Origin of the sequence: Christensenella tenuis (assembly GCF_014287795.1) — a bacterium.
GTDB lineage: Bacteria > Bacillota > Clostridia > Christensenellales > Christensenellaceae > Christensenella > Christensenella tenuis.
The window spans coordinates 226,800-281,487 of the sequence record NZ_JACOON010000004.1 but is presented as its reverse complement, the minus strand read 5'-3'; the positions used below and the strand labels follow the sequence as shown (position 1 = coordinate 281,487).

Sequence of the window (54,688 nt, the reverse complement as noted above, 5' to 3'; positions counted from 1 at the left end):
CGGAATATAGTTCCCGTTAACGCAATATACATCGCCGCCGTCTTCTTCGCTGATATCATTCATATCTTCCAATCTGCGGATATCATTTGCGTTCAGCCAGCCATCCTGCCGTCCACTGTGGTAAAATGCAGTTCTCGCCGCGATATCCCCGCGCAACAGGCCATTTACATTAAACTTTGCAAAGTATGTGCCCTGTTCCTTTTCTGTCAGCAAATCCTTATATATCGTCTGCTCCAACCTGACCGCCATCGGCGCAATGCTCTCCTGCACAAACTCAATATTTTGCTGCTCAATATTTGAAAACGTCGCGCGGTCAAGATCAAACACCTTGTGCGGCGGCACCCCAAATATACGGCATATTTCTGTTACCGCAAACTTGCGGCTCTCAAGTGCCTGGCTTTTTTCAAGGTCGCGTGAATAAGGATTTGCTCTCGCTCCTTCTTCCAGAAACAACCACTTGTGCGCGTTCAGCGCTCCCATATAGTTTTTTTCAAAATCCGCTTTAAAACGGTTGTACGCATCTTCACTTAACGCCCCCGGATGCTCTACAAATCCTCCCGGATTCGCCCCTTCTTCAAAGGCGCTTTGCGCATAACTGTTCAAATCCCTCGTCAGCCCCAGCACATCAGCCGCTATTGTCATGGGATCTTCCGGGTCTGTGTCGCTTGAAAACCGCATTCCCGGCGTATACATAAATTCACCGTCTCGCAAAACTTCCGTTGTCCCAATGTCTGTTGTAACGTATATGTATCGCTCCCCATTGATTTGGTTGGTTTGTATCGCCGAAGCATTTACAGTGGGAATATTCAACAGCCCGGCTACAAATCCACGGCGGTCACGCAATATCTTAGCAAACCCGCCCGTTGTTAAAAGCACGTTTGCAACATACATATGCCAAAATTCATAGGCCGTGGTGTGCCTATTCGGTAGACGGTGTAAGATACGGTACAGCGGATGGGTCGTTGCTTTTTCACGCCCCTGCTTCATTTCCCGGAACAATTCGAGCGGTAAGCTTGCCATTGTTTTCGCGACAACATCCACGCACCGAAGGACGGCCGCCACCTTTAAAGCGGTATTGGCAGATATGCTGTACCCACGCCCCGCCAGATAAGCCGCCCATTCATCGTCGTTTTGGACGGGAGGTAATTGGCTTGTACCATTTTTAATTTCTATTGTTTTTCCAAATAGTTTAAACTTCACTCTTTCACCTCTATACCACGCGTATTCCGCGCTGTTCGTAAACCGATCTCTTAGGCTCAAGCCTGATCGCCGCTGCCATTGCATTGATTAGTGCAACGATTGGATCAATGCGCTCAATGCTCTTGTTTTTCATCGGCTTGATATTCTCGTTCCCGTCGGTCTGTATTGCCACATTCCCAAATGCCCACCGTCCGAGCGGATTATACTCATGGGTTATTTCCTTTGCACGAAACATTCTTTCAAGCTCTGCCATTCCAGACGACATACCCGCCATTGTCTGCGGTATCTCGATAAATTTTCGCTGTATTTCCTGTGGAAGAAGCTGTCGCAAAAATTCAAGATGCCACGGATCGCCACAGAAATACTTTACGTTATATAGCCTGTCAATCTGTACGATCCTTGCCGCAATGAACCCATAGTCCACAACATCGCCCGGAGTCGCGTTTAAATATCCGTCTGCCGCCCAACGTTCAAATGGTACATGATCTCTCTCGGATCGCTCCCTGATACTGTCCGCAGGCATGAACGGTTCCAGCATAAAACGCCAATCCTCTCCATTTTTGGGCGGGAATAACGGAGCTAACGCCGCAAGATCGATTCTTGTCGACAGGTCGATTCCTACATAGCAGTCCCGCCCTATCAAATCTGTGCGATTCCATTTTCCTTCGGTATCATCCCACATGGTGATCGGTAGCCAGCCAATGCGTTTTAGCGATACCCATTGATTTAACCTAAGCCATCTGAAAAGACGCTCCGCACCTTCGCTGTTTCGCGCCTTTACCGCTTCCTGTCTGACGGATTCTATGCTGATCGACACGCCCAACGACGGATTTACTTCATACCAAATTTTTTCATCGTATATATCGCAATCCTCCGGCGCACCATATATCTTCACGTACCATGTATCGTCAATAAGCTCTCCATCGCGTATCTTTCGGGCCTGCTCGTGTACCTCCCAGCCAATAGAGAGACGGTTTGGATCATCGCCTGCCGTTGTAATAACGAAATACAACGGTTCTTTTCGTGCGGCGCCGGAACCAAAGGTCATAACATCCCACAAATCACGCTTTTGCAGTGCGTGGAGTTCGTCGAATATTACAACTGTCGGATTCAGGCCGTGTTTGGAGTACGCCTCGGCAGATAACACCTTGATGAACGTACCTGTTTCCGGGTTGTGTATTTCTTTTTTGGAATCCACGATATTCAGGTTTTTATTCAAAAAATCATCCTGCTCTATTTTTTGTTTGACCGCCCTGTATACCAAAGACGCTTGTTCCCGCTCTGCGGCGCAGCAATATATTTGTCCGCCCGGCGCGTCATTAAAAAGATGATCGAGGGCGATACCCGCGATCATCTCCGTTTTCCCGTTCTTTTTAGGGATTTCAATATATACATACTGGTATTGCCGCCTACCGTCCTCCCGAACCGTCCCGTAGACATCCCATATGATTTCATGCTGCCACGGTAGCAGAGTAAAGGGTTGTCCGTAGAAATCGTCCGTCAGCTTCAAAAGCTGTAAGAATTCGATATGGTCAAGAGCCTTTTGTTCATTGAACATTTCGTCTATTTCTGTACGCTTCTATTCCCGTGGCTTCTTTTTTCTCTGGTTTCTTTGGTATCGCCCTCATTCTCCCTGCCGGATTCAAGAAAAGGCGATCCTCATAGGAAAGCAATAGTTTTTCTTGCTGCTGCAGCTTCCCTTCTAGATTATTAATAGCTGTATATGCTTTAGCGACATCGCCGCCGTCCAGGTCTTTATCATCGAGCACATTCTCCATCTTGTCCAGTATTTCCCTCAAGCGGATCATTTCAGATACGCCGAGGCAATACCTGTTTACAATTTGTGTATCTAAAGCCTCTACAAACTCAATATTTTCGTACAGTTTTTTTAACCGCAGAAACTCTTTGTGCGCGATTTTATTCTTCTTTACGGCTTCCGTTTCAACCAAAGGACTGTTTGTTTTTAATGCGTCCTCTGCCTGCTTACGTGCTTTAATTTCCGCTTTTGTTATATGGTTTTTGTTCTCCAGCACGATCAGTTCGACCGGCTTTGATGGCCTTCCCGCCATGCTTTCACCGCCTTTTTACGCGTTTGCGTCATTTTCGGAGTAAATCCTGTGTTGTTTGGGGCGCACGGTTCTCAATCCGTTTCCCGTAGAGATTCGGCTACCCCCTACCCTTTACTACATTCGTTTGGCTCATTCCCATATTCATACGTTCCTACTATCTTCCGATGACCTTTTACACTATTACAATGAATACATGCCGCTTGATGATTACTTGCGTCCCAGAATCTTTTATCTTCTGGGCTATCGGGTGGGTCTATATGGTCTACGCACTCTGCAAGGATGTTGCATCTATCATCTAGATGGAGTTTGCAGAACTTATTCTCAGGCCTTGATAGGAATGCCTTGCTATACTTATGCCATCGATAGTTATATCCTCGCTCTCTCGCCGTGCCCCTCCGTCTGTCTGCAATACGATCGCGTTCCCGCGCCTCGTCTTTGTGCTGATCGCAGTAGCCGTTTGTCGTAAGGTTGGTACATCCTGGATGTTTGCAAAGCCTCATCGCCTTTTGCATGATTATTCCCCTATTGATTTAATCTTCTCTTTGTATAGCCTGTTGCCTCTCCGCTCATTACCGCCTCTCCTAACGTCTTGTACATTTGAACCCGTTCTTGCGTTGCAAGCATATTGCATACCCATGTCAGCTGTACTACCTCACCTATCTTATATGTCAGCCCAGCTAATCGCCTAATCGGTTCTTTCTTTAAGCGCCGCCTGGCCCGGTCTGCCCGGCTGACTGCGATTGCCGCAGTATAATCTACGTAGTGCTCTGCATTGTATTTGTCCATTCCTTCACCTAGCCTGTGTATATATTCTCTCGGTCATGATCTTTCCTCCGCCGCTTGCTTGACATAGGCATCGTTTCTGTTTTTCCCACACGCATTTAAAGCGGTCGTCCTCGATCTGGTAGCTGCTGATATATACCGGCCTTGTTTGCCTTGCCGCCCAATCAAAAAAGGCGTTATGGTCAAATCCCTCATAACACCCACAGTCCGTGCGTTCGTACGGTATATCGCAGTATATCACCGCGTTAGACGGTATTTCGACGTCTCTGTAATCCTTTACGCTGTATTCCACATTATCCGCGCCATCCAGCCTTTGTAGCCCTTGTAGCCTTTGCAGCCTTTCCAGACTTTCCAGCTCTTCCAGCCTTTTCGACCCTTTCGGATGTTCCAACCTTTGCAGCCTTTGCAGCAACGCTAAATGAAATGGGTACGCCCTGTCAAGCGGCAGTATTTCCTTTAATTTTTCATACACTTCTATCGCCGGGAACTCCCATTGAGAGTTTCCGAAATAGCGCCCCGCCATCCCGTTTGTTCCCAAATGCCTATCAATATCAACCCGACGCAGTCCGCTTGCTTTTAGGGCTCCGCGCATATACCTTTTTAACTCTTCCTTTAGCTTCGCAATAGCCTCTTCCGCCTTTACTGTTTCGGGCAAATATTCCGCCTTGACATTTTCCATGTATGCTTCGCGGTACCACTTGATATACTTTTGTCTTACTTCTTCATTGTTCGCTTTGATCCACGCCCGTATATCCGTTTTCGCCTCTCCGGGAAGCTTGCCGGTTATTTCCTCCATAAGCGTGTAATCTTTTAGAATATATGCTCCATGCAGCGCTCTTTTCCACGGCTCAATTTCTTTGGCGTACAGATAGTTTTTGCCTCTATTCCCAAAACTCCAGCAAAGCTTTACCCACGCGTTACTGTCTTTCATTCTATGGAAATCTTCCCGGCTTATCCATTGCTTGCATTTTTCAGTGGTATACTTCCCGTCCACGCTGTCTTTAAAGAGTTCTATCGAAAATGGAGATATATCGTTGCATATAATCCCGTCCCATTTTGGTGCAAGCCCACTGCACGCTTCTACTGCCGCGTGCGTGACCGCGCAGCCTCCCGCAAATAGATCAACCAACGTTCCGCCGCCCGGCAAGAATGATATGATGTCTTTTGCTATACTGTTTTTACTTCCCTTGTAGGGTGTTCCATATCTCTTCATATTTTTTCCAAAACAAAAAGACCCCCGCAGGAGTCTTTAAGGGCTGCGCGCCTCGCAAGCATTCGCAGCGCGATCACTTTATTCAAGCCCGCTATTTATTAGTCGCCACGGGCAAGCGGCAATGTTCTAATCCTGTTTAAAATAGGCGTGTTAAACATTCGATAGCTAGTCGCTGTTCAAGGTTGCGATCCCTGCGCCTATTCTGTCATGCTACCATCATACTACTAAAAAGCGCGCATTTCCGCGCCTAAACCGCGCCAATTTTGCTTAATGCTCTCTTTTTTAGTTTTCTCAGATACCCATCGCAATAATTTGTTTCAAAAGATATCTGTTTTGGTTGCAATCCCTCAAAATACCGCAGCTGAATGTATTGCCGCTCCGTTTCCGTTAACCCTGCATTGCTCACCATCTTCTCAATCTCGTCAATATGATAGAATATGTCTGTGATCTCGCTCCTGATTGCGTCCAATCTCGTTCCGTACACATCTATCATCTTTTGCACCGCCGCAAATACAGGATCAGAAGTAAAGCCGCCTTGTACCCTCACGTCTTTCAAACATGGAGATTTCAGCAATCCATCCAAAAGCGAGTTGTGTTGTCCTAGAATTTCGTCGGCCTGTTCCCGCAGTTCCTTCAATCGTCTTTGGTGTCCCGCATATTGGTATAATCTTCTTTCAATATCTTGCGTTACTTGCATTATATATTCTCCTGCGCTATACTATATTTAGAATAATTCATAACGCAAGAAGCGCGGGCCGCGCCCCCACCTTTAAACGCGGTCTGCGCTTTTTGTTTTACTCCGCTTCTCGGTTTAGCCAGTCTAGTGCGCATTTTTTACACATGCTTTAGCGTCAATAAGCCTCATACTTCCTCCTTTGGCTTGTTGCGGTAGAATGTTTCGTGATGGTACAGCACGGTTTTACACATGCCTCGTGATGTGAAATACCACACTTGCGCATACGGCACATCGGCCACTGTCGCAACAAAGATCCACTCCTTAGCCCTACTTAGCCACACCGGGTCTCTGCTTTCTTTCAAATGCCTAAGCTCGTCGAGGGTGAGGGGAGGGTTGTCGGGCTGGGTGCGGCATAAAGCGCGGTCTATTTGGCTTTGTGTAGTTTTGAACGAATGTACCACCTGCCCACCACCCCAAAGCTTTGCCCCTGCAATACGATAGTCATTTATAGTGACGCAATAGCCTTCAACGCCTGAAATGATTTCAACGGTAACGGTCTTATCCATCCTGCTCTACCTCCAATCGCTTGCCGTAGTATTTACACCAATACCAATCATTCATTCTGTACCTCCTTAAAATGATACCTTGTAACCGCTATCGGGACCGGCTCAACTTCCGAGCACCACAGCGTCTGACCGCCCAACTCCTGCCATATCTTAGGGAAGCCGCCTATGCCGTCAAACAGACTGCCCATTGTCCTTGCACCCTGATTATGTATGCGTGATAGTACAAACCTCCACGGCGGCAATGCTATGCTGTTCCCAAGTGCTTTGTAACGTGCTTCGTTCCTCCAATTTCAAATCGTTATTCGCCCGGCATTTTTATTGATATAAGCCAATATCCGATTATAGTCATATCCGTAATGATATAAGGGCTTCGTCTCTTTTATTTGCTTATAGATCGTCTCCAACTGCGCTTCGGATAGTCCGAGCCGCTGCGCCGTCTCTTTTCTTTTTTCATCTGTATGATTTAGTTCTGTTACCGTCATCTTCTCACCCCTCCCCTCTCGCGATCAGCGTAAGCACCATAAGGGCTAATATCGCCGTGCCGATGATCTTGAGCATCGTTTTTGTTTTATCGCTCACGGTTTTATCTCCTGCTCTTTAAACTTCATAAGGATTCCTCCTGTGCTTTCTGCGTTATTCTATGTGATACAAAGTGCTTACAATGGATATTTACCTCTGTCGCATCGGATTCAATAGCTTCCTTGATTCGATCTATGTCCGCTTTGTAATTGTCCTTTATTGCACATACATCCTCTTTGCAACAGCAGTTGCATTTTGTTGATAAATTCATTCCCGCTCCTCCATTTCCGAAAGCGCTGCCTCGGCTGCTTCTAAAATCGTGATATATGCTCCTTGTCTTTCTTCAAGAATGAGCGTCCGTTTGGTTTCATCATGGTAATTATCTCCTGCTCTCGCATCTATGCGGTCTTGGATTTCTTTTACCTTTGCTTTAGCGTAATCGACCGTCTGCTTATACGCCGCAAATTCTTCTACTGTGCCGATGTCCTCGTAGGCTTTCAGCCGTTCCCACACTCTGCGCTGATCGCAATAGCCGTATTCGCAAAACGATCCACCCGGCGTATCTTCACACCTTGCTATGTCGCAAAAATTACCTTCAAATGTCAGACGTTCCATTTTATTCATTGCCTCCGCTTTTTCTAACGCTTCTATAAATTTCACTGCCTGTTCGCTGTCAGTTATGGCAATATCATGATTAAGGCTTAATGTAGGCATTTCATTCACCGCCTCTCATACATTTCGGGCACAAGGTCTCCCCGTCTTTTTCTATCCACCCGGATTTTCTGAACGCCTTCTCCGCATCCTGTTTTGTCGGATGCCCGCCCAATTCATCATAGGTTTCCGTGTCTCCGCATCGGTTACAATAGATCGTGTATCTCGTTTCCCGTGTTATATCCATTTTATTCACCGTTCTCTCTATAAACCGTTATCCATCCTTTGCAAATCGGGCACTTCACTCGATAATCTCCCCACATATACTGTTTGATATCATCAACATCATATTTCAGTAGAGCATCACATTCAGAGCATTTAACTTTTCCCGGTTTGATTTTTCCATATTTTCTTATTATCATTCCTCTTCTCCTTCCTGTCCGCCGCGATATTGAATCCGTCTTTGTACGGAATCAGTTCGTGTAGGAAGCTATCTTTTTTGTTAGCTTCATCGTAGTTATTGGCGAAATGCAATCCCAATACGGCACAATCCTCATAGTGTATACATTTCTCGCAATACATTTCTTCATACAACACGCCTTCCGTTCCGTTTGAGAAATATCCCATTATTCTCCCTCGCCTCCGTCCATCCTTGCGCCGCAGTTGGGGCAAAATTTTGGCTTCTCAAGTCCTAGGTCAACCACAATCTCCTCATTACAGTTACTACATTGGTAAGTATCGTAGTACACGTCGGATTTGTCAGGCATATGTACCCACTGCCCATGTACTTCCGGCGCTGTCATGGTATCTCCCTCTTTATATGGTGCAATATGCAATCTCCCCTCGCTCTCGGCCTTCACGAGCGCCGCAATCTTCTCCCATAGAGCGGCGTTCTCAGTTTCAAGGCGTTCGTTCTCTTCCTCGGCAAGCGCCACCTCACATTCCAGGCATATTGTCGTCCTATCTCGATCAGTAAGTTCTTTTCCACATCTATCACATGTCTTGCTCATTCTTCCTCTCCTCCGCCTAACTTCTCTCCGCAGTATGGACAATACACTATCTCATCGCCCGTCGTTTCCTTGTCTGTATGCCTTTCCCAAAACCAACCTGTCGTGCCATCTTCAAACTGCCGTTTTACTATTCCTATTGCAGATTGATTTTTCATAGCTTTGCATTCGTGTTCGTGAATGATCTTCATATTTCCTCGCCTCCGTCCATTCGTGCCGCACTTGCACAAAAATGATTTTCTGGTGTCCCAAGATTACTTCCCGCATAGATTCCGTGGTAACATGTACCAAGAGATGTGTTATTAAATCTTTCCCACTAGCGGCAATCCTTACACCTTACCACCGGCGCTACAATTTTTATTACATCGTCTGGGTACACCTTTGTTTCGTTTCCCACTTCCAGTTCAAATTCACTTGCAGAACACCTCACAACAACAAGTTTTCTTGTAAATCCAATAATATGGCCTTTGAATTTGCATTTTCGTATGCTACTACTTCCAGTTCTCTTATTTTGGAGATAGACACATTCGTCTCCAATATTCAATTCATTTCCTAAATAATCTCTCATCACTCTTTCTCCTTCGGCGGTTCCGGCAGTGACATCCAATGTGTGATAGCGCCATCTATTGTTACGCTGCTTGACGGGGCCGTGATCACGATAGATCCGTCCGTCGCTAACACTGTCCCGTTGTATCCGTCATCTTTTGGCAGCTTTTCTTTGACGCTGATCCACTCCGGCGCTGCGGCCACTGCAGGCGCATCTTTGACCGTTTTCATGCAACAATTTAGTGTCGTTAGATCAAGAGTGTCACGGCCATATAACCTAAATAACTCCTGGACTAATCTTGTTTCATCAATTAGTCGCCACGGATATAACCGATTCTTCATTCTTCCCCGCTCCTCTCCAGCTTTGTCCGTTTTTCAAAAATATATTCCATAAACGCTATCATTTGCTCTTCTTCGTCCGGGCTTAATTCCCCATGTCCAGGTACTGTTACAATCCTGCGCTCCCGTTCCGGCAAAAGTGCCGTCCCTTCAACAAACTGTCCATCTTTCGCGTTATGGATATCATCTCCCTCTATTGGCCACATTGTTATAAAATCTCGCTTTCTTTCCCTTAACCCTGTCCATCCCGCCGTCGCCGCCGCCCTGTACGTAGTGCGTATAGCAGCAAAACCACTTGCTGTCCTTCCGGTACGCCCAATTTACTGTTGCATTAAAGACCTTTCCGCAGATCGGGCACGTTTTCAGCCCCTTTTTGGTCGTGTAGTATTTACTCGCGTTATCTTCATCGATTGGCATGATTCCCATTTCCGCAACGCTTGCAATCATCTCATTTTCCGTCATTTTTCCAAATCTCCATAAAATTCTTAAGCCGCAGCGTGACATTCCATTCCTCCCGGTTCGCTCGATGCATCACAACGGGCATCTCCCATTCTCTCGCATCCATCTCCGCTTGCCGCAGCGCGTTTTCCACGTTAAGTCTCTCAACCCGCTTGCACTCAATATGCAACCCAGGAATCCCCACCACGTCAGCGTCGCCGTTCGCTCCGCAGTATTGTTGACCGCGCCGGGTATCAAAGCCGTATTCCTGTAATTTGTGGGCAAGCTCCAGTTCCCCGCGTTTACCCTTGTTTCTGCTGTTCATAGATCATATCATTCAGCGCCTTTGCCTCGAGCGCCGCCTTAATCGTTTTCTTAAGCCGCCTGTCATACGGATGCTTCAAGCCTATCTCCTTGATCCTCTCCCGTCTCTGCCGCTTTGCCTCCATCATCATGCTTGCCGTTATCAAAAGGCGTTTCACCCGTCCATTCCTCCTTTTCCGGCTCCCAGCCGTAGTGTCGATATTCGTCCCTGTAGTTCAAAAACAGCTTCGATGGCTGGTCGAAATATGATTCCGCGAAAACGTCCTGAACTCCAAGGTCTCTGTTTTTGCATATTTCTACCACATTTGAGCAGTTATAGATCGCCGCATCTGCCTTCCACTTAAAGAAGTCCATTGTGCGGTTCTTGAAATCATTATTCACTCGGTGTACGATCAGCACATTGTCAGCCGCATTGGTGATATCAGCTGTCCCTGAGATGTCCTCCTTGCGTAGTAAGCCCATGCTTTTACGCGGATGGCAGACAAAGAAAATATGTACATTGCGCTTTTTTGCAAAATTTGAAAGCTCCATTGTCAGCGCGGTTTGCTTTTCGTACTTGTCACCGGGATATTCCCGTAAGTCCATACTCATCAGGTTGTCCAGAACGATCACGTCCACGTCCATAATCAGCGTGAAGAATTCAAGCGCCTTCATGATCTGCTTTACCGCCAGGCCAAAATCATTGTTGTACACGTAAATCTTTTCGTCCATCCAGTTTTCAATTTTCTCCCGCGCGCTACTTTCAACGTGATACATCCATCCATCCTGCACTAAGCTGTCGCGGCCTGCCGCCTGTAGCATCAGCCATTCCTTTACCCTTGGAGCTCTCAGTTCCCCGGAAAATATTACCGAGCTAAATCCTTGCGTCGCCGCTTCCAATGCGATCTGTGACAGCCATGTCGATTTTCCGCTGCCGTTCGTGCCGCTCACGATTGATAATTCGCCCTTGTTGAACCCGTGTATCCTGCCATCCACACCGTTAAGACCGCTTTTCACCGATACGATTTTGCTCCGGTCTGCTTGCCGGATGTGCTTCATACGGTAAAACATTCTGGGCTTTGGGTTTAACGCGTCGCCGCCAAACAGCGAAACCGTATCGAGCAGCTTCGCGAACGTGTTGCTGTAGCTCACAAACTCGCTCATTTCAGCGTCGGTCATATTCTCAAAACCAGCGTTCGCATATTTTTGTTTCAGCTGAAAATATTCGTCCCTCGTCATATCTCAAATCCTCCTGCCACTCGCTTTGGCTCATTGGTTCCTGCGCTTGGCTCACCACGCGGAAGCCGATCCCATATAATCCCTTGCCAATTCGAAGCCATACACTCGGCGATCAGTGCCACAACTGCATCCTCTCCATGCCGATCTACCTGACCGGAAACTTGAGCAATTAAACTTTTAAGCCCTCTGGCTTTATATGCCTGTCTCTTTTCTTTCTTGTACTCTATCCAGTCTTTTAGAGCACATTGTATTTTTGAAGGCAGTCCTCTAAAGGTCTCGTCAGTCTCAAGGATGTCCTCCCCCCGTTTAAGGGGGGTAGGGGGGATATCTTTATTTGTATTTGTATTTGACTTTGTATTGGTATCATTCGTATACGGTGGTATACGGTCGTATACGGTCGTATCTTTTTTATTCCAACGCTTACGAATATTCTCCCTGTTTTTATCACATTTTTCCTGATATTGCAGATCGTCGTACTCCATTTGCTCCTGTATCGACGTAAAAGCAATGTCCGTTACCTCGTCAAGCTCGCCGTGCTCTCCTGTTTCCGCGTAATCATACATGGCAAGTATCAATGCCTTTGCACGCTCAGGGCTTAGCTTCTCAATTATCTTTTTGTATCGCTTATGTAATATAGCCTCTCTTGCCATGTCATGCTCCCTCGTTAAAATGGTAATTCCGTATCGTCCAGCGGCTGAAAGCCTTCTGAATCTTCCAATAACGCATTTCCTGTGCCTTGTTGATCCTGCTGTTTTCCGTTGCCCTTGCTCTGTACAAATTCCGCTTCATCCACAACAACCTCCGTCACATATCGCTTTACACCGTTTGCGTCATCGTATGTCCGTGCCTGGAGAGAGCCGCTAACTCCAATTTTTGAGCCTTTAGAAAAATACTTTGCAATAAATTCCGCTGTCTGCCGCCATGCTACGCAGTTTATAAAGTCCGCTTGATAGTTACCCTCTGCGTCCTTGAATCTGCGCTGTACGGCAACTGTGAAGCTCGTGACAGCTATACCGCTTTGTGTCGTTCGTTGTTCCGGGTCTTTCGTAAGATTCCCAACGAGAATTGCCTTGTTCATGCCGTTTCCTCCAAGCTGTATTTCGCGTAATGCGTTTTTTCTCCGTATCTGTTTTTACCTGTGACTGTTTCGGATTTTAGACAGTACCCCATGCGCTTTAAGTCGTAAATTCGACCAGATAGCCGCGTAATTCCTAAATCTTTAAACGCCTGAAGGGTTGTGATCCCTCCGAAATCTTTTATATACTGTATGATTTTTTCACATTGATTTTTCATAGTCTTAGCTCCTTTGGGTATTTGTGGTAATATAGGTCTTCTTCGTTCCATCCTTCATACTGAGATTTAAGATATTTCCGTATTTGCTCGCCGTACTCTTTATGTTTGTCTCCGAAGTCATAAGCCCTATGTATGTCTCTATTCAGCAGTACAATGTTTCTTTCGATTCCCAAGCCCCCTTGTGCCCTGCTAATGTAGTGAGCCGCTTCAAGGTCTGTAGATAATCCGCTGATTATACAACACGGCGTACCATCTATACTTTGCCTCTCTGTTACACGCTTACGTACCTCGGGTGATACGTCCAAGCATCTTGTTCTATAATTCTTTCGCTTCTTCTTTCGGATGCCCCAATAGCTCATGAGTTCCACTCTCTACTTATCTGCCCTTCCAGCACTCGCATTTGCAGTTTAAGAGCTTGTATTTGCTCCCCTGCAAGCTTGTATAGGGTCTCGGCAGTATTAAGATTAAGACGCATTTTTGCCACTTTTTCTTCGCCATTGCAGATATCTTTTAGCATTGTGACGGGGGTTCCGCTTTCGCGTTCCACGAGCATTGCTTTTCTGTATTCTAACTTATAATCATAATCAGCTTTAGCGTAGTTTTTGCCCCATTTCCCAAATTCAGCAAGGGTGGCCTCAAGTCTGTTTTGTAAATCTCTCATTTCAACAACTAGATCATGCCCGTTCATACCGCATTCGCCCTCGTATTAATCCATTGCAGCGCTTTCGCCGCTGACGTCGCTGTAACATCTTCCCATTTCTCCGCATTGCACATTTTAAGCATTTTTGATTCCTCGAGACCCGTAGCAAAGCAGGCTTCTCTTATTGCTTTAATCTGATCTTCGCTTGCCTTAGGCTTCGATCCATCGCTTTCGGATTTACCGCTGTATTTCGTCTTGTCTTTATCCCAGTACACATCAGCGCCAATGCCAAGCATTTTACAGGCTACGGATAAAGCGTCGGTGTAGGCCATTTTGAAACATTCGTCCGAAGTGTAAGGTCCTTTGGTTTCCTTTGCCACAAATGAACTTCCGCCTGTCGCGGATATAGGTTCCTCCCACTTATCGTCATATTTCAAATGCAGCTTTATTTCGACGAAAGCAGCGATCTCTCCGTTCGCTCCCGCTTCTGTCCACTGCCGGACAATTTCGGGTCTCCATCCTTTCCCACATGGGCCGAATTGTTCTGTAAGCGTTTTGATCCGCCACATTGGATTGATGTCGCTCTTACCTTTTAACCGTCCGGCTTCAATAGGTCTTATAGCACTTTGAGGTACAGCGCGTACTTTTTCGTATAATTCGAGATTACCCATTACCTTATCCTCAGACTTTCCGAATACTTAAGTCCGGCATATTCGACGACCGCGCCATTTTTGAGCGCATCTGAAAGCTGCTTTTTGTCTACTTCCACCTTATGCTTCAATACGTCCGGCATATTCTTCTCTGCCCACATACGAAATCTATCTTCATCCTCAATCACAACGGATGGCGCGTTTTTCTGGATGTTGAAACTGAACAGTTCCGTTTTAAATTTAGGCTTCCCGCAGCGTACCATCGCTTCCTCAAGGCGTTCTTTCATCGCCTTAGCATTGTTTTTGAACGCCTGTTCACGTGCATAAAGCCTGTCCTTTTCTGCCTTGATCTTCTCCGCTTCTCCATTGAGTTCAAAAATGATCTTTGCATAGCCATCTGCTTTTTCTTCAATTTCACCGGATATATCCGCAAGGGCATTTTCTACCGCTTCGGCATCCGCACCATCCTCCAATAAATTCATTACCGTTTGCCAATTTTCAGTCAATTCGTATAACGTCGCCATCTTCGGTTTCCTCCTTTTTAAATCCAAGCTCTAAGAAATTTTCTATGGCATATCCCATCAAACAAACTTCGTGTACCGCATCCCCGTTGGGGGCTATATAGGCGCTCTCGCCGCCGATGATTGATGTTTTACAAAATGCACATTGTTTCGTATTACACATCGTATTCACCTGCCTGGTCTTTCCGGCTGTCGTATATGCCGTATCTTTTCACGATCTCGTCTATGCGCTTGCGGGGGTCTGTTTTTGTGCCGTCAAAGCATGATACGCACCCGTATTCCCCGCATAGATCAGATTCCAATAATCCCGATTGTCCACATCGTTTACAGGTCATTGACTTTTTCCTTTCCCACCTATACAATCAAGGTGAAGATAATCTCTCGGTTATTTTCTTAGGTCACGGCTCCACCCGTGGCCTTTTTCTTATCCTTATTTCCATCCTGTACCGCCGCGCCCGTCTCTTGCGGACGTACTGGTATATCCTCAGTCTGCTTTCCCATAGTCCTAAGGCCAGTGCGCCGATTAGAATAGAGATCAGGAAGCCTGCTATAAGGCGCTCATGGTGTACCTCCTTTGGCATATCCGTACCTCATAAAGTGTATAAATCCCTCTCGTGGTATCTTGACTCTTGAACCTGTTACTATAACAGGAAAGCCTAGCTTTGATGGGTCGCGGTGTGCCTGGTCCCGTATGTCCTGTGGATCGGATTCTAGCAAATCAGCTACATCGGATGCACGCAATATGTTTTTGTTTGTTTTTTCGATTTCCTGCAGTGTCATTTTGTTTCCCCTATGCTATCCTGTTCTATGTTTTTTCACAAAGTCGATATTTCGCGATTTTATTTTTTTGAAAATTCTTAGTGGCACTTTGCAATTTTTTATGCCATTTTTAAAAAATTCATCTCGCTTTTTCTTCTAATTTCATAGAATTTCTCGCAATATCTTCATCTATTTGTTTAATCCATGTATTCACTACGGATTCGCCTTCCAGCTCCAAGTTGCGTTTCTGCAAAAAGGCTTTTTCCTTTCTAAGGGTTTCAAGCTCTGCTGCCGCATCATGTTTGCGGATGATTTTTGTCTTAGGCATTCGAAATATTCCTTTCTACCAGCTTCAGAAACTATGCTTCATTTCTTCCTTACGAGCTTTCGGCTATTTCGTTGATGACTTTTATCATCTCAGCCTTCTTATCTTCCGAAAACTCATGTCGGAACCAGTTGCCTACTGTATTTGTGTGAACGCCGTAATAATTAGCTATCTTCCAGCGCGGGACACGCTTTTCTTCCATCAATTTCCGCACTTCTTTGTTTGTATTAAGCGGCCAGTTTGCCATTTTTCCGCCTCCTTTTATTGATTGTTGTGTTATCATGTGGTAGGATTATTATGTTGTTGTGTTTATTATAATCCTAATTATTAGGACTGTCAATCTTATTTTCATAATTTTTAGGAATTTTATTTTATGGGAGGGTTTTATGACCACAAACGAAATCGCAAACGAGTTGCTAAATGTAATGTTTGCTCGGTATGAGGAAGAAGGCGATCTTGATATGTTTAATTTTGAATCGCTGGTTGAAATGCTTGGCGAACCGGAAGGAAAAATTAATCGTGCTTTATGGTTGCTGAGCGAAGACGGCTACACAAAGGTTTGGAAAATCGACAACATCGCTTGGGAGTCAATGCTAAACAGCAAAACGATTTCATATATGGAAAAATGTCCGCTATCAGCAGATGGAAAACGAATCACAAAATACATCAAGCAAGAATCTAAGTCCGTTCCAACGAACATTACTTTCAACATATCCTCTGCGACTAACTCTATTATTGGTACACAACAAAACGCCACGATGAATGTAGGCGCGGCATTCGATGGTGTATTTAACTTGATTCAGAAAATAGATATAAAAGAAGACAGGGAAGCACTGGAAAAGATAACTTGCTCGGCAAGAGAAAATAAGCGATTTTCCATGAAAGATATTCCAAAATGGATTGCGGAAAACTACCCCTCTGTTATAAGCGGAATAGCTGCTGCGGTTAGGGCTGTTGGAGGAATCGTTGAATTGGTGCATCAATAAGACTTAAATCCTTCTCGGTTGATGCGGAGCACAATGTGCCCCTTTGATATTTTTTCAATTTGTGTACGGTATTTCTCGTTAGTCATTAAGCGGAAATCGTTGCTGCCGCCATCAATGATGGGCTTCCCATCAGTATCGAGCATTGCAAATTCGGGAAACCGCGTTGAGCTACAAAAAGAACGATCTGGATATGCAGAATGCGGGTTAGTGTAACATCCTGACTTTGAACACTTTGTGTTTTTTTCGGGATTGCAGATATAAATTGGCTCTAATTCGTTCATGATCTCGCCTCCTATGGTAATTATGTATATATTATATTCCTAATTATTAGGACCGTCAATGAAAGGAATACTTATGGAAATTACAAAAAGGTTATCCGAATTACTTCAAAAAAAAGAAATAAAGAAAGCGACTTTTCTCGCCGATTTGGGATATAGTAAAAACGCATTTCGCGAGTGGGAAACAGGGGTTACGAAATCTTATATGAACAAGATAGACGCCATAGCGAACTATCTTGACACATCCACAGACTATCTTTTAGGCCGAACTGACGATCCTGCACCAACGCAAAATATTACTGCCGCCCATTTAAAAGGCGGGGTAGATATCTCTGATCTGCCAGAAGACGATCAGCAGGATATTATGACATTCATAGAATTTAAACGCGCTCAACGCCGTGATAAGTAAATTTATAAATCGTAAAATCTTAATTTACTAATTCTTTTTGTTAGGGTATAATTAGAAAAAAAGGGAGCTATCACGATGAAACGAAGCAATGTTGATTCCTTTTCTTTTATATCCGAAGTCTATAAAAACATGAAAAAATCTAAATCAAATTTGGATAAAAAAGAAAGGGAGTTTAATGAGGAATGGGAAAAAACATATCGTCCAAGCAAAAAGAAACGCTCACTTCTTCCTTAATTGAGATTATTTATTCTGATTCAGATATTATAGCTTCTTTAGATTCTCAATTTAGAGGTGGCACAGAAGAATCTCGATCAACAGAAAGCGCAAAAAGGGAAGGCGATTCTGGAAAGTTAGGTGTGTCTGCTGTTTTTCAGGCTTCAACAGATAGCCATAGAGAGTTGTCTTCACGTATAACGCGATCAATATCACCCCATGATTCAAAGGTATTAGAGCTAATAGACGAAATTAATATTCCAAAAGTTAAAGAGACGGCGGTCTTAAATGACGGGCAACTTATGTATTCAACTGGAGCTATTCAATTTTTTGATATGCCATTTACACATGACCTATTTTGCAAACTGGAAAAAATAGGCGTAATAAATGAATTGGCTAATCAAGAATACTCTCCAGAAGAGGCAATAAAGGCCGGAGGAGAATTTCTTGTTGGGAAAAATAAACTTGAATATATAAAGCAAATCATTTCTTTTTTACCTCAACACCCATATTTTATACTGTGTTTAAAAAATGCTCGTTCTTTTAGAATTCCAATCATTAAGGAACATCTTCGGCAACCTATGTCAATACTACAAACGCTTTATGGTACAGGTTTGACAGGAGAATGGGATATCGTAGGGATTTATAATAAAATTTCCTGTCACGATCAGAAAGCAACTGAAAATGTTGTAGGCAGCCTGAAAGATTTATATAAATGCTATAATGATGTAACTTTAGCAACTGGATTATCCAATGAAATAATTGCTCCTATATTGATATATAGGAAGCTTCAGTTTTAGTCTCAAAATATACCTAATTTGAACATCTCCTGTTATATGATATAAGTATCAAATAATAAGAGGTGTTTCACATGCTTGCACGTTTATCATTGTCAGAGCAGCTAGATCAAGAAATTTACGATAAAGGCATAATTTTAGAAATCGCCAGCGATATGCCGGAGAAATTTGAGGCATATTATGATAACGCATATGGCCTCGACCGGCCATACATAACAATTAATGCTGGCGTGAGGTCTGAAGCAGAGCGCAATGCGCTAAAGGCTCACGAATTGGGTCATCACGAAAGCTGCATATGCGACCTGCTTACAGCTCCAAAGTGGATTAGGCAAAAATACGAAACGCTTGCCGATCGCTGGAAATTGCAACGGATTATGCCGATCGAAAAACTGATAAGGGCTTTCGACAACGGAAATCTGACCCCTCTTTCGTTGTCGGATTATTTGGAAATTACCGTGGAAGAATTTATGTACGGAATTAACCTATACGAGGAGATAGAGGGGCCGATATACGACTACGGGCAGTATACAATCATATGGCATCCGTTTAATATCAAAAGAGATCGCCGCAGGAGAAGATAATGGAAATAAATTTCTGCAAAAAATGCAAAACTGAATTGCCTCCAGAAGCCGTATATTGCCATATTTGCGGTACCAAGCAGTCAACATATGGGCGTAACGTTAAAAAGCGCGGGAACGGTCAGGGCAGCGTGTATAAACGCGGCAATACATGGGTAGCCGCGATTGAGTGCAGAGCCGGAGGGATTCGCACGGTAAAACGCAAGGGCGGTTTTGCAAGGCGCAAGGATGCGCTTGAATATATTGCATCTTTGAAGGAAAAACGCAAGGACTCAACGATTGCAAGCCTCTGGGACGTCTACAAAAATAACGCCATGCTTAGATTGTCAGACAGCAAACAAACGGCCTATAAGATAGCATATAAACGCCTCGAGGATATCCGCGCAATCACTATGCGAGATCTTACCATTGAGACGATACAAGCCTGCGTAAATAAAAAAGCGACTTCGTTTTATACGGCGCGCGATATGAAGTCCTTGCTTTCGCATTTCTATAAAATGGCTATGGCGCAGCAAGAGGTTTCCGTCAACCTGTCGCAGTTTATCATCCTGCCGGAGCTTAACGAAACAGAGCCTGAGCCTTTTACAGAAGACGAACTGAATAAATTGTGGGAGTATTACGAGGCGGATCATTGGGCCGGATACATTTTGTTGATGATATACACTGGAATGATGCCAGGGGAGCTTTTGCTGTGTAAAAAGGATATGGTCAATTTTGATGACCGGACAATCATCGGCTGTGGCCTGAAAACAAAGCAACGTAAAAAGACGCCGCTTATGATTTGTGACATTATCGAGCCAGTGTTGAAAAATTTGCTCACTTTATCCAAAACGGATTTTTTACTTGATATGAAACGCAATGACTTCTACGACAAATTCGATGAAACGCTTCGCGCTGCACAATGCAGGGATTTGACACCTTACGCATGTCGGCACACAACAGCAACAGCACTAGCGCTTGGAAATAAGGTTGCACCGGCCGTCATAAAAAAAGTAATGCGGCACGCGAACATTTCGACAACGCAACGCTATATCCACCCTGACACTAAATCAATGCTGGATGCCGTGAACACATTTAAACGCGTCTGATATGTGTGTAGTAGCGTGTGTAATAGGATGATTTTTTACACCACGTACTGCCATTTTTAAACGGAGATATTCCCCAAGAGGGCAACAAAAAACCCGCTTATATAGCGGGTTTGGCGGAGAAGGAGGGATTTGAACCCTCGTGCCGGTTACCCCAGCCTACTCCCTTAGCAGGGGAGCCCCTTCAGCCGTACTTGGGTACTTCTCCAACTGAATTTCACTGCACAATTTATTTGCATTATATGCTGTCCACGGCCCGCTTTCTGCCTTTTATATGGCGGAGAGAGTGGGATAGCGCGAACCTCGCCTTCGGCTCGTTCTTGCTTGAACCCACGTGGGTTCGAATCCAAAAACGTACATATCTGTATTTATTTTAAGTCCGCAGCCCACTTTCTGCCTTTTATATGGCGGAGAGAGTGGGATAGCGCGAACCTCGCCTTCGGCTCGTTCTTGCTTGAACCCACGTGGGTTCGAATCCAAAAACGTACATATCTGTATTTATTTTAAGTCCGCAGCCCACTTTCTGCCTTTTATATGGCGGAGAGAGTGGGATTCGAACCCACGGATGGGGTAAACCATCGCCGGTTTTCAAGACCGGTGCCTTAAACCAACTCGACCATCTCTCCATCCGAATATGCTTTAATAGTATAGCAAACGGAAGGCGGCATTGTCAAGCAAAAATTGCACGGTTGAGGCATTCCAAGCCGCCTGAAAACATATCAAATTGGGGAAAAGCCAGACTGGAAGCTGAGGAATATTGCAGGGTTTCATTTTTATCTGTTGTGGGGGAAGCCCCGGATGTCCTGTTCCCAATTCTTCGGACCGCACAAACAGGAAAAGGCCGCCCTTATTCAGGGCAGTCCGGGAACACCTTGTTAGGACCTTATGTCCTTCTTTTGAGTGTTCTTCCGCCTTCTTTTTCATTCTCGCCAGCAGGTGGCAGCACGCTTTTTGCGGTCTGGAAACCGATCCGGATCCTCTTTTGTCAGGGCGGCGATACAGCGTGTAACGAAAGGCCGCTTTTCTCCCTCTCTTTTGGTTTTTGCAGCGGCATAGTTCTGTCCTTTTTTGCCTTCTTATACTGCCCGTTTCAGCACCGGAAGAAACATAAAAATCAGGCGGCGCTTTTTGCCACGTCCTCCAGAAGCGCCTGCATATTGTCGATTACCGGATCCATCGCAAGATTATATGTTTCCGCAATGTACGACATACGGGGGAACGCAAGCCATACCTTGCCTTTCTCGTCCTCCCATATGGACATCCGCAGGGGAAGTTCAATTGCAAAGCTTTGGTTTTTCTGCATCAACTTTGTTCCTGCTTCGGGCGAGCCGAACACCAGTACTTCGGTCGGCCGCAGCAACAAACCTGCCTCCTGCGCATTCTTCTCGTGGTCAAATTTTGCAAAAACAGGTATTTTCCGTTTTTCAAGCTCCCGTTCAACCCGGCGTACCGTTTCCTTGGAATCGAAAGCGCTTGGGAAAATGCACAGCCGTCCGTTCTTTTTTATTTCTGTCATGGTTTGTTCTCCGTTTCAAATTCTCTTTATTGATAACACGGAAACAAAGCGGCAAAACCGGTCATTCCTCTTTTTTACCACTGCGAAACTGCGAAGGTGTCATCTCCCAGATTTGTTTGAAGCTTTTGCTGAAATAAAAGGGATCCGGGATGCCGACCATTTCCGCAACCGTTTTGATGGGATACGACGGATCGGAGAGAAGCTGTCTTGCAATCGTCATGCGGTGCTGTTTTAAAAAGCGGTTGGGGGAGACCCCCACATATTTTGTAAACAGCTTCGTGAGGTAAGAAGGTGAGAACCCGAGTTCGTCCGCAATGGTGGAAAGATCGATGGGCTTTTCATAGTTTTTGAAGATATAATCCTTCACCAGGCCGGCGATATCCTCCGGATCCTTTTTGTCCGGACGGTACTTGGAAAACGCTTCGCCCTTCTCCATATCGTACTCCCGCTCGATCTTGCCCAGTGTTTCCTTCAGTTCCTCGTGGTTCACAGGCTTCAGCAGGTAATTGGCCGCTCCATTTTGAATGGCCGATTTCACGTACGGAAAATCGTCGTGGCCGCTGATAATCACCTTCCGGACGGAAGGATACTGCTCGCTGAGGATGCCGATCAGCTCGATTCCGTCGATGCCGGGCATGCGGATATCGGTCACTACCACATCCGGCAGCAGGGCTTCGATATACCGCAGGGCCTCTTCCCCGTCGTGTGCGATTGCGACAACGGTAAACGCTTCATTCGCGCGCTCGATGTTACGCTTGATGTTCTTCGCGATCAGCCTCTCATCCTCCACAACCACGACTTTGAATTGTTTGCTATTCATACTTTCCTCCTATGATGATCTCGCACCCCCGCGGCGCAGTATTTTTGATGTAGAAAATAAACTGGTCTTTATATGAGAACTTGAGCCGTATGTAGATGTTTAGAAGCCCCATCCCTTTCAGCTCCAGTGAGGGAAGAAGGTTGGTTGCGTCGATCTGTGCGATTTTGTCATAAATTTCCTCCTGCTTTTCCTTTGTGAACCCGGGTCCGTTGTCTTTTACGGACAGAAGCCATATTTTTTCGTCGCCCCTGTTATCCACTGTCCCCATAATGGAAATGTGCCACGGCGGTTTGGTCTGCGTCGTGAATTTGACGGAGTTTTCCACCAACAGCTGCACGCACAGCTTGGGGATCAGGATTTCCTCCATTTCCCTGGGAATGTGCACCTCATAGCTGAGGTCCCCGTCATAGCGGATGTACATGCACTGCAGGAAATCATGCGTATGCGCAATTTCATCCCGGAGCGGCACCATGCGCTCCTTATCCGAAGAAATATAGCGCAGGATGCGCGAGGTGGTCTGGCACATAATGACGATTTCGTCTGTCATATCCTCTTCCGCCATCGCCTGAATGGTGGCAAGCGAATTATACAGAAAATGCGGATTCATCTGGGACTGGAGGGAAAGCATTTTGGATTGCATTTCCTGCTGCTGAAGCACCAACTGCCTGTCATTGCCCTCCCGAAGCTTCGTTTGCAGAAGTTTGAACGCCTTAGTGAGGGTATTGAGCTCGACCACGCTTGTCTGTATCTCGGGCAGCGCACGCATATCCGGGCTGCCGAAATCGGTTTCCTTGACATAGCGGTAAATCCGGTTGATGGGCCGCGACAGGAACCGTGCAATCATCAGCGACAGGATGACCGCCACTCCAAGGATCACAATGACAAACGGTAAAAACTGCAGAAAGTTATTGTAGATAGAAAAAACCAGACGTTGGCGGTCCATTGCAAATACGGTATAAAACCCGGTATACGGGGAATAATTGTAAATCAGGTATTCTTCCCGCCCGGTTTCCGGATTTTGAAACAGGAGCTCCGCATCCTGTCCGGTCGCTTGCACCGCTTCAAAATACGGTGCATAGCCTCCATCCTGTTTGAGCGGATAAATCTGGTTGCCAAATTTATCAAACAGATAAATGTTTTCTTCATAAATCGGCTGGTAATATACCACGCTGCCGATGACCTGGAAGATCGATTTTTGGATTTCCACCAAAGCGCCGTCTTTTCCGCCGGCGTTTTGGTCTTCATACAGGAAAGTAATAAAGTATTTTCCGATATCGGACAGGTAATAGCGGGACAGCTCCTCGTTAAACCCGGAAAAGTAGACGTACCGCGAACCACTCCCATTTTCCATCTGGGACAGTTTTTGTAATTTCTCCCCGGAAATCATCCGCAGCTCGTTATTGAGGCCGGAGGAAATTTCCGCACCATTTTTCAAGTATACGTTGATTTGGTCGGCGCCCTTGCGCGATCCGGTGTAAGACAGCAGCTTCTCGCGGAGCTGCGTTACCGTGCCGTCCCGCTCGTAAAACACAGGAGATTCGATCGAGCCTTTGCTCGCCCCGGCAAGGTAATCAAGGCCGTTTGCAATTTCCTTTGAAGCGGCGAGTTCTGCGGAAACCATCTCCATCTGGTTAATTTTCTGGTCGAGCGTTTCTGAAATATCCTCTGCCCGCGTGGTGAGCATGGAGAACATCAGGGATTTCATTTGCTTGGATTCGTCATTGTAATAAAACACGCAGAACGTAACCAGGAACAGCATCAGCACCAGAAAAAATGAAATAAAAATAGTATAAAAAATACTACGGGATCTTGCCTTCATTCAGGGCCGTCCTTTCCGTTTCCATGATTCAAATAATTACATGTTTTTGGACAGGGATGTCCATGTAATATTTTTTCGGGCAGTGCTAGAATGAGTTCGAAAAGGGAAAAAATTTTTCCATCAATTATTTATAATTATATTTGAATTTTTATAAAAATCAAGAAAATAAAATTAAATTTTGCCGGGGCCTGAGGCATACGCCTCTTTTTAATCGAAATTCCATGATGGCAGCGATTATACTTTTATTGAATGAGTTCGTCCCGGCAGACGAAAGGAGGAACATTTATGAACTCGCGCGAACGCGTTTTGTGCGCAATCAATCACCGCGAGGCGGACCGTGTACCCATTGCATTCGGCGGCACGCACGACAGCATCCACAGGGAGGGGGAAAAAAAGCTTTTCAAATACTATCACATGGACGACGGCAAGATCGTCATCCAAGATCCTTTTCAGCAGATTGTCTATCCTGATAAGCGGCTTTTGGAGCGTTTTCAGTCGGATACGCTTCCCCTCTATTCCAAGGCTCCGTCCGGCTACAAGCTGGAAATCAGAGATGAAGGGGACTACCTCACCTATTACGACCAGTTCGGCACCAAAATGCGCTGTCCCAAGGATGGAGGCCTGTACTTCGATTTTGAAAAATGTGTCCTTGCGGATATGAGCTATGAAGAACTCGAAAAATGGCAGATGCCCGATCCGGCAGACCCGGCCCGGTTTGCCGGTCTGCGTGAGGAAGCGAAAAACCTCTATGAGACAACGGATAAGGCAATCGTTATCTACAGCCCGTGCTGGGGGATATTCGAGCAGATTTATGCTCTGCGCAGCATTGAGGTCATGTATCTCGACTTTGCAATGAACCTCTCTTCCATTGAAATGATGGCGCAGAAAGTGCTTGATTTCTACCTCGAATTCTGGCCCCGGTGCCTTGCTGAGGTGGGCGAATACGTACAGGTTGTACAGATTGGCGACGACCTTGGCAGCCAGAACGGGCCGCTTTTCAACCCGCAGATTTACCGCGATGTTTTTAAGCCGCGGCACCGCGCGCTGATCGACTGCATCAAAAAGCATACGGATGCCAAGGTTTACTATCACGGCTGCGGCTGTATGGTGGAATATATTCCCGACCTGATCGATGTGGGCGTGGATATCTTAAATCCCGTACAAGTACAGGCGGCAGGAATGGACAGCGCCATTTTAAAGCGGGAATACGGCAAAGACCTCACCTTCTGGGGCGGCGGTGCAAATCCCGTTGTGCTCTCGCAGGGGAGCGTAGAGGGCGTCGTCGAGGAAACCAAACGCAGGGTGCTTGATTTCAAGCCGGGCGGCGGCTTTGTCTTCGCCTCCATCCACAACCTGCAGGGAGATGTATCCGCCGAAAACGTGGAAGCATTCTTCGACACCTGCCTGAAATACGGCGTCTATTGAGTTTAGGGCAAAGCCCTGAAACTATATCCCAAAATATGAGGAGGAAAGTATGAAAAAAGTATTATTGGTAGTTTTAGCAGTTCTCCTGATGGCCACGGCCTTCGGATGCTCTTCGGCCCCAGCCGCAAGCGAGGCTCCGTCTGCCGGGGCTTCGGCCGCGGAAAGCAGTTCCGCCGAGCCTGCCGCGGATGGCGGGGCAAGCGCCGGCGCTTCTTCGGGCTGGAAAATCGCCATGGTGGTAAAGGACAATGTAAACGCATGGTTTGCCCGTACGGACGAGGGTGTCCAGAAGTTTGCGGAAGACACCGGTACGGATTCCTTCCAGGTCGGTCCTGAAGAAATCGATGCGGCCTTGCAGGTGCAGGTAGTGGAAGACCTGATTGCGCAGGATGTCGATGCGATCTGCATCTACCCTATTGATCCCACGACGCTCGAGCCCGTGCTGGCAAAAGCACGCGAAGCAGGCATTATGGTGTTCACGCAGGAGGCGACCACGCAGGAAAGCAAGGACTACGACCTCGAGCCGTTTGCGCCCGCGGAGTACGGCGCGACCCTGATGGATCAGCTTGCTTCTGAAATGGGCGAGGAAGGCACCTACTGCACGATGGTTTCCTATGTCACGAACGTGGCGCACAACCAGTGGGCCGACGCCGCAGTCGCGCGCCAAGAGGAAGCCTATCCCAACATGAAGTTGGTAGACGGCTCCGATGCACGGGTAGAATCCGAAGACAACCTCGAGCGGGCTTACGAAAAAGCAAAGGAAATGCTGAAAAAATATCCTGATTTGAAGGGCTTTATCGGAACATCCTCCAACGACGTTCCCGGCATTTGCCGTGCAATCGAAGAGCTCGGCCTTTCCGGCAAAGTATTTGTAACGGGCACAGGCCTTCCGAGCATGAACGAATCCTATCTTAAGAGCGGCACGCTTAAGCAGTGCTATCTGTGGGATCCGGCAAACTCCATCTATGCGCTGATGATGCTCGCCAAAAATGTCCTCGACGGGCAGACGGTTCAGAGTGGTATGGATCTCGGGGCGGACGGCTTTAACGAGCTGATCATTGACGAAACCGACCCAACCATCACCTACGGCAAAGGATATGTGGGAATCACCAAAGACAACCTGAACGATTTGGGCTTCTACTTCTAGGGACAATAGGAAAACATGTTCGGGGCAGGCGGATCGCCTGCCCCGAATGATTAAAGGAGGAAGTTTTATGGAACATTCAGGCGATATCATCCTGAAAGCGGAAAAGATCGTCAAGTCGTTCGGCGGGGTGCACGCTTTGAAGGGCGTGGACCTTGAGATCCGGCGCGGGGAAATCCACTGCCTCGCCGGGGAAAACGGCTGCGGAAAATCGACTCTCATCAAAATTATCTCAGGGGATTATGTGGCCGACAGCGGTTCCGTCACCCTGAACGGGACCCGCTATACCAAACTTACGCCCATTGAATCCATCGGCGAAGGCGTGCAGGTCATTTATCAGGATTTTGCCGTTTTTCCAAACCTTACAGTGATGGAAAACATTGCAGCGACGCAGACTTTGATGGAGCACAAAAAAACGGTCAACTGGAAACACTACCGCGAGATCGCACAGGAAGCGGTCTCAAAGATTGGCTTTTCAATCGATTTTGACGAACGGGTGGAAAACCTGTCCGTCGCAAACAAGCAGCTTGTCGCCATTTCGCGCGCGCTGCTGATGAGCGCCAAGCTGATCATTATGGACGAGCCAACCACAGCGCTGACGAAAAAGGAAGTCGCGGCACTGTTTAAAATCATAAAGAACCTGCAGGCAAGCGGAATCTCTATTTTGTTTGTCAGCCACAAGATGGATGAGGTTTATGAGATATGTGACCGGCTGACCGTTTTCCGGAATGGTGAAAACGTGATTACCACGGACATTAAGGAAGTAGACCAGAAGAAATTCGCTTACTATATGACGGGCCGTGAATTCAAGCAGGAACAGTACACCTGCGCGCATCCCGGCGAAACGGTGCTGGAGGTGCAAGACCTCGGGCTCCCCGGCGCGTACGAAGATATCTCCTTTTGTGTACGCAAGGGCGATATCTACGGCATCACTGGGCTCCTCGGCTCCGGCCGTACCGAGCTTGCGCTTTCCCTTTTCGGCATGCTGCGCGCAAAAACGGGCCGTATCCTGATTGGCGGGAAGCAGGCGCGCATTCACTCCGTCGCGGACGCACAGAAATACGGCATTGGCTATGTGCCCGAAGACCGGGCGACCGAAGCGCTGTTCCTCCCGCAAAGTATTGAAAACAATATGATCGTCTCCGTCCTCGACAGTTACACGGATAAAAACGGCGTATACCACGCGGGCGCGCTGCGCAGGCTGGCGGAGGAGTGGCGGGAAAGCCTGCACATCAAGATCCGCAGGCTTTCCGACCCGGTTTCCTCCCTTTCGGGCGGCAACCAGCAAAAGGTGGTACTTGCCAAGTGGCTCGCTTCCGACCTGAGGGTGCTGATCCTGAACGGGCCGACTGTGGGCGTTGATATTGGCTCCAAATATGATATCCACCAGATCCTGCGCGACCTTGCAGCACAGGGGATCGCAATCATCATGATTTCCGACGACCTCTCCGAACTTCTCCCGAACTGCAACCGCATGATGATTATGCGCGGGGGCCGAACCGTATGTGAAATGGATACGTCAAGCACTACGGAACGCGAGGTTGCAAATATTATCAGTGACACTGCCGCCCGCTGTTGAAAGGAGTTCATGCTATGAATGAATTAAGTAAAAGAAAATGGAACAGGCTGCTTTCGCACAACGAGTTCTACATCGCAATTATCATCGTGGCGATCTGCCTGCTGATTGAAGTCCGCAGCGGACAGTTTTTTACGCCGAACAACCTGGTAGATATTGTGCGTTCGGGCATCGTGCCGTGTATCTTCGGCATCGGGGTGCTCGTCGTGATGTTGTCCGGCGGGATTGACCTTTCGTTTGTGCCGATTGCGGCGCTGGCCATGTACATCACAAACTCTGTGATGCTGGATACCGGTTTTTCGGGGAGTATCGTCGTTCCCTTTCTGCTGGCCGGGGGGATCGGCATTGCCTGCGGCGCGCTGAACGCCGTCGTCATTTCCAAATTCAACCTGCCCACCATGATCGTCACACTGGGTACTTCCAGCATCTTCACCGGCCTTTTGCGCGGTGTATTCGAAGCCAAGGAAAAAACGGCCTCCCCCATCCTGATGGAACTTGGAAGCAGCAAGCTGTTTACCGCCCAGAACGCGGACTCCGGCCTTACGAGCGATATGCCGAGCACGCTCTTTATTTTGCTCGGCGTGGTCGTGGTTACGTTTATTCTCCTGCGCTATACGACGCTCGGCCGCGGTATTTACGCGGTAGGCGGCGATCCCGGGGCAGCGCGGCGCGCGGGCTTTCGGGTGACGCGGATTCAATTTTTCGTCTATTGCTACGTGGGGCTTCTCGCGGGAATCGCGGGGGTTACGCGCACAGGCATGTCGCAGGCGGCTCATTTTACCAGCCTGCTGGGAACAGAGCTCACCATCATTGCGGCAACGGTCCTCGGCGGGGCGCGCATCACGGGCGGCGTTGGGACGATCACAGGTACGGTCCTCGGGGCCTTCCTGATGACGATTGTGTCCAACAGTCTGGTGCTGATCGGCGTGCCGACCTATTGGCAGCAATTTTTTACGGGAGCGCTCATCGTGATCGGTACGGGCATTTCCGTGTATCAGGCAAGCAAAAAATACCGGGGTTCCCTGAGCCTCGATGAACGTGCCAAGGAGGAATTGGGATGAAAACACAAGCTGCATTCTCTAACAGGTTCCAGAGCTTCTCGGAACGCAACAGCAATCTTTTAAGACTGCTCGCCGTATTTGTGATCGTATTTGCATTTTTCGCAATCACCAAACAGGGTGCTTTTTTGAAGCCGGAAACCTTTGCTTCCATGGCCGTCCAGCTTCCGGAATATTCTATTCTGGCACTGGGCGTGGCCTTAACGCTTATTTCGGGCGGCATCGACCTTTCCGTGGTGGGCATCGCAAACCTCGCGGGCATCCTGATGGCGCTGTTTCTTTCTACCGCGGCCACAGATGCCGCGCCGGACGCCGTACCTTTATACATCGCGGGAGCGGCTGCCATCGGTTTTCTTGTTGGGCTCAGCTGCGGCGCGTTTAACGGCTTGCTCGTTTCCCGGTTCCGCATCCCGCCTATTTTGGCGACCATGGGCACCATGCAAATTTTTACCGGCCTTGCTATCGTGATCACGGAAGGGAAATCCGTAAGCGGACTTGTCCCCGCGTACGAACATGGCATCAACAGCGCTCTTTTCGGCTGGCTTCCCGTTCCTCTGCTGATGTTTATCGCGTGCGCGGCCTGGGTCAGCTTTGTCCTCAACAAAACAAACTACGGGCAAAAGCTTTACATGCTCGGCACCAATGAAAAGGCCGCCGCCTTCTCGGGCATCCATACCAATACGGTTTTGATGAAGACATATATTTATTCCGGGCTGCTTGCCATCGTCGCTTCCCTTATTATGATGGGGCGCAACGCCTCGGCAAAGGCCGATACCGGCTCTTCCTATACCCTGCAGTGCGTACTCATCTGCGTGCTTGGCGGCGTAAAAACGGAGGGCGGGTTCGGTAAGGTAAGCGGCATCGTCGTGGCGGTGCTGATTTTGCAGACCATCTCGACCGGGCTCAACCTGTTCCGCGAAATCAACAACTTCTACCGCGGATTGATCTGGGGCGCGGTTCTGGTCGCCGTACTGATTGCCAACTGCATCATTGAGCAAAAGGAACAGGCAAAGCTGATGAAAAAATTGAGCATGGAAGAAGCCGCCGAGGCTTAAAGTAAAGGAGGATCCTGTTATGGCTATGACACACAGAGAACGTGTAGAGCGCGCCCTTTCATTCCGGGAAGGAGACCGGCCGCCGATCGCCCTTTTCGGCACGGCGAACCGCATTACCAACCCACTCTATTTCGAACTGCTGAAACTTCTGGATCTGACCGGAACAGGAATAAAAGATCGTCCCGGCAAGACGGCGGAATACACTGACCACCGGATCGCCGACCTGTTCGGTGTGGATTTCCGGCACGTGATTGCCCGCTATCCCGAAAAAAAAGAGAAAAATCTGCGGCAGGAGGCCGTGGACGCGGAGTTCTTCGACGAATGGGGCTGCGGCTATAAGCTCGTCGGCCCTTACCCTACGATGGTATACCATCCGCTCGCCGAAGCGTCCCGGGATGCCATCGACAGCTATCCCTTTCCAAACCCCGCCGCACCGGAACGTATCCTTGGACTTGCGGAAGAGGCGCGGCACTGGTATGAGGACACGGACTATTATGTCACCGCCATGTCGCCCATTTCCGGGCTGGCGATGGATTTCTGCTTTTACCTGCGCGGGCAGGAACAGTTTTTATGCGATATGTACCTCGATGAAACGTTTGCCCACCATCTGCTCGACAAGGTGTCCGACGTGATTGCGGAATTATACGCCTTCTATATCGCGCCGATCGCGCCGTATATCGGGTGGGTGGAATTCGAGAGTGATTATGGTTTGCAGGACAGCCTCCTGCTGCCCGTAGAAAAATACCGTGAATTCATTAAGGAACCAAATGAAAAGGTGTTTCGCGCAGTCAAACGGGTTGCACCGGACGTAAAGCTTTTCCTGCATTCGTGCGGCGCCGTGCGGGAGCTGATCCCCGAATTTATCGCGGGCGGGATCGATATCCTCCAGTCCCTTCAGCCGCGGGCGGCGGGAATGGATTCCCTTTCCCTGAAAAAGGAGTTTGGCAGCGAGCTTGTGTTCCACGGCGGGCTTGACCTGCAGGGCGGCATGAACGGCACACGGGAGGAAGCAATTGACGAAGCCCTGCGCCGGCTCGATGCGTTTTCACCTGGCGGCGGATATATCTTCGGGCCATCCAACCACCTTCAGCCCGATACGCCGGCGGAAAACCTGGTTGCCGTTTATGAGACGGCGCAGCGCTATACCACTGGTGGGCGGGGGTAACCTTATGAAAAAATATTTGTTCGGCGCGGATCTCGGCACGGGTGGAGTGAAGGCCGTACTGCTCGATCCCGAAACAGGGGAAACCGTGGGCAGCGACCTGTTTGAATATGAAATGAAGCATCCGCACCCCCTTTGGGCGGAACAGGACCCGGAAGACTGGTGGGCAATGTTTTGTGCGGCAAGCAGGCAGGTGCTCGCGCGGGCGGGAGAATGCGAAATCATCGCCGCGGCGCTGAGCTCGCAGGGATGCGCCACGGTATGCGTAGGCGCGGACGGCCGGGCGATCGGCAACGCCTTTACCTGGATGGACGGCCGCACCGGCGAGGAGGCCGCATGGCTCCGGGACCATTTTGCGGAGGAGATCGCACAGGTGAACGCCAACGAAATTTCCACCTTGCTTTCCACGCCGAATTTCCTGTGGCTGAAAAAACACGATAAACCGCGTTTCGACCGGTCCTCCGGTTTTTGCGGCGTCATGTCCTATGTGGGCCTGCGCCTCACCGGGCGCTTTGCCGTTCCGCCGTCCGAGGCGACCTTTTGTCATTTATACGACTATAAGACGCACCAATATTCGCATAAATTGTGTTCTCTGCTCGAAATTCCCTATGAAAAGCTGCCTGAGGCGGTTTCCTCCACAAGCCTTATGGGACACGTCACCGCGCAGGCCGCGCGGGAATGCGGACTTCCCGCAGACACGCCCGTAGCCGGCGGCTCGCACGATAATACGGCCGCAGCGCTCGGCATGGGGGTTTACCAGCCCGGACAAGTGTTCTTTTCCATGGGAACCGCCGGGAATATGGGCGTTATCATGGATCGTCCGCGCGAAGACGGCTGCCTGCTCACGCAGGCCTGCCTCTTTCCCGGCACTTGGCTGATGCTCGCCACCATGGGCAACAACGGCGCGTGCCTCAAGTGGCTGCGGGAAAACGTGCTTACCGATGCGTCCGGGACTAAACTCTGCTACGGTACGCTGAACGCATACGCGCAGGCCTCCCCTGCGGGAAGCCGCGGCGTGCTATTCCTGCCTTACCTCGCGGGAGAGCTTTCCCCCCTTTGGGACGAAAAGGCGCGCGCCTGTTTTATTGGCATGACATCCCGTACCACGAAGGAAGACCTCGCGCGCGCGGTCATGGAAGGCGTTTGCTTCGCGGTGCGCCACAACCTGACAATGTATGAACGGGCGGGCTGCGCCGTAGAGGGCCTGCGCGTGGCCGGCGGCCCCACGGAAAGCGCCGTATGGATGCAGACACTTGCGGACGTGACGGGCCGGGAGGTTTCCGTCCCGGACGTAACCAACGCGGGTCCGGTCGGCGACGCGGTCCTCGCGGGCGCGGCGGCGGGCTGTTATCCGGATGTTTCCGGTGTTTTGGAGCGCGCGGTACGGACGCGCGCGCAGTATACGCCGAACGCGCAAAACCGGGAAGTATACGACAGGCTTTTTGCGCTCTATCTCGGTCTTTATCCCAAGCTGAAAAACGAATTTTCGGCTTTATCCTCTTTTTAGAAAGGAGTTACGATGCAAAAGGATTACCAGGAAATTTATACGCAGGTGCTGACGGACGAGCGAAATATTGTGGACAGCCTTTTAACGACGCTCGATTATGCGGTGATGGACCAAATTGTAGATTTGCTTTTGACGCTGAAGGCAAGGGGGAAAAAGGTCGTTACCGCCGGATGTGGAACTTCCGGTGTTGCGGCCCAAAAAATTGCGCATACCTTAAGCGTAATTGAGGTTCCCTCCCTCTTCCTCTCCCCTGCCAATTCGATTCACGGCGGGATGGGCGTGATCCAGCAGGGGGATGTTGTCGTTTTGCTTGCCAAAGGCGGAACAACGCAGGAAATCCTGAATTACCTGCCCGCCTGCAAAAAGAAGGGCGCAACCGTCATCGGCGTAACGGAAAACGAAAATTCCCCCCTTGGCAGGGGCTGCGATATCCTGCTCAAGGTTTCCGTGGAAAAAGAACCCTGTCCGTGGGGGCTGATTGCCTCGGGCAGTATTGTGGCGGCAATTGCCGCATGGGACGCGATCGCTTTTGCGGTAATGCAGCATAACGGATTTACCAAAAAAGATTTTTTCCTTACGCATCCCGGCGGCTCGGTCGGTGAAAAGCTGCGCAGAGAGCGGCTGTGAACCCGGGCCTATTTTAAATCAGGAGGTATTATGGAACAGAAACGATATGCTTTGGGCGTAGATTTTGGCACCTTGTCCGCGCGGTGTGTGCTGGTGGAGATGCATACAGGCGAAATTGCCGCATCCTCCTCCTGCGAGTATCCGCATGGCGTGATGGATACGGCCCTGCCCTGCGGCAGACCGCTCCCGGCAGACTGGGCGCTTCAGCATCCGCAGGACTATATCGACACGCTTGCCGCTGCCGTACCGGAGGTCCTCCGCAGTGCAGGCGCTTCGGGCACGCAAATTTGCGGGGTCGGGATCGATTTCACATCCTGCACGGTCCTCCCCGTTACGGCGGAAGGCACGCCTTTGTGTTTTTTACCCGAATACGCAAGCGAACCGCACGCCTATGTAAAGCTCTGGAAGCATCACGCGGCGCAAAAAGAAGCCACACGCCTCAATCAAATCGCGCAGGAACGCGGAGAAAAATTCCTCGAAAATTACGGCAGAAAAATTTCTTCCGAATGGGTTGTCCCTAAGGCATGGCAAATCCTGAACGAAGCGCCAAAACTGTATGAAAAAATGGCGTACTTTGTGGAAGCGGGCGACTGGATCGTTGCGCAACTTACGGGCAGGCTGTGGCGTAACGCCTGCGCGGCAGGCTATAAAGCGATCTGGAGCAAAACGGACGGCTTTCCATCCCGCAGCTTTTTTGCCGCACTCGATCCACGGATGGAGGATTTCGCCGAAACAAAACTTAATACCCCTATCTTGCCGCTCGGCGGCAGGGCGGGCGGCATTACCGCCCGTATGGCAAAACTGACCGGCCTTGCACAGGGCACACCCGTTGCGGCGGCCAACCTCGACGCGCATGTTTCCTGCCTGGGCGCGGGCCTCACCCGTCCGGGCCAGATGCTTGCGATCATGGGCACATCAACCTGCCATCTCGTGAATTCTTCCCGGCCTCGGCCCATACCCGGCGTATGTGGAATCGTGCCGGACGGCCTCATTCCCGGGCTTATCGGCTATGAAGCCGGCCAAAGCTGCGTGGGCGATCATTTCAGCTGGTTCGTGAAAAACTGTGTGCCAGCGGCCTATGAAAGGCGCGCGCAGGAGGAAGGAACCGGTATTTACGAATATCTCACCCGTCTCGCGGAAAAAAAGGTTCCCGGGGAAAGTGGGCTTATCGCACTCGACTGGTGGAACGGAAACCGTTCCGTCCTTGTGGACGGCGACCTCTCCGGGCTGCTTCTCGGCTGCACCCTCGGGACAAAGCCGGAAGATATTTTCCGTGCCCTTATGGAGGCCACGGCCTATGGAACCCGGATGATCCTCGAGTCCTTTGCGGCGGCGGGAATCCCCGTGGACGAATTTTATGCCGCAGGCGGGATCGCACAGAAAAACCCTTTTATGATGCAGCTTTACGCCAATATCACAGGGCGGGAAATTCGTGTGGTGGAATCCGCCCAGCTCCCCGCATTTTCCGCAGCGCTCTACGGTGCCCTCGCAGCGGGCAGGGACGGCGGCGGCTGTGCCGGGATTGGAGATGCAGCGCAGCTTGCCTGCCGGCGTTATGCCATTTATACGCCGGATCCCGGCGCGGCCGCGGCATATGACGTCCTGTATCAGGAATATGTAACGCTCCACAACTATTTTGGCCGGGGCGCAAACGATGTGATGAAACGGCTTAAGGCTATGCGCCGGAAAGGAGCATGCTACCATGAATATGAATGAACTGATCCGGCAGGTGACGGAAGCAAACCGGATGCTGCCGCAGGAGCGCCTCGCCATCCTCACTTGGGGGAATGTTTCCGGGATTTCGGAAGACCGTACCTGTGTGGCGGTCAAATCGAGCGGCGTTGACTATGCCTCCATGACAGAGCGGGATATAACGCTTACGGATCTTGACGGGACTGTGCTTTCCGGAGGCGCGCCGTCTACGGACCTGCCCACGCACCTTGCCCTCTATCGGGCGTTTCCGTCCGTCGGCGCCGTCGTCCACATCCACTCCACCTACGCGACCATGTGGGCACAGGCGGGAAAAGCGATTCCGTGCCTTGGAACAACGCACGCGGACTACTTCTACGGAGAAATTCCCTGTACACGGGAGCTGACTGCTGAGGAAATCGGCACACCCGCAGACCGCCATTATGAAAAAAACACAGGAAAGGTGATTGTTGAAGCGTTTTCCGGCCGCGATCCATCGAAGGTTCCTGCCGTGCTGGTAAAAAGTCATGGTCCCTTCACATGGGGGCCTGACCCGGCAACGGCGGTTAAAACTGCCCTGGTGCTCGAATATATAGCGAAAATGGCATACCTGAATAAAACGCTTGACCAAAGCGCTCCGAATGGAATCAGTCCGGCGCTTCTTGATAAACACTATTGCCGAAAATTTGGCGAAAACGCTTATTACGGGCAAAAAAAGAGCGGCAACACCGCACGTTGAAGTATTTCCTTACGGAAGGAGCCGGAAATTCCCGGCTCTTTTTCTGCTTTATTCAACTATGGCAGCATGATGGCCTGCCGCCTCTCCACGTTGCTCAGTAGCCAGAATGGCCGATATAATCCTCCACGTTTTCCTTCGTGATCACCGGGCACTCGAGCTCAATATAGTCCGGAATTTCCTCCCCCTCCATCACCTTCACGCCCGCAAAGATGCCGGCAGGCATGGGGATGGGATAGGCCACCACCGCATCAATGTCTCCCGCCTGCACCGCGCCGAGCGCGGATTCCTGCGCATCGATGCTTACGATAGGGATATCCCTTCCCGCCGCTTTTAAGGCTTGAATGATTCCCATCGTCATAACGTCCGACTGGCTGAAGATTGCATCGATATCGCCGTCATCCGGGAAGCGCTGCAAAAGGTCTTCCATCTCCCCGAGGCCGCGTGTCTGCAAAAAATCCGCGTACGGCGCGGCAATTACCTCGATCTGCGAACCCGCGATGCCCTGCGCAAAGCCAATGTGCCTGTCGTTGGTGTTGGAGGCCGCCGGGGCGCCCTGTATCTCTACGACCTTTCCTTTGCCTCCAAGGAGCTCCACCATCGCTTCTCCCGCCTTTTGGCCAATCTTCACGTCGTCTGCCTTGACCACAGACTCGTAATCTGCGGGCACGTAACGGTCTACGCATACCACAGGGATTCCCGCTGCCTTCAGCCGTTCAAAAGCAGGCACCATCGCTTCTTTCTCCACCGGATCGATCACCAGCACGTCGATGCCCCGTGCAATATAGTCGTCGATCAGCGCGCTTTGCGTAACCGGATCCCCGTCGCCGTTGCCGATCACATAATTCATATTGGGGAAATATGTTTCCAACGTCTCCTCCGCCATAACCTTCGTGCCCCCTCCGTATGGAAAGCGCATAGACGAAACGATTACACCTACAGTACCGGTATATTCGTTGAGCGCTTTTTCCGGTACGAGCGTCTCTGCGGCGGTTTCACTGCAATAAATGCCGAAATCAATGGGTTCTCCATCCACAGTGTAAAGTACGGTCTCTCCCTCGCCCTCAGGGTTTTCCGCGGGTAATTGTGTCATGTGTACGCAGGATACCAGAAGCAGCGCTGCCACGGTAAGCATCACAGTCACGGTTCGTTTCATAATCCCCTCCACGCTTCCTTGATACGCCCCTTGAGCCCCTTGGTGGAAAGCAAAATCGCAAGGACAATGATGACGCCCTTAACGATCTGCTGTATGTATGTAGGCACTCCCGTCAGGTTCAACAGGTTGGCGACCGCCGTCATCAGCAGTATGCCCACTACCGTACCAACCACGCTGCCCTTCCCCCCCGAAAGGCTGGTGCCGCCGATTACGATGGCGGCAATGCTGTCGAGCGCCGCCGTACTGCCCGCCACCGGATGACCCACATACAGCCGGCACGCCGTCACGATACCCGCGAGCGCCGCGCATATGCTGCACACGATATAGGTGACCATAATGATCCGCGTAGTGCGCACACCCGCAAGGCGCGCACCTTCAAAGCTGCTGCCTACACTATATACATACCGCCCGAAGGGCACGTAGCGCAGCACCACAACCGAAAGCACGGCCAATGCGGCGAAGAGTACGAACGGACCGGGCACCGGCCCCACATTTCCATTTCCGAAAAAGTCTATCACCGGGCTTGTCACAGTGGTAAACTCTACGGGGATCCCGTCGCACAAGAGCAACGCAAGTCCCCCAGTGACCGAAGAGGTTGCAAGCGTCATGATAAACGGCTGGATGCCTAAAAAGATGGTACCGAATCCGTTGATAATCCCTGCGATTGCACCAAGGAGCAGGGCGCACAGCACTGCGATCCACAGCTCGAAGCCGAATTTCGTGAGGATGGAAAAGGCGATCCCCGCCACTGCAAGCACGCCGCCCACCGAAAGGTCGATCCCGCCGGTGATGATGACGAACATCATACCAATGGCAATAATGCCCGTGGTGGAAGCCTGCCGGGCAACGTTCGTAATGTTCTGTACGCTGAAAAACTGCGGTGCGAAGAAGGCAATCAACAGCAATACGATGACGAGGAGCGCGATCATCGCGGCGTTGTCCCGCAAAAATCCCGCTATATTTTTTTGCATTTCCGTTCCCCGGTTGGTCATTGCGCTGCGCCTGTTCATGATATGGCTACCCCTTTTACGCTCCTTTTTTGCTATTGTAGCAAATAACCTTCCGTAAAAAAACTAACATTCTTGCGGAATTTCTCCCGCAAAAAACAGCCGCTTAAGAAAGCGGCTGTTTTTGAGGAAAAAAGTAATCCCGGTACTTACGGTTTATAGCTGAACCGCGGAAAGTTCGTCAGCGGTTCCATACCGTCTTTGTGCACGACGATCGGGTCTTCCGTGCGTACGCCCGTCAGGTTCTCGTCGATAGCTGACAGTTCATATGCGAATGTCTGTCCCTCCACAAGCACGTCGTCTGAATCCGGCCCGATGATCGGCATGGATTCTTCGGGATCCATACCCGTTCCGTGCGGCCCCAGGCGTCCTTCGCTCGGGGACACTATGAATTGCGTGATGCCTTCCTTATCCGCTGCCGCACGGATGACAGCATCTGCCTCACGGCCCGTCATGCCTGCGCAGATCTGTTCGAGCCCCGTTTCAAACACACGGTTCAGCTTTTCAAGCAGTTCGACTTTTTCCTTTTGCACGTCGCCGAACACATACGTCCTTGCGGAGTCGGAGCAGTAATCGTTGATTCGGCAGCCGTGGTCCATCATCACGATATTGCCGCGTGTGATCTTTGTGTCTGTAGGGCGTTTGAAGAGGGACAGAAGGTTGTCGCCCGTCTGTACCATGATGTCAAAAGCAATGCTGTGCGCGCCGGACGCGAACATTGCCGCATAGACCAAACTTTGCGCCTCTTTTTCGGTGATGCCGTCTTCCATTACATCATAAAGCATCTGCGCGCCGATATCCGCTACGCGTCCCGCCCTGCGCATGGTGCGCAGCTCTTTTTCCGTTTTGATGGATTTGTAATATTCGATCATCTGGCTCTGTTTAATGTCTGCATCCGGGATGCCTTTTCTGATTTCGTCCCAGATTTCAAGATCGCAGTAGGTATAGCCGCACAGCGCAACCTTCTTGAGCGGCTTTTTGGCATTGTAGTCCGCAAGGAAGCGGCTCAGTTCGCCGCGTATCTCGCGGATGTCGTCTCCCATGTACTTCATTGCGGATTCCTCGTGCGCGGAGCGGATTTGGCTGTCGGGCAGGAAGAACACCGGGTCTGCCCCGGGGGCCAGGAATACAATCTCCGGCTGCGGATATACGCCGTCGATGGTACGGTAGTTGACCAGCCAGCGGATGTTGCTCATGCGGTAGCAGTCGCCGAACACGAGCATCGCATCCCAGCCTTCTTCTTCTATTTTTCCTTTCACCATTTCGACGCGCGCTTTATATTCCGCGCCCGTGATCGTCTCGCCAAACCCATCCCAAATACTTTCATTGATGAGCTGCTCGAACTTCGCAGGTAACATGTCTCTCGTTTTCTTTGCAATCATTTGTTTTGCCTCCTTTAGATTTTTTATGATTGTTTGCTGTAAAAATTTTTTAGCAGGACTCATTTGTTTCGTCTTGACTCGTGCACATGCAGAGTCCTTGGTTTTTGAGTGCGTCCGGGTGCGCAGACGGCGCGCCCGGACGCATCCTCCACTCATCGTTTACTTATAGTTTTCCGTCGTTGCAAGCGCCCAGTCCACATATGCTTCGGGAACATCGACGTTTTCACTGTCCACAAGGATGGTAGGCACGTTGATGACCTTATCAATGCTATAGCCGAGGAGTTCGTGCATAAAGATCGCCTTGATTGCCTCGCGGCCCTGGTCCACGCTGCCTACGTCTACCGTAGCGGTGAGCCCACCGCTCCTGATCTGTTCAAAGCCTGATTTCAGGCCGTCCGCGCCGACCACAATGATGCCTTCATTTCCATCCCACATTTTGAGGCCCATTGCCTGCACTGCCTGTACCGCGCCCTGCGCCATTTCCTCATTTTCGCCATAGATAAAGTCCACATCCGGGTTTGCCTGCAGGAGGTTTTCCGCTGCCGCCATGCCCGCATCGCGCACATATTCGCCGCGCTGCTCGCCTACAATCGTGAGGCCCGGATATTCGGATACCGCCTCCATGAAACCCTCGCGGCGCGAGGTCGTCCAGTGGCCGTCATTGCCGGAGATAAAGAGGATTTTACCTTCGCCGCCGAGCTTTTCAGCCGCGTATTGGCCTACGAGATAGCCGGACTGGCGCGCGTTGTCGTAGCTGATGACAGAGGTCGCCTTGATGCTGTCCACATCCCATAGTTCCGCGGGCATGTTGAACAGATACACAGCCGTGCCTGCCGCCGTTGCTTTTTCGTAAACGGCGTTCATCGAGTCGAAGTCGCCCGCCGTGCACACCAGTACCGCGTCGAATTCTTTCGTCGCCCAGTTTTCGATGGTCGAAACCTGCGATTCCACTGCGTCGTGCTCGCTCGGCGCCACGAACTCGAATTCAAAGTTCACGCCAAAGCGGTCGTGCAGTTCGTTCATCATGGTATAGGCCCCGTGCATGATGATATCATAGAACTCGGATGCAGCCGGTGGAGTAAAGCCAATCTTGAAGGTCTTGCCTTCCACCTTGGCACGCACCGCTGCTTCCCATGCCGGATCTCCCCATTGCCATGTGCCTTCTGCTGCGGAGGCGGCCGCCGTTCCCGTATCGGCTGTGCCGCCGTCCGGCGCTGCGGCCGGCGTCTGCACCGGGCTGTCCACGTTTCCGCAGCCCACAAGCGCCACACTCAGTATCATGAGTACCGCAAGGGCAAATCCTACCACTTTAAAATGCCTTTTTTTCATGTTTTTCTATTCCTCCTGTTATTTTATGTGCATACGCCGTATGCAAAAACTATTCTTTCTTATTGCGGTGGCTCAGGAATTCTACCGCCACCACGATCAGTATGATGATGCCCTTTACAATCGTTTCCCAGTCCGGATCCACGTTCAGTAGGTTGAGCGCATTGCTGATAAGATAAATGATAAACGCGCCCAGCACCGTGCCGACAAGCGTTCCCTTTCCGCCCGAAAGGCTTGTGCCGCCAATGATCGCCGCTGCGATTGCGTCGAGTTCATAGCCCTTGCCCATCTCGGGATGTACTGTTTCGAGACGGGACGCGAGCGTGATCCCCGCGATGGCTGCCATCAGGCCGGACAGCGCGTAGACCTTGATTAAAAGCTTATCCGTATTGATGCCCGACACCCTTGCCGATTCCTCGTTGCTTCCATATGCCGTCACATGCCGCCCGAACGCCGTACACCGGTATACGAATTGCAGAATCACGAAGGCCACGATGGCAATCACGATGGGGAACTGCAGCCCAAAAATATCCCCCTGCCCAATGAAGCGGAAGCCACCCACCATATAATTGCGGAAGGGGATAGAGTTCGTCCACACATACATCACCCCGCGTCCGATGCTCATAGTGGCAAGCGTGGCAATAAAGGGCGTGATGCGCAGTTTGGTGATCATCAGGCCATTGCCCGCGCCTACCAACAGACCCACGAGGACACCCGCGATGACCGCCGGAACGATATTGACATTCATGGAAAGCAGCCAGCCCGACATGCCGCCCGAAAGGGCAAGCATCACACCCACCGAAAGATCGATGCCGCCGGTAGTGAGTACAAACGTCATACCAAAGCCAAGAAGCATGATGAATACAGACTGGCGGAACACATTGGTAAGGTTCGACACCGAAAGGAAGCTATCCGACAGGAAGGACATCACGACCATCATGGCGATGACGAAAATCAGCAGGCCGAGAAGCTGCCGGTCTATTTTCTTTTTTGCCTTTACTGCAAGCGGTGCAGTCATTTCATTGTTTTTCATATGTCCTCCTTCCTAGACCCGCTGGGCTTTACGCGACGTAAACCGTTCAAGCGCCACGGCGATGATGATGATCGCCCCGACGATAATCTGGCGGTAAAACTGGTTCACCGACAGAAGATCGAGTCCGTTTGAGATCATGCCGAGGATCACCGCGCCGATGATCGCTCCGACAATACTGCCCTTGCCGCCCGCCATGCTGGTACCGCCGATAACGGCCGCCGCGATCGCGTCCATTTCATAACCACTGCCCATTTCAGACTGCACAGCCGTGAGGCGTGCTGCAAGGAGTACCCCGGACAGTGCCGCAAGGAGGCCGGAAAGCATATATACGCCCACTGTAATTTTGCCGCACGATACGCCGGACAGGAATGCAACCTCGCGGTTTGAACCGATGGCCGTCACGTTGCGTCCGAAGCTCGTAAACTTGAACAGGAACAGCAGGATTACGAACACGATAATGGTGATAAATACCGGTATGGGCAGCCCCGCGATATAGCCCTGCGCAAGATAGGTGAATTCCGGTACCGCAAATCCGCTGACCGCGCCGTTGGTCGTGGATAGCAGGAGAATACCGCGCACCACGCTCGACATGGCAAAGGTCACAAGAAACGGGGCAATCTTAAGCTGTGTGATCAACAGTCCGTTTATGATGCCAAACCCCGCGCCCGTCCCAAGCCCCGCGAGGATCGCAGGGAAAACGCCGCCCCCTGCCGCAATAACCATTCCCGTAACCGCGCCCGAATAACCAAGGATCGAACCTACCGAAAGGTCGATTCCGCCGATGGTAAGCACGAATGTCATGCCGAAGCCTACGAGCATCACGAATACCGATTGCAGAAGCAAATTCTGTATGTTCTCCACCTTCAGGAAAAAGGGGGATGCAATGGCAAGGAACACGAACAGCGCGATCATGACGATCAGGATACCCAGTTCGTCAAACTTTTTGGTATGTGCATTTTCCTGTTTTTTCATGATTCATGCCCTCCCGACGCATACAGTGTGATATTTTCCTCCGTTGCCTCCGCGCGGGTAAATTCGTGTACGATTTTTCCCTGGTGCATCACATAGATACGGTCCGCAAGGCCCAAAAGCTCGGGAAGCTCGGACGATACGAGCAGAATGCCCCCTCCCTCTTTTACGAAATTCGCAATCAGGTTATAGATTTCGTGCTTTGCTCCTACGTCGATGCCCTGCGTCGGCTCGTCAAAGATCAGTACCTGCGGTTTTGTGAACAGCCATTTCGCAAGGATCACCTTTTGCTGGTTGCCGCCCGAAAGGGATTTCACTTTCTGGTAGATGGTCGGCGTTTTGACCCCCAGCCGCTGCACATACTCCTTCGCCGTTTTGATTTCTTTATTTTTCCGGAGAATAAAGTTTCCGGCCAGCACCTCTTTGAGGTTTGCGAGCGTTATGTTATCTTTTACGTCTTGCTCAATGAGCGCGCCTTGCAGTTTTCTGTTTTCGGGCAGCATCCCAATGCCGCAGCGGATCGCGTCTTTCGGCGTCTTAATGCGGCATTCCCTGCCGCCTACAGACACCGTACCCGAAGATATCTTGTCTGCGCCCACAATAGCGCGCACGGTCTCGGTGCGGCCCGCGCCCGCAAGTCCTGCGAGGCCCACGATCTCTCCGCGGTTTACATGCAGGCTCACATCCTCAAGCACGCCTTTACGGTTAAGGCCGCTTACGCGTAGGATCTCACCGCCCACGGGAACGTCCTCCTTTACGATATAATTGGTGATAGTGCGGCCCACCATACGCGCTACGAGGTCATCAACATCCGTATCTTCCGGTCCGACCTCCGCCACGTTTTTGCCGTCGCGCATAACCACAATGCGGTCGACAAGCCCGAAAAGCTCGCGCAGGTGGTGCGTGATGTAGATCACCGCGATACCCTGCGATTTGAGCATATGTACAAAATCGAATAATACCTGCCGTTCGTGCTCCGCAAGGGCTGCGGTCGGCTCGTCCATGATGACGAGCGAACATTTTATGGATAACGCCTTCACGATCTCGATCACGCGGTTTTTAAGCGCTCCCATCTGTCCGACCGGGACGAGGACATCCTCCACGGTCGGGAAAAATTTAGCATATAACTTCTGCGTTTCCTCAAGCATAGCCTTTTCGTCGAGGCGGCGTACTGCCTTTCCTATGAGGCCCTTCTGCACTTCCCGCCCAAGGTATACGTTTTGTACCGCATTCAGGTGCGGTGCAAGCGACGGCTCCTGGAAAATCGTGCTGATACCAAGTGCCTGCGCGCATCCTGGATCTGTAATGCGGACAGGCTTTCCATTCACCCGGATCTCTCCTTCATCGGGATGATAGAGCCCGGAAAGCATCTTCATCAGCGTAGATTTGCCCGCGCCGTTTTCCCCAACAAGCGCGACAACCTCGCCCCTATTTACGTTGAGCGAAACATCCGAAAGAGCAACCACGCCGGGAAAACGCTTGGTGATGCCCGTCATCTCGATGAAAGCATTGCCGCTGTTTCCCATATTCTTCCCCCCTGTTCTTTTTGGTGTTGTATATCCGATAGAAGCCGGTTCCGAAAAAACCATCTCAGTTCACCGGCTGACTTTCTTTATCTTATCTGCCATTGCCTTGCGCCACAAGAAACAAGCTTGCCCCTCTGCCTTCCAATTCTTGCGGCGGCACGGACGTAAAAAAAACGCAAAAAAAAGCGGTACAAAAGGCCTTTTCCCAAAATGAGGGGCCTCTTGTACCGTTTGGGTAATATCTCTTTCTTGCGCCCGTCCGCAAAAATGTGTAGGTTTTTTGAATCCTTCACTCCGCTTTTTTGATTCGTTTGACAGCCTCTTTTTCTATCACCGTCGAACTGCAATATCCCAAAAATGCGCGCAGGGAGACGTATGCATTATAGGCCTATTCCATGCGTTCCTCCGAAAAACTCAGCATCCCGTCGCTCATTGCGCGATGTTCTGCCTCCTCCTAAATAAAATCAAGCTCTGCCATTCTTACCTTGAGCCTGTTGCGCAGGAACGCTAAAATACTGCCATGGCACTTCCCTTTTTACTCTATATTTCTTCATAACCGCCCTCCTTACATCCGGTTTACTATCAAACAATAGTAAATTCAATACTATTGTTTGATAGTAGATATACTATAATGGAGGTGGTTATATTGTATTTAAAAAGATTACGTAATTTACGGATCGGCCATAATTTGCCGCAGCGTGAAATCGCGGAGGGTCTTCATATCGATCAGCGGGTATACAGCAACTATGAGACGGGAAACGTGAAATCCCCGCAAGCTACCTTGTGAAGCTTGCGGATTATTATGGTGTTTTCGTAGACTATATTCTTGAGCGGACAGACAGGAAATAACTGCTTGGATCATGAAAATCAGAGGGTGTCAGACGATCCTTGTTTGGGTGTTTTTTAAGCTCGGGTTCTTCCGCACGGGCCGGAAATGCCGCACTGCGGCTACATATATTCCATGAGCCGCGGCAGTTCTTCCTCTTTAAGCTCTGCGACCAGCCGCCCGTTTTGGAGTACGAGCGCCCTGTCACACAGGCCGGCGATTTCATCCATATCCGAGGATACGAGGATAATACCTTTGCCGCTCGCGGCAAGCTCGTTCATTACAATATAGATTTCGCTGCGCGAAACGATATCGATTCCCTTGGTTGGTTCATCGAGGAGCAAGATGCTTGCATTCGAGATAAGCGACCGCCCCACCATCACTTTCTGCTGGTTTCCCCCGCTCAAAAAGCGTATCTCCTGATGCAGGCTGTCCATCTTAAGGTTCAGCTCAATGGATTGGTCAACAACTTCCTCCATTTCCTGCCGAAGGTCGAGGAAGATTCCCCTGCGGATATCTTCGAGTGCGGAAATAGTAAGGTTGGCCGCCACTCCCATATCAGGAAACAGCCCCGCATCCATTCGGTTCTCATTCACATACCCAAAACCATGGTTCACCGCATCTGTCGCATTTTTAAGCTCAAGTTCCTTTCCGCGCAGTTTTAGGCGGCCGGAATCCATCTCGAATTCACCGAAAATCGTCTTGATGAGCGCTGTACGTCCGGAGCCGGTTAGCCCCGTGATACCCAGGATTTCTCCCGCATACAGCCGCAGACTGATATCATGCAACACGGGTTCCATATTAAGATGGCTAATCTCAAGCAAAATTTTGTCTTGCCGGGCTGCCTTGGGCGGATACAACCTCAGTGATTCGTTGCCTGAAATAAGGTAGCTGAGCCGGCTCGCGGACAGGCCGTGCGTGCTGCATACAGCCACGTTTTTTCCATCACGCAGCGCCGTCACCCGGTCGCACAGGGAAAGCACCTCCCCGATGTTATGCGTGATATAGAGAACAGATTTTCCCTGCGCACGCATCTCCTTCATGAAGCGCACGAAAATCTCTTTTTCCGCCGCCGCAAGGTTAATCATCGGCTCATCCATAATAAACACCCGGGCATCCGAAAGGTAGGCCCTGGCGGTGGAGACCATATATCTCTCGCTGATATTGAGGTCCCGCACCTTTCTTGCCACGTCGAGTACGTATCCCATTTTTTCAAATTGGGCGCGCGCATCAGCATACATTTTTTTATAGTGAATAAGTCCGCCCCTTTTCTGCATATTATTGAGGAAAATATTCTCCGCAACCGTAAGGTCCGGAAGCAGGTTGGTGGCTTGGTACACCGTGAAGATGCCCTCTGCAAGAGCCTCGCGCGGGCTTTCGAACTGTACCTGCCGTCCGCAAAAAGTGATGGTGCCGCTGTCGGCGGGAAACACGCCCGAAAGGATGCTGATCAGCGTGGTTTTTCCCGCGCCGTTAAGGCCTACAAGCGCGTGGATCTCCGCCTCTGCAAGCTCGAACGCAACGTTTTCCAGGACCGGGTTGCCGACAAACGCTTTATCAATGTGGTTCATGGTGAGCACCATTTTTGCATCTCCCTTTTATGCGCCGCGATTTTAATACATACCGGCACCTGTTTCCTATATACTATAGTCATACTATAATGATATTTCCCCATGGTCAAGTTTAACGGGATATTGCATTTCCAGATATGAACAAACTTGTGGAATCAATGCAAGATTATTGCGCAATTCCGTGCAGTTGTTGTTTTTCACTGTTTTCACATGCTAAATTAAGGATGGTGTAGCAAAGCAAGAGGTGCAAATAATGAATTCAAGCCATCCCATTTTGGTAAGGCCGCCTCAGGTACTCTCAAACCAGGTCACCCTGAAAAACAATTTCGAGATAGAACGCAAGGACCTCACGGAGACAGAGATTGTTTTAGTACAGCAAGGGAATGTCAACGCGTGGTTTGGCGGTATTTCCTATTCCCTTGGGAGCGGCGATATCGTCCTGATTCCCGGATTTTCGTACCGGCTTTCTTCTTCGGGCGAAGATCCGTGCACGCTGCTCACCCTTTATTTATCGTCCTTTCAATATGCCGGACAGGAGGAGGGCCGTTTGCCCTATGTCCTGCGTGAAACGCTTCTTCCGCGCAGTAATTCCACCGTACCCATGACGGGGATCATCACACAGGTACATGGGGAATTATCAGAAAAACGTCCAGATTACAAGATCGCTGCTGGCAAGCTCACGGAATATCTTCTCATTCTTTTGCAGCGCAAGCTAATGGACAACGATATAAGCGCCGAACCTGCGTCGCTTCTTTCGGGAATCAAGGAATATATTGAAAATAACTACGAAAAAAATATTACGCTTTCCAGCCTTTCTGATGTTTTTTTTGTCAGTCCATTCCATATCGCACATCTGTTCAAAGAAAAATACGATATCTCACCGATCCAATACCTGATTAAGACGCGCATCAAGATCGCCACCGAGCTGCTCGTACAGACGAGCTATACCGTGTTTGAAATTTCAAATCTTGTCGGATATCCAAACGCCAATTATTTTAACATCATTTTCAAGCGTTTTACGGGCATGAGCCCCGGTAAGTACCGCAAAAAGATGCAAAAAAAGCTATAATATAACTTTTTCAGGTGTTGGACAGTTCCCTGCGGGAGACGCATCCGGCCGCGCGGCAAGCGCCGCCGCAAATAAAACGCGTACCGCCGGGCTTTTGAGTTTCCGGTTAAGCATTCCTCCTGCGGTTTTCCCGGCAATCGCCGCGGGAATCATATAAACGGCAGCGGAAAAATCCCACATGCCGCTGATTGAAGCCAACGGGGCCTTAAAAATATTTTGTACCGCAGCCGTCTGGAACGGCAGGTATGCCAGCCGATGCTAAAAAAGCCGGATAGCACGCCCGAAGCGCCCCGAAAAGCACTGCCTCCGGCTTTTCCGCTTTCGCACGAATTTATTTTTAAAACCCGCAAGGACGGCAACCCCGCCCAATACGGCAGTATACCCGGTATTGATCCCTTCACAGGATACGGGCAGAACCAGCCCCGCCACCGGTAGTGCTTTCCTCGGCTATAGGCGTCTTGCGCGCCTTGCTTTTTACGCGCCTGCGCCGGTAGGCATGCAGCGTAACAGCCGCCGTTGCCAACACTGTAACTAGCGGTGCAGAGAGGCCCGGAAGCCCGCCCTTGTTCGCCTCCGGAAACGCCAAGTCCGCTCCTGCCTGCCAGCGCCCCAAAACGGGCACAACGTTATTCCACGTCGTCGAGCAGCTTTTCAAGCAGCGCATCGAGCGTCTTTTTTTCCTCCGCGGAAAGGTTCCGCGTCATATAGCCCTCCCACTCTGCCTCAACTGTGCGGATCGTGTGGTAGGCACGCTTCGTTTTTTCCGTTGGATAAAGGCCATATTGCCTCCTGTCCTTTTTGGATACGATGCGCGTAATATAGCCGTCTTCTTCAAATCTGCGGACCGCGCGTGCAACCGCGCCTTTATTGATCCACAGCTCCTCTGAGAGTTGTTCCTGCGACATTCCCTCGTGGTCGCAGATGCACATCAGGTACACAAGCTGCCCCCGGGTCAGCCCGAGGTCCTTTAATTTCCGGTCGAGGTGGATTCCCGACCTCCGTGACAGGATTGAAAGCTTTTTTGCAAGTTCCCGCATATCCCTTCCCCCTTCAAGGCAAACGTCTGCCGTAGCCGGTCCGGCAGCGCACAGGCCTGCCGACGCTTCCCATTTTAAGCGCCCCGGGCCGCGCTGTCAAATACCCAAAAAACACTTGACTTGCAATTTTCTCCGCATTATAATAGTTGCATGGGCAACTAATTGGTTGCCCCTTGTTCTGGAATAAAGGTTGCCCAGGCAACTATAAAGGAGTTTGAAGAGGTATGGATACAACATCGGAAACAAAGCTTTTGGGTACCGCGCCAATCGGCAGGTTGGTGATGAAATACGCGGTTCCAAGCGTCATTTCACTTCTGGTGAATGCGCTGTATAATATCGTAGACCAGATTTTTATCGGCCAGGGCGTGGGCTATCTCGGCAATGCCGCAACCAACGTGATCTTTCCGCTGACCGTTATTGTGCTCGCTTTTTCCCTGCTCGTCGGCGACGGCGCGGCGGCCTACCTGAGCCTGAAGCTCGGCGAGGGACGCAAAGACCAGGCGCAGCGGGGCGTGGGCAACGCGCTGACGCTGCTGGTCGTTTTCGGCGTGGCGTTTTTGCTGCTCGGCATTTTTTTCCTCGAACCGCTCGCGCGCCTGTTCGGCGCAACGGAAAATTCCCTGCCCTATGCGCTCGATTATGGGAAAATTATTGTCCTCGGGTTTCCCTTCGTGATGATCGGCACGGGCCTCAACTCGTGCATCCGCGCCGAGGGCAGCCCTAGGGTGGCCATGATCTCAATGATCGCCGGGGCCGTCACCAACACCATACTCGACCCGGTCTTCATCTTCATCTGCGGGTGGGGCGTGGAGGGCGCGGCGCTCGCGACGATTCTCGGCCAGATCATTACCCTCCTGATTAGCGTGCTTTACCTGCGCAGGCCAAAGGTCCTCCGCGTTTCCCGCAGGGATATGAAGCTGTCCGCCGGTACGGCAAAGACGGTGATGGGATATGGCGTTTCCAGTTTTATCACGCAGGTCGCCGTCACGGTCTCCATCCTTGTTTCCAACAACATGATCGTGCAATACGGCGCGGCGTCCGTTTACGGCCCCGATATTCCCCTTGCCGCGTTCGGCATCGTAATGAAGGTTTACCAGATATTGCTCGCTTTCATGGTTGGTTTTGGCATCGGCGCGCAGCCGATTGTCGGCTTCAACTACGGGGCACGCAATTTCCTTCGGGTGAAAAAGGCCTACCTGCTTGCCATCGGCTGCGCGACTGCGGTTGCCGCCGTGGGGTTCGTCCTGTTCCAGTTTTTCCCGCAGGGCATCATCAACCTCTTCGGTTCCGAGGACGCCCTGTATAACGAATTCGCGCAGAAGAGCTTCCGCATCTTCCTGATGCTGTGCATTCTTTCCGGATTCCAAACTGTGACGGGCATCTTCTTCCAGTCCATCGGCAAACCGGTGAAGGCGGCGGTTGTCACCCTGTCGCGCCAGATTTTGGTGCTCGTCCCCGCGACCCTCATCCTTCCCGTTTTTATCGGCCTCGACGGCGTTTTATGGGCGGGGCCGGTTGCGGACGCCGTATCCTTCCTGATCGCCCTTGTGCTCGCGCTCTTTGAACTCAGGCATCTCACCTGCCAACACGCGCGCGAACAGGAAGCGGCGCTTTGCACAGAGCAGGGATAGCTCACCTGCTAGGCCGGCCGGGCAAAAAGCCATCCGTCCATATGGACGGATGGCTTTTTGCAATAAATCCTTACAGCTTTTTGAGCACGCGGCACGGGTTGCCCACGGCCACGCAATTTGCGGGAATATCTTTGGTAACGACACTGCCCGCGCCAATCGTCGTATTTTCGCCAATGGTGACGCCCGGGCAAACGATCACGCCCGCCCCCAGCCATACAGAATCGCCAATCGTCACCGGCTTTCCATACTCGAGGCCGGAAGCCCGTTCCCCGGGATCTATGGGATGTGTGGCTGTAACGATCTGCACGCCCGGCCCAATCTGCACTCCGCTGCCGATTTCCACCTTGCATACGTCGAGTACGTTCAGCCCATAATTGACAAATACATTGCCGCCGAAGTAGGTATTGCTGCCATAATCAAAATGAACCGGCTGCTTGATCGTAATTTCTCCGGCTACGTTCGTAAGGATCCGGAGAATGCGGCCAAGCGCCGCCTCGTCAAGCGGGTCGGCGTCGTTATATTCTTTGCACAGGCGAAGTGCCCGCCCGTGTTCCGCCCGCAGCTGCGCATCCGAAGCGTCATAAAGCTCTCCGCGCAGCATTTTCTCTTTTTCCGTCATTTTGAAATTCCTCTTCCTTAAAAATTTGTGTTGCAGGAAACGGCCTTTCGCTTTCGATAGAAAAGGCGCGGAAAACCGTGCCTTTGTTTGTATTTTCTTTTATTCCTGTTCCGTAGCGCTGTCCGTCTCCGCCGCCGTGCTGTCTTCCGCGGCGCAGCCGCAGCCGGCCGTATCTTCCGTTTCGTCTTCCTCCGACTCCACGATCTTCGCCACGCATACTACCTTGGTATCGTCATCCACACGCATCACGCGCACGCCCTGCGTCGAACGCCCAATAAGCGAAATTTCGCCTACGCTCATGCGGATTACGATGCCCGCGTCGCTTATCAGCATGATGTCCTCCGTGCCGTCCACGATGAGCAGGCCGCACATCTTGCCTGTTTTTTCCGTGATATTCATGGATTTCAGGCCGATGCCGCCGCGCGTTTGCAGGCGGTATTCCTCCGCATTCGTGCGTTTGCCGTAGCCTTTCTCCGTAATCACGAGCACCTGCTGGTCCCTTTCGCAGATACACGCGGACACCACTTCATCGCCGGGGCGGAGCTTGATGGCGCGCACCCCCGTCGAGACGCGGCCCATCGGCCGCACATCCTCTTCGCTGAAGATGATGGACATGCCGTCCCGCGTTCCGACAATGATATCCTTTCCGCCATCCGTCTCCATGACGGAAATCAGCTCGTCGTCCTCCCGCAGATTCACAGCCTTGAGGCCGTTCTGCCGGATATTGGAATATTCGCTGAACGGCGTTTTCTTGATAACGCCGCCGCGCGTTACGATCACAAGGTTGGAATCCTTCCCTGCCTCCGATTCGATCGGGAAAACCGCCGACACCTTTTCGTCCGGGTCGAGATTCAGCATATTCACGATGGCCGTGCCTTTTGCCGTCCTGCCCGCCTCCGGGATCTGGTAGCATTTCTTCATATAAACCTTGCCCTTGTTCGTAAAGAACAAAAGCTGGTTGTGCGTACACGTGATGAACACCTGCTCCGCAAAATCTTCCTCCCGCGTAGACATCGCCGTCACGCCCTTGCCTCCGCGTTTCTGCGCGCGGTAGGTCTCGAGGCTGATGCGCTTCACATAGCCGTAATGCGTGAGCGTCACCACCATGTCCTCACGGGCGATGAGCTCGTCGATATCGATATCGTCCTCATCAAAGGTGATTTCCGTGCGGCGGGCGTCCGAGAACTTCCCGCGGATTTCCATCAGGTCTTTCTTGATGATGTCAATGACCATCTGCGGCGTGGAAAGCACGGAATTATAGTAAGCGATACGCTCCTGGACTTCCTTGTATTCCGCTTCGATCTTATCGCGTTCGAGGCCGGTCAGCCGTTGCAAACGCATATCGAGGATGGCCTGCGCCTGGATTTCCGTAAGGCCGAAACGCCCTATGAGGGCCGCGCGCGCGGTTGCCGCGTCTGCCGAGCTTCGGATCAGGTTTACGATTTCATCGATGTTGTCAAGCGCGATAATCAGGCCTTCTAAAATATGGGCGCGCTTCTTTGCCTTTTCCAGTTCGAACTTCGTGCGGCGCACGATCACGTCCTTCTGGTGTTCCACATAATATTCGAGAACCTGCTTTAAATTCAGCACGCGCGGCTCGCCGTCCACAAGGGCCAGCATGATGACGCCAAACGTGTCCTGCATTTGCGTATGTTTGTAAAGGTGATTCAAAACCACATTGGCATTGGCGTTGCGCTTCAGTTCGATCACAATGCGCATGCCGGATTTATCCGACTCGTCGCGCAGGTCGGAAATGCCGTCGATGCGCTTGTCGCGCACGAGCTCCGCAATTTTTTCCACCAGCGTTGCCTTATTGACCTGGTATGGGATTTCCGTGACGATAATGCGTTCGCGGTCTTCCCCGTGTTTCTCGATCTCTGTTTTCGCGCGTACACGGATGCGCCCGCGTCCCGTCTTATAAGCCTCGCGGATGCCCGAAACACCCATAATGATGCCGCCCGTGGGGAAATCCGGCCCGGGAATAATGTCGATCAGCTCTTCCATCGAAATATCCGGATTATCCATCAGCGCGATGGTCGCGTCGATCGCCTCGCCCATATTATGCGGGGGAATGTTCGTCGCCATACCAACGGCGATGCCGCCCGTGCCGTTCACCAACAGGTTGGGGAAGCGCGCGGGAAGCACGGCAGGCTGCTCCAGCGTCTCATCAAAGTTCGGATAGAAATCCACCGTGTCCTTATCAATATCGCGCAAAAGCTCGAGCGTAAGCTTCGACATCCTCGACTCTGTATAACGCATGGCGGCCGCGCCGTCCCCGTCCACCGAACCGAAGTTTCCGTGTCCGTCCACCAGCGGATACCGGATGGAAAAGTCCTGCGCGAGACGGACCATCGCGTCGTAAACCGCCGTATCGCCGTGCGGATGGTATTTACCGAGCACGTCGCCCACCAGACGCGCGCTTTTACGGTACGGCTTATCCGGATACATATTCAGTTCGCTCATCGAATACAAAATACGCCTGTGCACCGGCTTTAAGCCGTCGCGCACATCCGGCAGCGCGCGGTTGATGATAACCGCCATCGCATATGCGATGAACGATTTTTGCATCTCTTTATTCAGGTCGACGGGCACAATGCTGTTTATGGGTGTTTCCACTATTTTTACCTCTTGTTAAATATAAGTTGCTGTCAATCTTTCCCGGGTTTCCACCCGGAAGTCCCTGTACCTTCACATCTAATGGGCACCATACGCAAAAGCGAAAGCCGGCGCAAGGCGCCGGGGCTCTTGCGAAACCCAAGTGCGGCGCATTTCGCGGGGCAAGGGAGCGGCCGCCCGAAAACGGGCGGCTTGACGCTTGCGCCAGGCTGGACAAACCGGGCGCGGGGCGGCGCTAGATGTCGAGATTTGCCACCAGCTTCGCATTCTCCTCAATGAACTCCTTGCGCGGTTCCACGCTGTCTCCCATTAAGATCGAGAAGGTTTCCTCCACCTCGATGGCATTATCCATATCTACCTGCAAAAGCGTGCGTGTTTCCGGGTTCATCGTCGTTTCCCACAACTGTTCGGGGTTCATTTCGCCCAGGCCCTTATAGCGCTGGATCGCCGCGCCGTCGCCCACTTCCTTCAGGTACTCCTGCAGCGCTTCGTCCGTATACAGGTATTTATCTTCCGTTCCCTTTTTGCTCACCTTATAAAGCGGCGGCTGCGCGATATATACATATCCGTTCTCGATCAGCGGCCGCATATAGCGGTAGAAGAATGTCAGCAGCAGGATCCTGATATGGCTTCCGTCCACGTCGGCGTCCGTCATACAGATGATCTTGTGGTACCGCAGTTTTTCCACATCGAAATCTTCGCT

The 54,688-nt window shown here is 50.6% G+C and carries 65 protein-coding genes and 2 tRNA genes (2 of these 67 only partly in view); 18 read left to right on the top strand and 49 right to left on the bottom strand.

What is annotated here, in order from left to right; genetic code table 11:
- From H8S18_RS09125 to H8S18_RS08985, 29 genes are all read right to left on the bottom strand, one after another.
- Nucleotides 1-1,200, bottom strand: the 5' portion of a protein-coding gene (locus H8S18_RS09125; protein WP_186857998.1) for a phage portal protein. It extends 45 nt beyond the left edge of the window; the window shows 1,200 of its 1,245 coding nt (coding positions 1-1,200); its start codon is at nt 1,198-1,200; its stop codon lies beyond the left edge, outside the window.
- 10 nt (nt 1,201-1,210) lie between these two features.
- The gene (locus H8S18_RS09120) at nt 1,211-2,758 is read right to left on the bottom strand and encodes a terminase large subunit (protein ID WP_186857997.1); all 1,548 of its coding nucleotides are present in this window, start codon (nt 2,756-2,758) and stop codon (nt 1,211-1,213) included.
- Nucleotides 2,748-3,269: a P27 family phage terminase small subunit gene (locus H8S18_RS09115; protein WP_186857996.1), complete on the bottom strand. Its 522-nt coding sequence runs from the start codon at nt 3,267-3,269 to the stop codon at nt 2,748-2,750. The genes H8S18_RS09120 and H8S18_RS09115 overlap by 11 nt, the downstream gene beginning before the upstream one ends.
- A gap of 522 nt (nt 3,270-3,791) precedes the next feature.
- Nucleotides 3,792-4,055, bottom strand: a complete 264-nt coding sequence (locus H8S18_RS09110; RefSeq protein ID WP_186857995.1) for a hypothetical protein — start codon at nt 4,053-4,055, stop codon at nt 3,792-3,794.
- A gap of 4 nt (nt 4,056-4,059) precedes the next feature.
- Nucleotides 4,060-5,265 carry a DNA adenine methylase gene (locus H8S18_RS09105; protein ID WP_186857994.1) on the bottom strand — a complete coding sequence of 402 codons (1,206 nt, stop codon included), beginning with the start codon at nt 5,263-5,265 and terminating at the stop codon, nt 4,060-4,062.
- A 247-nt stretch (nt 5,266-5,512) separates the two neighbouring features.
- A complete protein-coding gene (locus H8S18_RS09100; RefSeq protein WP_186857993.1) occupies nt 5,513-5,962 on the bottom strand; it encodes an RNA polymerase sigma factor sigma-70 region 4 domain-containing protein in 450 nt (149 codons plus the stop codon).
- Between the two features lie 164 nt (nt 5,963-6,126).
- Nucleotides 6,127-6,507 (bottom strand): hypothetical protein, encoded by a 381-nt coding sequence (locus H8S18_RS09095; protein ID WP_186857992.1) that lies wholly within the window; start codon nt 6,505-6,507, stop codon nt 6,127-6,129.
- Nucleotides 6,508-6,797: 290 nt separating this feature from the next.
- On the bottom strand, nt 6,798-6,989 hold the full coding sequence (locus H8S18_RS09090) for a hypothetical protein (protein ID WP_079547078.1): 192 nt from the start codon (nt 6,987-6,989) through the stop codon (nt 6,798-6,800).
- 304 nt (nt 6,990-7,293) lie between these two features.
- Entirely contained in the window at nt 7,294-7,740 is a 447-nt protein-coding gene (locus H8S18_RS09085; RefSeq protein WP_186857991.1) for a hypothetical protein, read from the bottom strand.
- 1 nt (nt 7,741) lies between these two features.
- Nucleotides 7,742-7,924 (bottom strand): hypothetical protein, encoded by a 183-nt coding sequence (locus tag H8S18_RS09080; RefSeq protein WP_186857990.1) that lies wholly within the window; start codon nt 7,922-7,924, stop codon nt 7,742-7,744.
- A gap of 131 nt (nt 7,925-8,055) precedes the next feature.
- Nucleotides 8,056-8,304 carry a hypothetical protein gene (locus tag H8S18_RS09075; RefSeq protein WP_186857989.1) on the bottom strand — a complete coding sequence of 83 codons (249 nt, stop codon included), beginning with the start codon at nt 8,302-8,304 and terminating at the stop codon, nt 8,056-8,058.
- A complete protein-coding gene (locus tag H8S18_RS09070) occupies nt 8,304-8,687 on the bottom strand; it encodes a hypothetical protein (protein ID WP_186857988.1) in 384 nt (127 codons plus the stop codon). Before H8S18_RS09070 ends, H8S18_RS09075 begins: the two co-directional genes overlap by 1 nt.
- Nucleotides 8,684-8,875: a hypothetical protein gene (locus tag H8S18_RS09065; RefSeq protein WP_186857987.1), complete on the bottom strand. Its 192-nt coding sequence runs from the start codon at nt 8,873-8,875 to the stop codon at nt 8,684-8,686. Before H8S18_RS09065 ends, H8S18_RS09070 begins: the two co-directional genes overlap by 4 nt.
- A 125-nt stretch (nt 8,876-9,000) precedes the next feature.
- On the bottom strand, nt 9,001-9,252 hold the full coding sequence (locus H8S18_RS09060; RefSeq protein ID WP_186857986.1) for a hypothetical protein: 252 nt from the start codon (nt 9,250-9,252) through the stop codon (nt 9,001-9,003).
- Nucleotides 9,252-9,461 carry a DUF551 domain-containing protein gene (locus tag H8S18_RS09055; protein WP_186857985.1) on the bottom strand — a complete coding sequence of 70 codons (210 nt, stop codon included), beginning with the start codon at nt 9,459-9,461 and terminating at the stop codon, nt 9,252-9,254. Before H8S18_RS09055 ends, H8S18_RS09060 begins: the two co-directional genes overlap by 1 nt.
- Nucleotides 9,462-9,568: 107 nt before the next feature.
- Nucleotides 9,569-9,775 carry a hypothetical protein gene (locus H8S18_RS09050; RefSeq protein ID WP_186857984.1) on the bottom strand — a complete coding sequence of 69 codons (207 nt, stop codon included), beginning with the start codon at nt 9,773-9,775 and terminating at the stop codon, nt 9,569-9,571.
- Nucleotides 9,753-10,031, bottom strand: coding sequence for a hypothetical protein (locus tag H8S18_RS09045; RefSeq protein WP_186857983.1), 279 nt, complete (start codon nt 10,029-10,031; stop codon nt 9,753-9,755). Before H8S18_RS09045 ends, H8S18_RS09050 begins: the two co-directional genes overlap by 23 nt.
- The gene (locus H8S18_RS09040) at nt 10,018-10,332 is read right to left on the bottom strand and encodes a putative PDDEXK endonuclease (RefSeq protein WP_186857982.1); all 315 of its coding nucleotides are present in this window, start codon (nt 10,330-10,332) and stop codon (nt 10,018-10,020) included. The genes H8S18_RS09045 and H8S18_RS09040 overlap by 14 nt, the downstream gene beginning before the upstream one ends.
- Nucleotides 10,333-10,394: 62 nt before the next feature.
- Nucleotides 10,395-11,549 carry a DnaB-like helicase C-terminal domain-containing protein gene (locus H8S18_RS09035; protein WP_186857981.1) on the bottom strand — a complete coding sequence of 385 codons (1,155 nt, stop codon included), beginning with the start codon at nt 11,547-11,549 and terminating at the stop codon, nt 10,395-10,397.
- Complete coding sequence (locus tag H8S18_RS09030) at nt 11,546-12,199, bottom strand: DUF6291 domain-containing protein (RefSeq protein WP_186857980.1); 654 nt, start codon at nt 12,197-12,199, stop codon at nt 11,546-11,548. Before H8S18_RS09030 ends, H8S18_RS09035 begins: the two co-directional genes overlap by 4 nt.
- A gap of 14 nt (nt 12,200-12,213) precedes the next feature.
- On the bottom strand, nt 12,214-12,627 hold the full coding sequence (locus tag H8S18_RS09025; protein ID WP_186857979.1) for a single-stranded DNA-binding protein: 414 nt from the start codon (nt 12,625-12,627) through the stop codon (nt 12,214-12,216).
- Nucleotides 12,624-12,842 (bottom strand): helix-turn-helix domain-containing protein, encoded by a 219-nt coding sequence (locus H8S18_RS09020; protein WP_186857978.1) that lies wholly within the window; start codon nt 12,840-12,842, stop codon nt 12,624-12,626. Before H8S18_RS09020 ends, H8S18_RS09025 begins: the two co-directional genes overlap by 4 nt.
- Before the next feature lie 355 nt (nt 12,843-13,197).
- Nucleotides 13,198-13,530 (bottom strand): hypothetical protein, encoded by a 333-nt coding sequence (locus H8S18_RS09015; protein WP_186857977.1) that lies wholly within the window; start codon nt 13,528-13,530, stop codon nt 13,198-13,200.
- Nucleotides 13,527-14,153 (bottom strand): hypothetical protein, encoded by a 627-nt coding sequence (locus H8S18_RS09010; RefSeq protein ID WP_186857976.1) that lies wholly within the window; start codon nt 14,151-14,153, stop codon nt 13,527-13,529. Before H8S18_RS09010 ends, H8S18_RS09015 begins: the two co-directional genes overlap by 4 nt.
- Nucleotides 14,153-14,656, bottom strand: coding sequence for a siphovirus Gp157 family protein (locus tag H8S18_RS09005; RefSeq protein WP_186857975.1), 504 nt, complete (start codon nt 14,654-14,656; stop codon nt 14,153-14,155). Before H8S18_RS09005 ends, H8S18_RS09010 begins: the two co-directional genes overlap by 1 nt.
- The gene (locus H8S18_RS09000; protein WP_186857974.1) at nt 14,631-14,816 is read right to left on the bottom strand and encodes a hypothetical protein; all 186 of its coding nucleotides are present in this window, start codon (nt 14,814-14,816) and stop codon (nt 14,631-14,633) included. Before H8S18_RS09000 ends, H8S18_RS09005 begins: the two co-directional genes overlap by 26 nt.
- Nucleotides 14,809-14,988: a hypothetical protein gene (locus H8S18_RS08995; RefSeq protein WP_186857973.1), complete on the bottom strand. Its 180-nt coding sequence runs from the start codon at nt 14,986-14,988 to the stop codon at nt 14,809-14,811. The genes H8S18_RS09000 and H8S18_RS08995 overlap by 8 nt, the downstream gene beginning before the upstream one ends.
- A 563-nt stretch (nt 14,989-15,551) precedes the next feature.
- Nucleotides 15,552-15,740 (bottom strand): hypothetical protein, encoded by a 189-nt coding sequence (locus tag H8S18_RS08990; RefSeq protein WP_186857972.1) that lies wholly within the window; start codon nt 15,738-15,740, stop codon nt 15,552-15,554.
- Between the two features lie 49 nt (nt 15,741-15,789).
- Nucleotides 15,790-15,984: a hypothetical protein gene (locus H8S18_RS08985; RefSeq protein WP_186857971.1), complete on the bottom strand. Its 195-nt coding sequence runs from the start codon at nt 15,982-15,984 to the stop codon at nt 15,790-15,792.
- Nucleotides 15,985-16,123: 139 nt separating this feature from the next.
- On the opposite strand from H8S18_RS08985, the gene H8S18_RS08980 reads away from it, so the two are divergent.
- On the top strand, nt 16,124-16,723 hold the full coding sequence (locus H8S18_RS08980; protein ID WP_186857970.1) for a hypothetical protein: 600 nt from the start codon (nt 16,124-16,126) through the stop codon (nt 16,721-16,723).
- Here H8S18_RS08980 and H8S18_RS08975 read toward each other — a convergent pair.
- Nucleotides 16,717-17,004, bottom strand: coding sequence for a hypothetical protein (locus H8S18_RS08975; RefSeq protein ID WP_186857969.1), 288 nt, complete (start codon nt 17,002-17,004; stop codon nt 16,717-16,719). The genes H8S18_RS08980 and H8S18_RS08975 overlap by 7 nt on opposite strands.
- A gap of 73 nt (nt 17,005-17,077) precedes the next feature.
- Between H8S18_RS08975 and H8S18_RS08970 the strand changes: the two genes are divergently transcribed.
- The 4 genes from H8S18_RS08970 to H8S18_RS08955 all read left to right on the top strand — a co-directional run bounded on the left by H8S18_RS08970 (nt 17,078) and on the right by H8S18_RS08955 (nt 20,086).
- Nucleotides 17,078-17,410 (top strand): helix-turn-helix domain-containing protein, encoded by a 333-nt coding sequence (locus H8S18_RS08970; protein WP_186857968.1) that lies wholly within the window; start codon nt 17,078-17,080, stop codon nt 17,408-17,410.
- A 182-nt stretch (nt 17,411-17,592) separates the two neighbouring features.
- Nucleotides 17,593-18,423: a hypothetical protein gene (locus H8S18_RS08965; RefSeq protein ID WP_186857967.1), complete on the top strand. Its 831-nt coding sequence runs from the start codon at nt 17,593-17,595 to the stop codon at nt 18,421-18,423.
- A gap of 71 nt (nt 18,424-18,494) precedes the next feature.
- Nucleotides 18,495-19,001, top strand: a complete 507-nt coding sequence (locus tag H8S18_RS08960) for a M48 family metalloprotease (RefSeq protein ID WP_186857966.1) — start codon at nt 18,495-18,497, stop codon at nt 18,999-19,001.
- Nucleotides 19,001-20,086 (top strand): tyrosine-type recombinase/integrase, encoded by a 1,086-nt coding sequence (locus H8S18_RS08955; protein WP_186857965.1) that lies wholly within the window; start codon nt 19,001-19,003, stop codon nt 20,084-20,086. Before H8S18_RS08960 ends, H8S18_RS08955 begins: the two co-directional genes overlap by 1 nt.
- Before the next feature lie 111 nt (nt 20,087-20,197).
- Here H8S18_RS08955 and H8S18_RS08950 read toward each other — a convergent pair.
- From H8S18_RS08950 to H8S18_RS08930, 5 genes are all read right to left on the bottom strand, one after another.
- Nucleotides 20,198-20,291 (bottom strand) — tRNA-Ser (locus H8S18_RS08950).
- 327 nt (nt 20,292-20,618) lie between these two features.
- A tRNA-Ser gene (locus tag H8S18_RS08945) sits at nt 20,619-20,709 on the bottom strand.
- Nucleotides 20,710-21,197: 488 nt separating this feature from the next.
- A complete protein-coding gene (locus H8S18_RS08940; RefSeq protein ID WP_186857964.1) occupies nt 21,198-21,599 on the bottom strand; it encodes a DUF302 domain-containing protein in 402 nt (133 codons plus the stop codon).
- 61 nt (nt 21,600-21,660) lie between these two features.
- Nucleotides 21,661-22,419 carry a response regulator transcription factor gene (locus H8S18_RS08935; RefSeq protein WP_186857963.1) on the bottom strand — a complete coding sequence of 253 codons (759 nt, stop codon included), beginning with the start codon at nt 22,417-22,419 and terminating at the stop codon, nt 21,661-21,663.
- On the bottom strand, nt 22,412-24,238 hold the full coding sequence (locus H8S18_RS08930) for a sensor histidine kinase (protein WP_186857962.1): 1,827 nt from the start codon (nt 24,236-24,238) through the stop codon (nt 22,412-22,414). The genes H8S18_RS08935 and H8S18_RS08930 overlap by 8 nt, the downstream gene beginning before the upstream one ends.
- A gap of 285 nt (nt 24,239-24,523) precedes the next feature.
- Between H8S18_RS08930 and H8S18_RS08925 the strand changes: the two genes are divergently transcribed.
- From H8S18_RS08925 to araD, 10 genes are all read left to right on the top strand, one after another.
- Nucleotides 24,524-25,663 (top strand): uroporphyrinogen decarboxylase family protein, encoded by a 1,140-nt coding sequence (locus H8S18_RS08925; RefSeq protein WP_186857961.1) that lies wholly within the window; start codon nt 24,524-24,526, stop codon nt 25,661-25,663.
- Nucleotides 25,664-25,712: 49 nt separating this feature from the next.
- Entirely contained in the window at nt 25,713-26,810 is a 1,098-nt protein-coding gene (locus H8S18_RS08920; protein ID WP_186857960.1) for an autoinducer 2 ABC transporter substrate-binding protein, read from the top strand.
- A gap of 67 nt (nt 26,811-26,877) precedes the next feature.
- On the top strand, nt 26,878-28,386 hold the full coding sequence (locus tag H8S18_RS08915) for a sugar ABC transporter ATP-binding protein (RefSeq protein ID WP_186857959.1): 1,509 nt from the start codon (nt 26,878-26,880) through the stop codon (nt 28,384-28,386).
- 14 nt (nt 28,387-28,400) lie between these two features.
- Nucleotides 28,401-29,444, top strand: a complete 1,044-nt coding sequence (locus tag H8S18_RS08910; RefSeq protein WP_186857958.1) for an ABC transporter permease — start codon at nt 28,401-28,403, stop codon at nt 29,442-29,444.
- Nucleotides 29,441-30,496 carry an ABC transporter permease gene (locus tag H8S18_RS08905; RefSeq protein WP_186857957.1) on the top strand — a complete coding sequence of 352 codons (1,056 nt, stop codon included), beginning with the start codon at nt 29,441-29,443 and terminating at the stop codon, nt 30,494-30,496. The genes H8S18_RS08910 and H8S18_RS08905 overlap by 4 nt, the downstream gene beginning before the upstream one ends.
- A 19-nt stretch (nt 30,497-30,515) precedes the next feature.
- Nucleotides 30,516-31,661, top strand: a complete 1,146-nt coding sequence (locus H8S18_RS08900; protein WP_186857956.1) for a uroporphyrinogen decarboxylase family protein — start codon at nt 30,516-30,518, stop codon at nt 31,659-31,661.
- A gap of 4 nt (nt 31,662-31,665) precedes the next feature.
- The gene (locus H8S18_RS08895) at nt 31,666-33,165 is read left to right on the top strand and encodes a xylulokinase (RefSeq protein ID WP_186857955.1); all 1,500 of its coding nucleotides are present in this window, start codon (nt 31,666-31,668) and stop codon (nt 33,163-33,165) included.
- 12 nt (nt 33,166-33,177) lie between these two features.
- A complete protein-coding gene (locus tag H8S18_RS08890) occupies nt 33,178-33,792 on the top strand; it encodes a KpsF/GutQ family sugar-phosphate isomerase (RefSeq protein WP_186857954.1) in 615 nt (204 codons plus the stop codon).
- A gap of 30 nt (nt 33,793-33,822) precedes the next feature.
- Nucleotides 33,823-35,508 carry a ribulokinase gene (locus tag H8S18_RS08885; RefSeq protein ID WP_186857953.1) on the top strand — a complete coding sequence of 562 codons (1,686 nt, stop codon included), beginning with the start codon at nt 33,823-33,825 and terminating at the stop codon, nt 35,506-35,508.
- Entirely contained in the window at nt 35,495-36,220 is a 726-nt protein-coding gene (gene araD / locus H8S18_RS08880; protein ID WP_330598756.1) for an L-ribulose-5-phosphate 4-epimerase AraD, read from the top strand. Before H8S18_RS08885 ends, araD begins: the two co-directional genes overlap by 14 nt.
- A 94-nt stretch (nt 36,221-36,314) precedes the next feature.
- Here the strand turns inward: araD and H8S18_RS08875 are convergent, their stop codons facing one another.
- The 7 genes from H8S18_RS08875 to H8S18_RS08845 form a co-directional block, all read right to left on the bottom strand.
- Complete coding sequence (locus H8S18_RS08875; protein ID WP_186857952.1) at nt 36,315-37,373, bottom strand: substrate-binding domain-containing protein; 1,059 nt, start codon at nt 37,371-37,373, stop codon at nt 36,315-36,317.
- On the bottom strand, nt 37,370-38,383 hold the full coding sequence (locus H8S18_RS08870; RefSeq protein ID WP_186857951.1) for an ABC transporter permease: 1,014 nt from the start codon (nt 38,381-38,383) through the stop codon (nt 37,370-37,372). The genes H8S18_RS08875 and H8S18_RS08870 overlap by 4 nt, the downstream gene beginning before the upstream one ends.
- A gap of 146 nt (nt 38,384-38,529) precedes the next feature.
- Nucleotides 38,530-39,762 (bottom strand): M24 family metallopeptidase, encoded by a 1,233-nt coding sequence (locus H8S18_RS08865; RefSeq protein ID WP_186857950.1) that lies wholly within the window; start codon nt 39,760-39,762, stop codon nt 38,530-38,532.
- 159 nt (nt 39,763-39,921) lie between these two features.
- Nucleotides 39,922-41,091 (bottom strand): sugar ABC transporter substrate-binding protein, encoded by a 1,170-nt coding sequence (locus tag H8S18_RS08860; protein ID WP_186857949.1) that lies wholly within the window; start codon nt 41,089-41,091, stop codon nt 39,922-39,924.
- A 49-nt stretch (nt 41,092-41,140) separates the two neighbouring features.
- A complete protein-coding gene (locus tag H8S18_RS08855) occupies nt 41,141-42,121 on the bottom strand; it encodes an ABC transporter permease (protein WP_243165112.1) in 981 nt (326 codons plus the stop codon).
- 12 nt (nt 42,122-42,133) lie between these two features.
- A complete protein-coding gene (locus H8S18_RS08850; protein WP_186857948.1) occupies nt 42,134-43,093 on the bottom strand; it encodes an ABC transporter permease in 960 nt (319 codons plus the stop codon).
- On the bottom strand, nt 43,090-44,616 hold the full coding sequence (locus H8S18_RS08845; protein ID WP_186857947.1) for a sugar ABC transporter ATP-binding protein: 1,527 nt from the start codon (nt 44,614-44,616) through the stop codon (nt 43,090-43,092). The genes H8S18_RS08850 and H8S18_RS08845 overlap by 4 nt, the downstream gene beginning before the upstream one ends.
- 631 nt (nt 44,617-45,247) lie before the next feature.
- On the opposite strand from H8S18_RS08845, the gene H8S18_RS15085 reads away from it, so the two are divergent.
- Entirely contained in the window at nt 45,248-45,403 is a 156-nt protein-coding gene (locus H8S18_RS15085) for a helix-turn-helix domain-containing protein (RefSeq protein ID WP_407926961.1), read from the top strand.
- Between the two features lie 161 nt (nt 45,404-45,564).
- Here the strand turns inward: H8S18_RS15085 and H8S18_RS08835 are convergent, their stop codons facing one another.
- Entirely contained in the window at nt 45,565-47,025 is a 1,461-nt protein-coding gene (locus H8S18_RS08835; protein WP_186857946.1) for a sugar ABC transporter ATP-binding protein, read from the bottom strand.
- 241 nt (nt 47,026-47,266) lie between these two features.
- On the opposite strand from H8S18_RS08835, the gene H8S18_RS08830 reads away from it, so the two are divergent.
- Entirely contained in the window at nt 47,267-48,082 is an 816-nt protein-coding gene (locus H8S18_RS08830; protein WP_186857945.1) for an AraC family transcriptional regulator, read from the top strand.
- Here the strand turns inward: H8S18_RS08830 and H8S18_RS08825 are convergent.
- From H8S18_RS08825 to H8S18_RS08815, 3 genes are all read right to left on the bottom strand, one after another.
- Complete coding sequence (locus H8S18_RS08825) at nt 48,077-48,280, bottom strand: hypothetical protein (protein WP_186857944.1); 204 nt, start codon at nt 48,278-48,280, stop codon at nt 48,077-48,079. The genes H8S18_RS08830 and H8S18_RS08825 overlap by 6 nt on opposite strands.
- Nucleotides 48,281-48,479: 199 nt before the next feature.
- On the bottom strand, nt 48,480-48,746 hold the full coding sequence (locus H8S18_RS08820; protein WP_186857943.1) for a hypothetical protein: 267 nt from the start codon (nt 48,744-48,746) through the stop codon (nt 48,480-48,482).
- Nucleotides 48,709-49,119, bottom strand: coding sequence for a MarR family winged helix-turn-helix transcriptional regulator (locus tag H8S18_RS08815; protein WP_186857942.1), 411 nt, complete (start codon nt 49,117-49,119; stop codon nt 48,709-48,711). The genes H8S18_RS08820 and H8S18_RS08815 overlap by 38 nt, the downstream gene beginning before the upstream one ends.
- Nucleotides 49,120-49,343: 224 nt before the next feature.
- On the opposite strand from H8S18_RS08815, the gene H8S18_RS08810 reads away from it, so the two are divergent.
- A complete protein-coding gene (locus H8S18_RS08810; RefSeq protein WP_186857941.1) occupies nt 49,344-50,750 on the top strand; it encodes an MATE family efflux transporter in 1,407 nt (468 codons plus the stop codon).
- Between the two features lie 70 nt (nt 50,751-50,820).
- Here the strand turns inward: H8S18_RS08810 and H8S18_RS08805 are convergent, their stop codons facing one another.
- The 3 genes from H8S18_RS08805 to gyrB form a co-directional block, all read right to left on the bottom strand.
- Entirely contained in the window at nt 50,821-51,369 is a 549-nt protein-coding gene (locus H8S18_RS08805; protein WP_186857940.1) for a sugar O-acetyltransferase, read from the bottom strand.
- Nucleotides 51,370-51,468: 99 nt separating this feature from the next.
- Nucleotides 51,469-53,988: a DNA gyrase subunit A gene (gene gyrA, locus H8S18_RS08800; RefSeq protein ID WP_407926964.1), complete on the bottom strand. Its 2,520-nt coding sequence runs from the start codon at nt 53,986-53,988 to the stop codon at nt 51,469-51,471.
- Between the two features lie 232 nt (nt 53,989-54,220).
- Nucleotides 54,221-54,688, bottom strand: the end of a protein-coding gene (gyrB, locus tag H8S18_RS08795; RefSeq protein ID WP_186857939.1) for a DNA topoisomerase (ATP-hydrolyzing) subunit B. 1,449 nt of this gene lie beyond the right edge of the window; 468 of the gene's 1,917 nt are visible here — the last part of the coding sequence; its start codon lies off the right edge, out of view — the gene reads right to left on this strand; its stop codon occupies nt 54,221-54,223.

Bases quoted from the DNA above. Each gene is read 5' to 3' on its own strand.
- H8S18_RS08885 (WP_186857953.1), top strand. From the start codon at position 33,823: ATGGAACAGAAACGATATGCTTTGGGCGTAGATTTTGGCACCTTGTCC.
- H8S18_RS09115 (WP_186857996.1), bottom strand. From the start codon at position 3,269: ATGGCGGGAAGGCCATCAAAGCCGGTCGAACTGATCGTGCTGGAGAAC.
- H8S18_RS08875 (WP_186857952.1), bottom strand. From the start codon at position 37,373: ATGAAACGAACCGTGACTGTGATGCTTACCGTGGCAGCGCTGCTTCTG.
- H8S18_RS09120 (WP_186857997.1), bottom strand. From the start codon at position 2,758: ATGTTCAATGAACAAAAGGCTCTTGACCATATCGAATTCTTACAGCTT.
- H8S18_RS09080 (WP_186857990.1), bottom strand. From the start codon at position 7,924: ATGGATATAACACGGGAAACGAGATACACGATCTATTGTAACCGATGC.
- H8S18_RS09045 (WP_186857983.1), bottom strand. From the start codon at position 10,031: ATGACGGAAAATGAGATGATTGCAAGCGTTGCGGAAATGGGAATCATG.
- H8S18_RS08970 (WP_186857968.1), top strand. From the start codon at position 17,078: ATGGAAATTACAAAAAGGTTATCCGAATTACTTCAAAAAAAAGAAATA.
- H8S18_RS15085 (WP_407926961.1), top strand. From the start codon at position 45,248: ATGGAGGTGGTTATATTGTATTTAAAAAGATTACGTAATTTACGGATC.
- H8S18_RS09030 (WP_186857980.1), bottom strand. From the start codon at position 12,199: ATGGCAAGAGAGGCTATATTACATAAGCGATACAAAAAGATAATTGAG.
- H8S18_RS09005 (WP_186857975.1), bottom strand. From the start codon at position 14,656: ATGGCGACGTTATACGAATTGACTGAAAATTGGCAAACGGTAATGAAT.
- H8S18_RS08815 (WP_186857942.1), bottom strand. From the start codon at position 49,119: ATGCGGGAACTTGCAAAAAAGCTTTCAATCCTGTCACGGAGGTCGGGA.
- H8S18_RS09040 (WP_186857982.1), bottom strand. From the start codon at position 10,332: ATGAACAGCAGAAACAAGGGTAAACGCGGGGAACTGGAGCTTGCCCAC.
- H8S18_RS09105 (WP_186857994.1), bottom strand. From the start codon at position 5,265: ATGAAGAGATATGGAACACCCTACAAGGGAAGTAAAAACAGTATAGCA.
- H8S18_RS08995 (WP_186857973.1), bottom strand. From the start codon at position 14,988: ATGACCTGTAAACGATGTGGACAATCGGGATTATTGGAATCTGATCTA.
- H8S18_RS09055 (WP_186857985.1), bottom strand. From the start codon at position 9,461: ATGAAAACGGTCAAAGATGCGCCTGCAGTGGCCGCAGCGCCGGAGTGG.
- H8S18_RS08930 (WP_186857962.1), bottom strand. From the start codon at position 24,238: ATGAAGGCAAGATCCCGTAGTATTTTTTATACTATTTTTATTTCATTT.
- H8S18_RS09090 (WP_079547078.1), bottom strand. From the start codon at position 6,989: ATGACGGTAACAGAACTAAATCATACAGATGAAAAAAGAAAAGAGACG.
- H8S18_RS08975 (WP_186857969.1), bottom strand. From the start codon at position 17,004: ATGAACGAATTAGAGCCAATTTATATCTGCAATCCCGAAAAAAACACA.
- H8S18_RS08830 (WP_186857945.1), top strand. From the start codon at position 47,267: ATGAATTCAAGCCATCCCATTTTGGTAAGGCCGCCTCAGGTACTCTCA.
- araD (WP_330598756.1), top strand. From the start codon at position 35,495: ATGAATATGAATGAACTGATCCGGCAGGTGACGGAAGCAAACCGGATG.
- H8S18_RS08895 (WP_186857955.1), top strand. From the start codon at position 31,666: ATGAAAAAATATTTGTTCGGCGCGGATCTCGGCACGGGTGGAGTGAAG.
- H8S18_RS08910 (WP_186857958.1), top strand. From the start codon at position 28,401: ATGAATGAATTAAGTAAAAGAAAATGGAACAGGCTGCTTTCGCACAAC.
- H8S18_RS09100 (WP_186857993.1), bottom strand. From the start codon at position 5,962: ATGCAAGTAACGCAAGATATTGAAAGAAGATTATACCAATATGCGGGA.
- H8S18_RS09070 (WP_186857988.1), bottom strand. From the start codon at position 8,687: ATGAGCAAGACATGTGATAGATGTGGAAAAGAACTTACTGATCGAGAT.
- H8S18_RS09085 (WP_186857991.1), bottom strand. From the start codon at position 7,740: ATGCCTACATTAAGCCTTAATCATGATATTGCCATAACTGACAGCGAA.
- H8S18_RS08890 (WP_186857954.1), top strand. From the start codon at position 33,178: ATGCAAAAGGATTACCAGGAAATTTATACGCAGGTGCTGACGGACGAG.
- H8S18_RS09035 (WP_186857981.1), bottom strand. From the start codon at position 11,549: ATGACGAGGGACGAATATTTTCAGCTGAAACAAAAATATGCGAACGCT.
- H8S18_RS08820 (WP_186857943.1), bottom strand. From the start codon at position 48,746: ATGCGCTGCTTGAAAAGCTGCTCGACGACGTGGAATAACGTTGTGCCC.
- H8S18_RS09025 (WP_186857979.1), bottom strand. From the start codon at position 12,627: ATGAACAAGGCAATTCTCGTTGGGAATCTTACGAAAGACCCGGAACAA.
- H8S18_RS08860 (WP_186857949.1), bottom strand. From the start codon at position 41,091: ATGAAAAAAAGGCATTTTAAAGTGGTAGGATTTGCCCTTGCGGTACTC.
- H8S18_RS09095 (WP_186857992.1), bottom strand. From the start codon at position 6,507: ATGGATAAGACCGTTACCGTTGAAATCATTTCAGGCGTTGAAGGCTAT.
- H8S18_RS08965 (WP_186857967.1), top strand. From the start codon at position 17,593: ATGGGAAAAAACATATCGTCCAAGCAAAAAGAAACGCTCACTTCTTCC.
- H8S18_RS08920 (WP_186857960.1), top strand. From the start codon at position 25,713: ATGAAAAAAGTATTATTGGTAGTTTTAGCAGTTCTCCTGATGGCCACG.
- H8S18_RS08835 (WP_186857946.1), bottom strand. From the start codon at position 47,025: ATGGTGCTCACCATGAACCACATTGATAAAGCGTTTGTCGGCAACCCG.
- H8S18_RS09015 (WP_186857977.1), bottom strand. From the start codon at position 13,530: ATGAACGGGCATGATCTAGTTGTTGAAATGAGAGATTTACAAAACAGA.
- H8S18_RS08845 (WP_186857947.1), bottom strand. From the start codon at position 44,616: ATGGGAAACAGCGGCAATGCTTTCATCGAGATGACGGGCATCACCAAG.
- H8S18_RS08940 (WP_186857964.1), bottom strand. From the start codon at position 21,599: ATGACAGAAATAAAAAAGAACGGACGGCTGTGCATTTTCCCAAGCGCT.
- H8S18_RS09060 (WP_186857986.1), bottom strand. From the start codon at position 9,252: ATGAGAGATTATTTAGGAAATGAATTGAATATTGGAGACGAATGTGTC.
- H8S18_RS08960 (WP_186857966.1), top strand. From the start codon at position 18,495: ATGCTTGCACGTTTATCATTGTCAGAGCAGCTAGATCAAGAAATTTAC.
- H8S18_RS09110 (WP_186857995.1), bottom strand. From the start codon at position 4,055: ATGGACAAATACAATGCAGAGCACTACGTAGATTATACTGCGGCAATC.
- H8S18_RS09075 (WP_186857989.1), bottom strand. From the start codon at position 8,304: ATGGGATATTTCTCAAACGGAACGGAAGGCGTGTTGTATGAAGAAATG.
- H8S18_RS08850 (WP_186857948.1), bottom strand. From the start codon at position 43,093: ATGAAAAAACAGGAAAATGCACATACCAAAAAGTTTGACGAACTGGGT.
- H8S18_RS09020 (WP_186857978.1), bottom strand. From the start codon at position 12,842: ATGAAAAATCAATGTGAAAAAATCATACAGTATATAAAAGATTTCGGA.
- H8S18_RS08865 (WP_186857950.1), bottom strand. From the start codon at position 39,762: ATGATTGCAAAGAAAACGAGAGACATGTTACCTGCGAAGTTCGAGCAG.
- H8S18_RS09050 (WP_186857984.1), bottom strand. From the start codon at position 9,775: ATGTGGCCAATAGAGGGAGATGATATCCATAACGCGAAAGATGGACAG.
- H8S18_RS08955 (WP_186857965.1), top strand. From the start codon at position 19,001: ATGGAAATAAATTTCTGCAAAAAATGCAAAACTGAATTGCCTCCAGAA.
- H8S18_RS08980 (WP_186857970.1), top strand. From the start codon at position 16,124: ATGACCACAAACGAAATCGCAAACGAGTTGCTAAATGTAATGTTTGCT.
- H8S18_RS08855 (WP_243165112.1), bottom strand. From the start codon at position 42,121: ATGAAAAACAATGAAATGACTGCACCGCTTGCAGTAAAGGCAAAAAAG.
- H8S18_RS09010 (WP_186857976.1), bottom strand. From the start codon at position 14,153: ATGGGTAATCTCGAATTATACGAAAAAGTACGCGCTGTACCTCAAAGT.
- H8S18_RS08925 (WP_186857961.1), top strand. From the start codon at position 24,524: ATGAACTCGCGCGAACGCGTTTTGTGCGCAATCAATCACCGCGAGGCG.
- H8S18_RS08870 (WP_186857951.1), bottom strand. From the start codon at position 38,383: ATGAACAGGCGCAGCGCAATGACCAACCGGGGAACGGAAATGCAAAAA.
- H8S18_RS08915 (WP_186857959.1), top strand. From the start codon at position 26,878: ATGGAACATTCAGGCGATATCATCCTGAAAGCGGAAAAGATCGTCAAG.
- H8S18_RS08985 (WP_186857971.1), bottom strand. From the start codon at position 15,984: ATGGCAAACTGGCCGCTTAATACAAACAAAGAAGTGCGGAAATTGATG.
- H8S18_RS09000 (WP_186857974.1), bottom strand. From the start codon at position 14,816: ATGTGTAATACGAAACAATGTGCATTTTGTAAAACATCAATCATCGGC.
- H8S18_RS08810 (WP_186857941.1), top strand. From the start codon at position 49,344: ATGGATACAACATCGGAAACAAAGCTTTTGGGTACCGCGCCAATCGGC.
- H8S18_RS08990 (WP_186857972.1), bottom strand. From the start codon at position 15,740: ATGCCTAAGACAAAAATCATCCGCAAACATGATGCGGCAGCAGAGCTT.
- H8S18_RS08805 (WP_186857940.1), bottom strand. From the start codon at position 51,369: ATGACGGAAAAAGAGAAAATGCTGCGCGGAGAGCTTTATGACGCTTCG.
- H8S18_RS09065 (WP_186857987.1), bottom strand. From the start codon at position 8,875: ATGAAGATCATTCACGAACACGAATGCAAAGCTATGAAAAATCAATCT.
- H8S18_RS08905 (WP_186857957.1), top strand. From the start codon at position 29,441: ATGAAAACACAAGCTGCATTCTCTAACAGGTTCCAGAGCTTCTCGGAA.
- H8S18_RS08900 (WP_186857956.1), top strand. From the start codon at position 30,516: ATGGCTATGACACACAGAGAACGTGTAGAGCGCGCCCTTTCATTCCGG.
- H8S18_RS08935 (WP_186857963.1), bottom strand. From the start codon at position 22,419: ATGAATAGCAAACAATTCAAAGTCGTGGTTGTGGAGGATGAGAGGCTG.